The following is a 57151-nucleotide window of genomic DNA, read 5'->3' as shown; positions in this document are numbered from 1 at the left end:
GGCTACGTCGCCGAGGGCTACTGGGAGGACGTGGGCACCCACGAGAGCTACCAGAAGGCCCAGGCGGACGTGCTGGAGGGCAAGGTCGAGGTCGAGCTGGACGGCTTCGAGATCTCGCCGGGCGTCTGGGTGGCCGAGGGCGCGGAGGTGGACCCGGAGGCGGTGCTGCGGGGGCCGCTCTACATCGGCGACTACGCGAAGGTCGAGGCCGGGGTCGAGCTGCGCGAGCACACCGTGCTCGGCAGCAACGTGGTGGTCAAGCGTGGTGCGTTCCTGCACAAGGCGGTGATCCACGACAACGTCTACATCGGTCCGCAGTGCAACCTGCGTGGCTGTGTGGTCGGCAAGAACACCGATGTGATGCGGGCCGCCCGGATCGACGACGGTGCGGTGATCGGCGACGAGTGCCTGATCGGCGAGGAGTCGATCATCTCGGGCAACGTCCGGGTCTACCCGTTCAAGACCATCGAGGCCGGCGCCTTCGTCAACACCTCGGTGATCTGGGAGTCCCGGGGGCAGGAGCATCTCTTCGGGCTGCGTGGCGTCTCCGGCATCCTCAACGTGGAGATCACCCCGGAACTGGCCGTCCGGCTCGCCGGCGCGTATGCGACGACGCTCAAGAAGGGTGCCACCGTCACCATCGCGCGTGACCACTCGCGTGGTGCGCGTGCGCTCAAACGGGCGATGATCTCGGGGTTGCAGACCAGCGCGATCGACGTCCGAGACCTGGAGAACGTCCCGATGCCGGTCGCCCGGCAGCACACCGCGCGTGGGAGTGCCGGTGGGATCTTCCTGCGTACCACGCCCGGTGTGCCGGACTCGCTGGACATCCTGTTCTTCGACGAGCGTGGCGCCGACCTCTCGCAGGCCGGTCAGCGCAAGCTCGACCGGGTCTACGCGCGGCAGGAGTACCGGCGTGCCTTCCCCGGTGAGATCGGTGACCTGACGTTCCCGTCGAGTGTCTTCGACTCCTACGCGGGCAACCTGCTGCGGGCGGTGGACACCACTGGTGTCCGGGAGTCCGGGCTGAAGGTGGTGGTCGACACCGCGCACGGCAGTGCGGGGCTGGTGCTGCCGAGCATCCTGGGCCGCCTCGGCGTGGAGGCGCTCACCGTCAGCAGCGGGCTGGACGAGGCCCGGCCGACCGAGGACGCCGACGAGCGGCGGGCCGGACTTGCCCGGCTCGGTGAACTGGTGGCCTCCTCGCGGGCGGCCTTCGGGGTGCGGTTCGACCCGGTGGGTGAACGCGTCTCGTTCGTGGACGAGCTCGGCCGGGTGATCCAGGACGACCGGGCACTGCTGGTGCTGCTCGACCTGGTCGCGGCCGAGCGGCGCAGCGGGCAGGTCGCACTGCCGGTGACCACGACGCGGATCGCCGAGCAGGTCGCGGCGTACCACGGCACCCAGGTCATCTGGACGACGACCTCGCCGGACGACCTCGCCAAGGCCGCCGCGGCCGACGGCACGGTGTTCGGCGGGGACGGGCGTGGCGGGTTCGTCGTCCCCGAGTTCAGCGAGGTGCTGGACGGTGCGGCGGCCTTCGTCCGGCTGCTCGGGCTGGTGGCCAGGACGCAGCTCACGCTGAGCCAGATCGACGCGCGGATCCCGCAGGCGCACATCCAGCGCCGGGACATCGCGACGCCGTGGGCGGCGAAGGGCATGGTCATGCGTTCCGTGGTGGAGGCGGCGGGCAGCCGGCGGCTGGACACCACGGACGGTGTCCGGGTGGTCGAGCCGGACGGGCGCTGGACGCTGGTGCTGCCCGACCCGGCGGAGGCCGTGACGCATCTGTGGGCCGAGGGCCCGGACGACGCGGCCACCGAGCAGCTGCTCGACGAGTGGGCGGCGGTGGTGGACGGCGCCGGGCGCTGAACGGGCTGTTGGACGGGCTCTTGGACGGGACGGCGGGGGCGGCGACCGGGCCTGTCGCCCCCGCTGGGTGATCAGCGGGTGAACGACGGGGGCTGTGCGCCCGGTGGGTCGGCGACGTGGGACGATGTTCCGCATGCCAGCACAGCCGATGCCGAGTGATCGGGACGGGCGTTTCGCCCGTCCCGACGCCTCGATGTCCCTGCTGACCACCGTGATGGAACACAGCCTGGACGACGGCTACGCCGAGGCGGCCCGCGCGAACGGCCGTGAGGGGACCAGCAGGCTGCCCGGTTCGCTGCGGGGACGGCTGATCCTCGCGCTCGGCCTGGCACTCGCCACCACGGTGGTCACGGTGGGTGCGGTCACCTCGCACGAGGCCGAGCCGACCCTGGCCAAGGAGCGCGACGCGCTGGTCCGACGGGTCAACGACTCGACCGGCGCGGCCGACCGGATGCAGAAGCAGATCCAGGACCTCCGCCACCAGGTCGACCGGGCCCAGCAGCAGGCACTGCCGACCGGCAGCAACGGGAGCCTGGCCGAGCTGGCCGGGCGGGTCGGTACGGGTGAGGTGTCGGGGCCGGGCGTGAAGCTGGTGATCGACGACGCCTCGGGCACCGGCGGTGGCTCGGCGAGTGACCCTCGTCTGGCGGACGGCTTCCACGACACCGGACGACTGCGTGACCGGGATCTCCAGCTGATCGTGAACGGGCTCTGGCAGGCGGGGGCCGAGGCCGTCTCGGTCAACGGGCAGCGGCTCACCGTGCTCTCCGCGATCCGGGCGGCGGGTGACGCCATCCTGGTCGACAACCGGCCGCTCGTGCCGCCGTACACGGTGCTGGTGGCCGGGGACGGGCCCCGGCTGGCCGCGGCCTTCCAGGACGACGAGGCCGGGCGGTACCTGAAGATCATTCAGGACAGCTACGGGATCAGGTCGACACTCTCGGTACAGAAGAAGCTGACGGTGCCCGCAGCGCTCGGCATCACGCTGCGGTACGCGCAGCCACTCACTTCGGACTCGCCCACCGCGACGTCAACCACAGGGACAGGAGCACCAAAGCCGTGATTGCCGTACTGGGCCTCGCCATCGGGGTGGTCGTCGGCCTCTTCGTCCAGCCCTCGGTGCCCGACGCCGTGGTGCCGTATCTGCCGATCGCCGTGGTGGCGGCGGTGGACGCGGTCTTCGGCGGGGTGCGCGCGATGCTGGACGGGATCTTCGACGACAAGGTCTTCGTGGTGTCGTTCCTCTCCAACGTGGTCGTCGCCGCGCTGATCGTCTTCCTCGGCGACCAGCTCGGGGTCGGCTCGCAGCTCTCCACCGGCGTGGTGGTCGTGCTCGGTATCCGGATCTTCTCCAATGCCGCCGCGATCCGCCGACATGTCTTCCGGGCCTGAGAGGACGCGACATGGAAGAGGACAAGGACCAGGACAAGAGCAGCGAGCAGCTGCCGGATGAAGAAGTGGTGGAGCCGGCGGCGGCGGAGGAGTCAGCGGTTGAACCGGTAACTGTGCCGGAGGCAGCGGATGTTGACGATCCATCAGATGAGCCGTCGGCTGGACCGGCCGAGCCCGTGCAGCCCGCTGGGTCTGCTCAGTCCACCGCGCCCGCCGAGCCGCCGTCCGACGCGCGGCGCAGGCTGAAGGCGGCACTCTGGCCGCCGCGCCTCTCGCGCGGGCAACTGGTGGTGGCGCTGCTGCTGTTCTCGCTCGGGCTGGCTCTGGCCATCCAGGTGCGTTCGACCAACGACCACAGCCAGCTGCGTGGTGCCCGGCAGGAGGATCTTGTCCGGATTCTCGACGAACTGGACAGCCGTCAGCAGCGTCTTCAGCAGGAGAAGGCGCAACTGGAGCAGTCCCTGACCCAGCTGGAGAACAGTTCCAACCAGGCCAAGGAAGCCCAGGAGCAGACCAGGCAGAAGACGGCGGAGCTCGGTGTGCTCGCCGGTACGGTCACGGCCACAGGTCCGGGCATCGTACTGACGGTCGATGACCCCCAAGGGCAGGTGAAGGCCGATATGCTGCTCGACACCCTGCAGGAACTCAGAGCAGCGGGGGCGGAGGCGATTCAGATCAACGATGTGCGAGTGGTGGCCGGCACCTACTTCACCGACTCGTCGGTGGGCGGCGTGCAGATCGACGGCAGGAGCGTGTCGCAGCCGTTCCGCTTCACCGTGGTCGGGAACCCGCAGGACCTGACGCCTGCGCTGAACATCCCGGGCGGCGTCGTCCGCACCCTGGAGAAGCAGCAGGCCCGCGCGACCATCACCGAGCAGCAGAAGGTGGTCGTCGACGCGCTGGCCGACCCGAAGACCCTCCAGTACGCCAAGCCGGCGGCGAAGTGACGGGGCGACCACCGCACGCTCCGTCAGCTGCCGGACGCCCCCGGTGCAGGACACTTGGGGCACATCGGCGACACTTGGACGTACCACTCTGGGACGCACCACTGGCTAGACCCCGGCCGGATGCCGGGATCACCGCCTGTCCGAGATTCTCACCCTGCCCCGCGGGCGGGTCTGTCACACGCAAGGGGATTCGCCCGTGAGTCTGTTCTCGAAATTGTTCGGCCGTAACAACCGCCGGGCCGCCGCCGTGGAGATGCCGACGGCGCGCCACCGCCGGGCGGACGAGGAGGCCGGCGTCCCCGGGATGCGGCCCGCGCCCGGGGAGGGCCAGTACGCCGAGCGTCCGATGTTCCGGGACGGTGCCGGTGCGCAGGTCGGCGGCAATTCGGCCGGCTACGGCGCGTCGGCCGATGCTTCGGGCGCGCCGCGCATAGGTTTCCCGACAGGACCCTCAACCACTGGTGGAGGGTTTGCCCCGGATCCCTACGCCGGGCACGACCCGTCGGGTCTGCCGCGCCAGGAGGCTTCGAACATGGCTGGCACCACTCCGTGCCCCAGGTGCGGGAACCAGAACCCCGTCGGGGCCCGGTTCTGCTCCAACTGCGGCTCCCCGCTGCGTGGCGGCTTCCAGCCCGAGAGTGCGGTGGAGGCCACCTCGACCATCTCCATCTCCGGCCTGGAGTCGTACGACCCCAACGCCACCGGCACCGGCGCCACGCCGGCGCTGTCGGCCGAGGTGCTGTCGGCGATCGACGCGCTGCCGCCGGGCTCGGCCCTGCTGATCGTGCAGCGCGGCCCGAACTCCGGCAGCCGCTTCCTGCTCGACGCCGACATCACCACCGCCGGGCGTCACCCGGAGGGTGACATCTTCCTGGACGACGTCACGGTCTCCCGGCGGCACGTGGAGTTCCGCCGGATTCCGGCCGGCGGCTTCGTGGTGGCCGACGTGGGCAGCCTCAACGGCACGTACGTGAACCGGGAGCGGATCGACGAGGTGGCGCTCAACAACGGCGACGAGGTGCAGATCGGGAAGTACCGGCTGGTGTTCTTCGCCAGCCACCAGCGGGGGTACTGAACACAACGTCGGCAGGAGACCGAGTGACCGCGCACACCCCTTCTTCGTCCGTAGAGGCCACGTCCGTACCCGGCTCCCGCAGGGCGGGAGAGGTACGGCGGCGCGGTGACGAACTGCTCAGTATCGGCGCCGTGCTGACGTTCCTTCGGGATGACTTCCCCGAGGTCACCATCTCCAAGATCCGCTTCCTCGAGGCGGAGGGCCTGGTCGAGCCGCAGCGGACGCCCTCGGGCTACCGCAAGTTCAGCCCGGCCGACCTGGAGCGGCTGGCGTACGTGCTGCGCGTCCAGCGGGACCACTACCTGCCGCTGCGGGTGATCCGCGAGCACCTGGACGCGATCGAGCGTGGCGAGGCGCCGCCCGCGCTGCCCGCCCCCGAGATCAGGCCCGGTCCGCTGGAGGAGGCGGACCGGGAGCTGGTCGCCGCCTCCGGCGCGGCGCCCGGCGTCCGGCTCGGCCGGGCCGAGCTGCTCGCGGCCGCCGAGGCCGAGGAGCGCGAGCTCGTCGAGTGGGAGGCGTACGGGCTGGTCGCCGCCGGGCCCGACGGCGGGTACGACGGGGAGGCGCTGCAGGTCGCCAGGCTGGTCGCCGAACTCGGGCGGTACGGCCTGGAGCCGCGCCACCTGCGGGCGATGAAGGCGGCGGCCGACCGCGAGGTGTCGCTGGTCGACCAGGTGGTCGCGCCGCTGCGCCGCCACCGCAACCCGCAGACCAGGGCCCACGCCGAGGCCACCGCGCGCGAACTGGCGACCCTCTCGGTCCGCCTGCACGCCGCGATGGTCCAGGCCGGCCTGAGAGCCCGGATGTAAGCCCGAGCCGGGCCTGGCTTGCCTCCAGGCGCTGGGAGTGCAGATGTAAGCCCGAGCCCGGCGCAGATCCACTTCCGGGCTGTACGAGCCAGGCCCTCGGGCCCGCAGTGACGGCCCCTCGGACCGGCTGCGCTTTCATATCCGGGGCATGGGTCATAGGGTTGCGACTGTGAATGAGCTCGACGTCGTAGGTGTCCGGGTGGAGATGCCTTCCAACCAGCCGATCGTGCTGCTGCGGGAGGTAGGGGGCGATCGGTACCTGCCGATCTGGATCGGCCCTGGTGAGGCGACCGCGATCGCCTTCGCCCAACAGGGCATGACTCCGGTGCGCCCACTGACGCACGACCTCTTCAAAGACGTGCTGGAGGCGCTGGGACAGCAGCTCACCGAGGTCCGGATCAGTGATCTCAGGGAGGGCGTGTTCTACGCCGAGCTGGTCTTCTCGGGCGGCGTGGAGGTGAGCGCCCGCCCTTCGGACGCGATAGCCCTCGCGCTGCGTACGGGGACTCCGATCTACGGGAGCGAGGAGGTGCTCGCCGAGGCGGGCATCGCGATCCCGGACGAGCAGGAGGACGAGGTGGAGAAGTTCCGCGAGTTCCTCGACCAGGTCTCGCCGGAGGACTTCGGCGGCCAGCAGTAGTCGGCTCCGGCGATAGTCAGCCGCAGCAGTAGTTAGCTCCAGCGCTCTTCGCCCGCAAGTCGGGTTTTGCCAAAGTCCGTCCGCATACCCACACTAGGGGCACGAAAAACCACTCGACTGAGTGATATTGGTGCCGAGCCTCGGCGTGGCGATCGTTGACGGGTCCCGGGCGACTGCCTACCGTCAGGAGTGGCTCCGGTGAGTTACTCCACCTGGGCCCCGATGGCGCACGAAGGCGCACCGGACGAGCGGACGGAGGTTGGCATGAGCGGCATTGGCGACGAGGCGGCTGTTGGAACCCTGTGCTCCGTGCACGTCCCGCGCTCCGCACGCACCCTGCTGGAGCGGGTGCGCGAGTCGGTGCGGGACTCCGCCGTCCCCGAGCAGCCGGAGGGCGAGCGGCCCCGGGTCGGGCGTTTCCCGGCCGTGCAGGCCGGGCAGCCGGCCATCGAGCGGCTGCCGCCGACCTCCGGGCTGGTCGGCTACCGGGGTCCGACGGCCTGTGCGGCGGCCGGCATCACCTACCGCCAGCTGGACTACTGGGCGCGCACCGGGCTGCTGCAGCCGAGCGTCCGCTCGGCGTACCCCGCGAGCAGCCAGCGGCTCTACAGCTTCCACGACATCCTGCTGCTGAAGATCGTCAAGCGGCTGTTGGACGCCGGGGTGTCGCTGCAGAACATCCGGGTGGCCGTCACCCATCTGCAGTCCGTCGAGGCCGCCGACCTGACCGGGCTCACCCTGATGAGTGACGGTGCCACCGTTTACGAGTGCACCTCGCCGCAGCAGCTGGTCGATCTGCTGAAGGGCGGTCAGGGCGTCTTCGGCATCGCCGTCGGGGCCGTCTGGCACGAGCTGGAGACCGCCCTCGGGCGGCTGCAGGCGGAGCGGATGGACACCGGCGAGACCCTGATCGGGCACGACCCCTCCGACGAGCTCGCCCAGCGCCGCAACCGCGCGGGGTGAACCGGTGGCGGAGGCGTACGGGAGGCCCGGACGGGGAACCGTCCGGGCCTTCGCCGTCGTCGGGGCAGGTGAGTCGGTCAAGACGGTTGAACGAGCAAGTCAGGCGGGGGCACAGTGGTACGAATACCTCGGATCCGGCTGCGCGGCAGACGCGCGCAGCGTAGGGCGTTCCAGGCGGCGACCCTGCTGACCGTGCTGGCGCTGGCACCGCCCGCCTGGCTCTGGCTGAGCGCGGGGGACCGGGTCGGTACGGTCGGGAGTGCGCCGTCCGCGCCGGTCGCGGTGGTGTTCGGCGCCGGGCTGGTCGACGGCAAGCCCTCGCCGTACCTCGAGCACCGGCTGGACGCGGCGCTGACGCTCTTTCAGGAGCACAAGGTCCAGGCGATCCTGGTGACCGGCGACAACGGTCGGGTCGCCTACGACGAGCCCGACGCCATGGGCGGCTACCTGGTCGCGCACGGTGTGCCCGCCGTGCGGGTGGTGCGCGACTACGCGGGCTTCGACACTTGGGACTCCTGCACCCGGGCCCGGCGGATCTTCGGCGTGGACCGGGCCGTGCTGGTGAGCCAGGGCTTCCACGTCCGGCGCGCGCTCGCGCTCTGCGAGGCGGCGGGCATCGACTCGTACGCGGTCGGTGTGGACGAGCCGCACGACGCCACCTGGTACTACGGCGGTCTGCGGGAGATCCCGGGGGCGGGGAAGGCCGCGCTGAGCGCCTCGCTGCGGCCGGATCCGGCGCTCCTGGGCGCCAAGGAGCCCGGTATCGCCGAGGCGCTGGCCGACGCGGCGCGGCACTGATCGGCGCTGACCGGGAATTGTCGTACCCCTGCGGCATGATCGGCAGGTGCGATCGGTTCCGAGCATTATTCACCTCGACATGGACGCCTTCTTCGCTGCGGTGGAGCAGGCGGCCAAACCGAGCCTGCGCGGCAAGCCCGTGGTGGTCGGCGGCCTCGGCGGGCGCGGGGTGGTGTCGACGGCCTCGTACGAGGCACGGAAGTTCGGTGTGCACTCCGCGATGCCGATGGCCCAGGCCCGGCGGCTCTGCCCGAACGCGGCCTTCCTGTCTGGCCGGTTCGGCGCGTACCGGCAGGTCAGCGAGACGGTGATGGGGCTGCTGCGGGAGCTTTCGCCGCTGGTCGAGCCGCTCAGCCTGGACGAGGCGTTCGTCGACCTGGAGGCGGGGCCGTACGGGCCCGCGCTGGCGGCGGCGGGGCCGGCCGGCGGGCCGGAGCTGGTGGTGGCGATCGCGGAGGACCTGCGGGCCGACATCCAGCGGCGGACGGGCCTGACGGCGTCGGTCGGCGCGGCCGGGTCCAAGCTGATGGCGAAGATCGCCTCCGAGCAGGCCAAGCCCGACGGCTTCGTGCTGGTCGGCATCGGCTCCGAACGGGCCGTGCTGAGCCGGATGCCGGTCCGTGCGCTGCCCGGGGTCGGCCCGGCCACCGAGCAGGTGCTGCACCGGGTCGGGCTGATGACGGTCGCCGACCTGGCGGAGGCGGGGGAGGGCGAGCTGGTGCAACTCCTCGGGAAGGCACACGGCGCGGGCGTCCACCAGATGTCGATCGGCTTCGACTCGCGCCCGGTGGTGCCGGACCGGGACGCCAAGTCGGTCTCGGTGGAGGACACCTTCGAGGTGGACCTCGCGGACCGGGACCGCATCCTGCACGAGGTGGACGTACTGGCGGCCCGCTGTGTCGCCCGGCTGCACGCGGCCGGGCGCTCGGGCCGGACGGTGGTGCTGAAGGTGCGCCGGTTCGACTTCTCCACCCTGACCAGGTCGGAGACGCTCCGCGCACCGACGGACGACGCGGCGGTGATCTCCGAGACGGCCCGGCGGCTGGCCCTGGCGGTGAACACCACGGGAGGGGTCCGGCTGCTCGGGGTGGGCGTCTCCCAGCTGGCCGACTTCTCCCAGGAGGACCTGTTCGCCCAACTGGTGCACGAGGAGGAGGCGGCGGAGCCCGAGCATGAACCGGAGTCGGAGTCCGGGCCCGGGCCGGTCGAGGAGCCGGTCGAGCCAGTCGTACCGGTGGCCGCCCGGCGCTGGTGGCCCGGTCAGGACGTGACGCACACTCAGCTCGGCCCCGGTTGGGTGCAGGGCAGCGGGGTCGGCCGGGTGACCGTACGGTTCGAGACGCCCGGTGGAGAGGTGGGCCGGGTCCGTACCTTCGCGGTGGACGATCCGGAGCTCCAGCCCTCGGAGCCGCTGCCGCTCACCGAGTGGCTGCGCCAGTAGGTAGGGGCGCGAGGACTGCGCGAGATCGGAAGGCAACGGTCTGCGGTCTTCCGGTTTCGCGCACTTCCCCGGGCCCCTCGGCGTACCCCGTCCCGCAAGAACGGCAACGGCCCCGCAGCTGGTTTCAGCTGCGGGGCCGGTTGTCGGGCTGGGCCTCAGGCGGTCGCGATGCCCTCATCGACCGTCGAGGTCCAGTCCCCTCGCGCCCTGTCCCGGGGCGCGAGGGCGGACGCCTCGTCAGGCGTCGGTCTTGGCCAGCTCGGGGCTGGGGGTCTGGTCCGCCGTGGCGGTGGCGGCGGGCTTGATGCGGCGGATGGCGAACGGCACCACGGCGGCGATCAGGCACATCGCGGCCGTCGTCCAGAACGCGTGCTTGTACGCGTCCAGGGTCGGCAGCGGGATGGGCAGGCCCTTGATGGTGTCGCCGGTCAGGATCGCGGCCATCACGGCGGTGCCGATGGCGCCACCGACGGTGCGCAGCACGGCGTTCATGCCGTTGGCGATGCCGCTCTGCTCGGCGGGCACGGCGCCGTTGATGTAGGCCGGCATGGCGGCGTAGGCGAGGCCGACACCGAGGCCGAAGATGGCGGAGGCGGTGTAGATGTCACCCTCGGCGCTGTGCCGCAGGGCCAGGTACGCCATCGAGACGGCACCGAGCGCGCCGCCGAGGACCAGCGGCAGGCGCGGTCCGCGACGGGCGATCAGCAACGCGCCGACCGGGGCGGCGAGCATCGAGCCGACGGCGGACGGCAGCAGCATCACGCCGGCGTGCAGCACGGTGGCGGTGAAGCCGTAGTGGGTGAACTTCGCCGGGGTCTGCGCGAAGTTGCTGATCACCATGAAGGAGCCGTACATCCCGAAGCCGATGAGCAGGCCGGAGATGTTGGTGAAGGCCACGGCCGGGCGGGACATCATCTTCATGTCCACGAGCGGGTGCTTGACCTTGGACTCGATGACGATCCAGGCCAGCGCCACGACGGCGGCGACGGCGAACAGACCGAGGGTCTTGGTGGAGGTCCAGCCCCACTCGTTGCCCTGGCTGACGGCGACCAGCAGTGCGGACAGCCAGCCGGCCAGCGTGATCGCGCCGAGCGGGTCGGCGCCGCCCTCCTTGTCGACCACCGGGTCCTGCGGGACGCGCACGGCGACCAGGACGGCGGCGATCAGACCGAAGATCAGGCCCATCCAGAAGATGGACTTGTAGCTCCAGTGCTCCAGCAGCAGGCCGGTGGCCACCAGGCCGAGGCCCGAGCCGACGCCCATCGAGGCGGAGATCGCGGCGACGCCGCCGGTGACCTTCTCCTTGGGCAGCTCGTCGCGGACGATGCTGATCGCGAGCGGCAGCACGCCACCGCCGGCGCCCTGCAGGACGCGGGCGATGACCAGCAGGGTGAAGGAGTGGGTGCTGACGGCGAGGGCCGAACCGGCGATCAGGCCGCCCAGCGAGATCATCAGCATCGGCTTGCGCCCGCGCAGGTCGCCGAAGCGGCCCAGCAGCGGGGTGAGCACGGCGGCCGAGAGCAGGTTGGCCGTCATCAGCCAGGTGATGTTGGAGCCGGAGACGTTCAGCTCCTTGGCCAGCGACGGCAGGATCGGGACGACTGCGGTCTGCACCACGCTGTACGCCAGCATCGCCAGTACCAGGGCGGGGAGCACGCGCGCGCTGCTCGGCTTCGAGGCCGTGGCGGTGGGCTGTGGTGCCTCACTCACGGGTTCTTCCTCCAGTTCAGGGCCGCCCGGCGCGAAGCGCTTCAGGCGGACGAAAGTAAACGAACTGAAGTAACGATGCCCTCAGATACTTCACTATGTCAAATATCGATCGGTGAATCTTTGGAACACGCGTGGCCCTGACCCCTTGACGAGGGGGCAGGGCCACGCGTGAGCCGGTCGTCAGGACGGGCGCAGCGGCTCGGGCCGGGCATTGGACGGCAGCTGTCCGCCTGCCGACTGGGCCGTCGCCGGTGCCGACGGCGCGGCGGGCATCGAGGAGTCCTGGATCTCGACCTGCTCGCGGCGGAGATCCTCGCGGATCAGCGCCTCCTCGGTGTACCGCTCGACCACCAGGCGGACCCGCTCGATCGGCGCCAGGTACTTGTGCACCACCGGCCGCTCCTCGCGCAGGGTCACCTCCTCCGTCGCGTCGGCGATCTCCTGCTCGCTCAGCGAGGCGCGCTCCGCCTCGGTGACCGGGACCCGTTCGACCCGGACCCGCTCGCGGACCACCGGCACCCGGCGCTCCACGGCCTCCGTCGTGACGTACTTGCGCAGCGTCGCGGTGCCGATGGTGTGCCACTCGGTGGTGATCTCCAGGCGCTCCTCGCGGCAGGTGATCTCCACCGGGCCGTTCGGGGAACTGGTCGCCGCCGCGGGCATGCCCGGCCGTTCGACGGTCGGGGCGCCGAGGTTGCGGGTGTCGGCTTCGGTGGGCCTGGCCATGGGGGCGGCGGTCGTGGGTGCGCTGGTCATCGGCTTCTCAAGGGTGGAGGAGGTCTTCTGGTGGTCGGCGGAGGCGGTGAACGCCATCGGCGGAGCTCCGTTCGGGGCGGCGCCGTTCTGGACGCTGCCGTTCTGGACGGTGGTGTTCTGGGTACCGCCGGTCTGGATCGTGGCGTTCTGGACGGTGGTGTTCTGGGTGCCGGCGTTCGGGGTGGCGCCGAAGTCGAGGTCGCCCCGGGACCCGTTGCCGGCCGACGGCGGGGGTGCGGCGCTGTTGGTGTCGAGCCCGTAGTAGCGGTAGAGCTGCAGTTCCTGGGCGGGCGAGAGATGCTGGCCCACGCCGAAGTCGGGCGACTCCTTGATCAGCGACTTGTCGTACGGGACCTTGAGTTCCTCGCCCGAGAACTCGCTGGTGGTCAGCGGGACGAACGCGTCCCGGCCGAAGATCCCCGTCCGCACCGCAGCCCATTCGGGCTCACCGGTCGCGTCGTCGAGATACACCTCGTCGACCGTGCCGATCTTGTCACCGTTCCGGTCGACCGCCTTGTGTCCGATCAGGTCTCGCGGATCGATATCGGTCTGCACGCTGTCCTCCAGTGCAAGTGCTCCTGCCAACGTCAGGGGGCGGCTGGAGGAGCTATCCATCCGCCATCTCATACGAAAAGCCATCAATCGGACGGCGGCGACCCGAGCGCCGCCGTACGGGAGCGGACTGGGCTGTCCGGGTCGTCCGCATCCGTCCCGGTCGACCTGACGGGGCCCGTGACAGCGCCCGTGATCCGGAGGGTTTGCGCTGGTACCCTGGGCGCGACCGCCGAGCCCGCGCGGGAGAGTCCCCACCCCGCGAGAACAAGGGGCAGGGGCGCCGAAGGAGCAACTCCTCCCCGGAATCTCTCAGGCATCCGTACCGTGTGGGATAGGTCACTCTGGAAAGTAGGGCAGGACCGCCGGCGAGGGAGCCGACGGCACCACCTTCACCGACGGTGCAAGCCGACGGGCCGCCCCCGGGCATCCCGTGCGGGCGAAGCTCTCAGGTACCGATGACAGAGGGGGAGGCCTGTCGGGTCCGTACCCGGAGAGCCCCCGCTGTCCCCACAGCGGCCAAGGGCCCATCCGGCGTGCGTACCCCCGCCGGTCCGTGACCAGGAGGCCTCGACCCCCATGAACGCCCAGCCGACCACCGGTCGCCACAGCGACGCGACGCTCACCGAGCTTGAGCAGGCCAGCCCCTTCGAGACCCGCCACATCGGCCCGGACGCGGCCGCGCAGGACAAGATGCTTGCCCATGTCGGCTACGGCTCGCTGGACGAGCTGTCCGCCGTCGCCGTACCCGAGGCGATCCGCAGCATCACCGCGCTCGCCCTCCCGGACGGCCGCAGCGAGGCCCAGGTGCTCGCCGAGCTGCGGGAGCTGGCCTCCCGCAACCAGGTGCTGCAGCCGATGATCGGCCTCGGCTACTACGGCACGTTCACCCCGCCGGTGATCCTGCGCAACGTGCTGGAGAACCCGGCCTGGTACACCGCCTACACCCCGTACCAGCCGGAGATCTCGCAGGGCCGCCTCGAGGCTCTGATCAACTTCCAGACCCTGGTCTCCGACCTGACCGGCCTGGCCACCTCCGGCTCCTCCCTGCTGGACGAGGGCACCGCCGCCGCCGAGGCGATGGCGCTGGCCCGCCGCGTCGGCAAGGTCAAGAACGGCGTCTTCCTGGTCGACGCCGACACGCTGCCGCAGACCGTGGCCGTGATCCGGACCCGCGCCGAGCCGACCGGTGTCGAGGTGGTCGTCGCCGACCTCTCCGCCGGCATCCCGGCCGAGATCGCCGAGCGCGGCGTCTTCGGTGTGCTGCTCCAGTACCCGGGCGCCTCCGGCGCGGTCCGCGACCTGGCCCCCGTCATAGACCAGGCGCACGGCCTGGGCGCGATCGTCGCCGTCGCCGCCGACCTGCTGGCCCTCACCCTGCTCAAGTCGCCGGGCTCGCTCGGCGCCGACATCGCCTGCGGCACCTCGCAGCGCTTCGGTGTCCCGATGGGCTTCGGCGGCCCGCACGCCGGCTACCTGGCCGTGCGCGCCGAGTACGCCCGCAACCTGCCCGGCCGCCTGGTCGGCGTCTCCGTCGACGCGGACGGCAACCGCGCCTACCGCCTGGCGCTGCAGACCCGTGAGCAGCACATCCGCCGCGAGAAGGCGACCAGCAACATCTGTACCGCTCAGGTGCTGCTGGCCGTGATGGCCTCGATGTACGCCGTCTACCACGGCCCCGACGGCCTGGCCGATATCGCCCGCCGTACCCACCGCTACGCCGCCGCCCTCGCGGTCGGCCTGCGTGCCGGGGGCGTCGAGCTGCTGCACGGCGAGTTCTTCGACACCGTCACCGCCCGCGTCCCGGGCCGGGCCGCGGACGTTGCCGCCGCCGCGCGCGAGAACGGGATCAACGTCTTCCAGGACGGCGAGGACCTGATCTCGGTCTCCTGCGACGAGACCACCACCCGCGAGCACCTGGCCGGCGTCTGGTCCGCGTTCGGCGTCATCGGCGCCGAGGTGGCCGAGACCGCCGACACGCTGCCCGCCGCGCTGCTCCGCACGGACGAGTACCTGACCCACCCGGTCTTCCACAGCCACCGCTCCGAGACCGCCATGCTGCGCTACCTGCGCCGCCTGTCGGACCGGGACTACGCGCTGGACCGGGGCATGATCCCGCTGGGCTCCTGCACCATGAAGCTCAACGCGACCACCGAGATGGAGCCGGTCACCTGGCCCGAGTTCGGCCAGCTGCACCCGTTCGCGCCGATCGACCAGGCGCAGGGCTTCCTCACGCTGATCCGCCAGCTGGAGCAGCAGCTCGTCGAGGTCACAGGCTACGACGCGGTGTCCATCCAGCCGAACGCCGGTTCGCAGGGCGAGCTGGCCGGTCTGCTGGCCGTCCGCGCCTTCCACCGCTCCAACGGCGACACCCAGCGTGACGTCTGCCTGATCCCGGCGTCCGCGCACGGCACCAACGCGGCCTCCGCCGTGATGGCCGGCATGCGGGTCGTCGTGGTCAAGACCCTGACCGACGGTGACGTCGACGTCGAGGACCTGCAGGCCAAGATCGACCAGCACCGCGACCAGCTCGCCGTGCTGATGGTCACCTACCCGTCCACCCACGGCGTGTTCGAGACCCAGATCACCGACATCTGCGCGGCCGTCCACGAGGCCGGCGGCCAGGTGTACGTCGACGGTGCCAACCTGAACGCCCTGGTCGGCCTGGCCAAGCCGGGCAAGTTCGGCGCGGACGTCTCGCACCTGAACCTGCACAAGACCTTCTGCATCCCGCACGGCGGCGGCGGCCCCGGCGTCGGCCCGGTCGCGGTGCGCTCGCACCTCGCGCCGTACCTGCCGAACCACCCGCTGCAGAGCGAGGCCGGCCCGGCCACCGGTGTCGGCCCGATCTCGGCGGCGCCGTGGGGCTCGGCGGCCATCCTGCCGATCTCCTGGGCGTACGTCCGCCTGATGGGCGGCGAGGGCCTGCGCCGCGCGACCCAGGTCGCGGTGCTGAACGCCAACTACATCGCCAAGCGCCTCGCCCCGCACTTCCCGGTGCTCTACACCGGCCCCGGCGGGCTGGTCGCGCACGAGTGCATCATCGACCTGCGCCCGCTCACCAAGGAGACGGGGGTGACCGTGGACGACATCGCCAAGCGCCTGATCGACTACGGCTTCCACGCCCCGACCATGTCCTTCCCGGTGGCCGGCACGCTGATGATCGAGCCGACCGAGTCCGAGGACCTGTACGAGATCGACCGGTTCTGCGCCGCGATGATCGAGATCCGCGCGGAGATCGAGAAGGTCGGCTCCGGCGAGTGGGCGGCGGACGACAACCCGCTGCGCAACGCCCCGCACACCGCCGCGACCATGGCCGGTGAGTGGGAGCACGGCTACTCGCGCCAGGAGGCCGTCTTCCCGGCCGGCGTCAACCCGGCGGACAAGTACTGGCCGCCGGTGAGCCGGATCGACGGCGCGTACGGCGACCGCAACCTGGTCTGCTCCTGCCCGCCGCTGGACGACTACGGCGTCTGAGCGGTAGGCGTCTGATCTGTGGGCGTCTGACCTGCGGGTATGCCGACGGCCCCGGCGGAGAGTGACTCTCCGCCGGGGCCGTCGGTCTGTCCGGACCCCCGTGGTCCCGGCCCGTGTTCGCTGCCTCAGCCGATCAGGACCAGCGGACGGCGCGGGGCGATCACCCGGCCGTCGGGCAGCAGCTCACCGGTGTCCTCGAAGAGCAGGACGCCGTTGCAGAGCAGGCTCCACCCCTGTTCGGGGTGGCGCGCCACCGGCACGGCCGCTTCACGGTCGGCCGACTCCGCCGACGGGCACTCAGGACGGTGCTGGCACATAGCTCGTACCCTCGCTTCGCTTACGGTCCCGGCCCGCCCCACGGACGCCCCTTGCGCCCGCCATACTGGTCGGAGCCTCCCCGCCGGTTCGGGTGTGAACCGGCGCTTCAGCGGGTAGGGCTACCGGCCCTCGCCGCTGACTCCCAGTGTCTGCCTCCTGGGAGCGCCGCGCAGCGATTTGGTGATTTGCGCCACAAGTCGGGGCCTGTGATCACCCATTGGGATGGCTGATCACGGGTGCGGGGTGGTCCGGACGGGTCAGTGCCGTCCGGCTGACTCCGGTCAGCGGGACTGGTCCGTCCGGGTGAAAGGGAGGCTCAGGAGATGTTGAGCGCCAGCGGCGCCGGGGCGTGGGTGCGCTCCAGCAGGGCCAGCAGGTCGGCGGCCGGGTAGACCCGGTGGGCCGTGATGCCGAGCGGGGCCGGTGCCAGCGGGATCAGCAGGTCGGTCGCCGGGCCCACCTCGGGGTGGTGGAGCCAGAGCGCGGTGGCGTAGTGGTGGGGCATCGACAGCAGCCTCGGCAGGTGCCGCGTGCGCGAGGCCTGGGCCAGCTGCCACGCCTGCCGCAGGGCGCGGACGGTCGAGTCCAGGTACGGGCCGGCGGTGAAGTGCGAGAACGCGTAGCCGCCCGGCGTCTCGATCACCTCGGCCGCCGCCGTGATCTCGGCCGATCCCTGATCCGTCGAGCCCTGCTTGGCCGAGCTCTGTTTGATCAGGAAGCGCCAGCCGGTGCGCGGCGCCGTGGAGAGCTCGGCACCCGGACCCTCCAGCACATGGACCGCGAGCGGATGCGCCGGCAGCAGCGGGCCCGCTGCGCCGCGCAGGGCGGAGGCGGCGGGCGGGCGTAGCGCGGTCTCGGAGTCGAGTGCCGCGAGGACCGCGCGCAGCGCGGCGGGCGGGGGCTGGGGTGTCTGCAGAGTCATGGCGGGGCGCCTCTCCGTGCTAGATCGGCGTGCGAGTGCGGCATACCGGCGTGGCATTGGCGTGACGGGACCTGGCCGTGTCCGGTTGGGCATGATCGCGGTGCGGGCGGGGTCCTGCCGTCGACGAGCGGACTCGGAGCGGCATGGAACCGGGCTTGAGCGCAGTGCGAATTCTACTCGAACAGGTGCGCAGGGTGACCTTCATATCACGTTCGGTGGCGACGGGCAAGTCGATGATTCTGCTGACTGATCGTCAGATCTGTTGTGTCGCCAACCCGTTCGAGCGGCTGGGCTATCGATCTTCCGGCTGGGCATGATGCAGTAACCGTCGACCTAGGTGAAGGGGCACCCATGGGCGAGAAGGTCGTGGCGACGCGTGCCGAACTCTCCGACCGGCAGCTGTACCGCCGGAAGCTCCAGTCCTGTCAGGACGCGTTGGAACGGATGCTGCGAGAGGGGCGGTTCGACCGCCCCAGGGCCATGATGGGCCTGGAGATCGAGCTGAACCTCGCCGACGAACAGGGCCTGCCGCTGATGAGCAACGAGCAGGTGCTCGGCGCGATCGCCTCCAGCGACTTCCAGACCGAGCTGGGCCGGTTCAACATCGAGGTGAACATCGCACCGCACCGGCTCTCCGGCCATGTGCTGGAGGAACTCCGCGAGGAGATCGACACCGGTTTGCGCTACGCCGACCGGCAGGCCGCCGAGGTCGGCGCCAGAATCGTGATGGTCGGGATCCTGCCGACGCTCGACCTGGACCACACCGGCGTCGAGAGCATGTCCCGCAACGACCGGTACACGCTGCTCAGCGACCAGATCCTGGCCGCGCGCGGCGAGGACATCGCGCTCGACATCGAGGGGGTGGAACGGCTGGCGGTCGAGTCGGTCTCGATGGTCGCCGAGGCCGCCGCCACCTCGCTCCAACTGCACCTGCAGGTCACCCCGGACCGGTTCGCGTCGGTCTGGAACGCGGCCCAGGCGATCTCCTCCGTTCAGGTGGCGCTCGGCGCGAACTCACCGTTCCTGTTCGGCCGGGAACTCTGGCGCGAGACGCGCCCAGTACTCTTCCAGCAGGCCTGCGACACCCGTTCGGCGGAGCTCAAGACCCAGGGCGTGCGCCCGATCACCTGGTTCGGCGAGCGCTGGGTGGACAGCGCGCTCGACCTGTTCGCCGAGAACCTGCGGTACTTCCCCGCCCTGCTGCCGATCTGCGATGACGAGGACCCGGTCAAGGTGCTGGCCTCCGGCGGCGTACCGAAGCTCGCGGAGATGCGGCTGCACAACGGCACCATCTACCGCTGGAACCGGCCGGTCTACGACATCGCCGGCGGCGTCCCGCACCTGAGGGTGGAGAACCGCTGCCTGCCCGCCGGGCCGACCGTCGCCGACACGCTGGCCAACGCCGCGTTCTACTACGGGCTGGTCCGGGTGCTCGCCGAGCAGCCCAGGCCGGTCTGGACCAGGCTCGGCTTCGCACAGGCCGACGAGAACTTCCACAGCGGTGCCCGGTACGGCATCGAGAGCGTGCTCCAGTGGCCCAAGCACGGCCGGGGGGCGCGCGGCACCGCCGCCGTCCCGGTGACGGACCTGGTACTGAACGAGCTGCTCCCGCTCGCGTACCAGGGCCTGGACGAGTGGGGCATCGAGCCGGGGGACCGGGACCGCTACCTCGGCATCATCGAGCAGCGCTGCGTGCGGCGGACCAACGGCGCGGCCTGGCAGGCCGCCGTCGTGCACCGGCTCCGCGAGCAGTACGGCATGGACCGGGCGGCGTCCATCGCGACCATGACCCGGCGGTACATGGAGCACATGCGGACCGGCGAGCCGGTGCACACCTGGCCGGTGGGGTGACGGCTCCAGTGTGGGGTGAGAGCTCTGGCTCATCTCGGTATGTAAGGATGATCGGCCCGGCGGTAGGTCCGTTCGCCGGCCCGTGCCGCGCGTGCTGGAGACCTGGTGACCACCGTTTCGACCGAGCCCGAGACCGCTGCGCCGTCCCGTCGGCTACTCGGCGTGGAGTTGCTGATCGTGCTCGGGCTCTCGCTCGGCGCCAGCGGCGTCAGCGCCCTGATCAGCTTCGCCGGGTCGATCACCGCGCCGCTCGCGCTCGGCAAGCAGGTCGCCACCCTGAACGCCTCGGCGGCACCCGGCCGGCCCTGGCTCGACCTGGCCTGGCAGACCTACTACATTCTGCGCGGCCTGATGCCGGTGGTGCTGGTCGGCTACCTGCTGGTCCGAGAGGGCACCTCACTGCGGGTGCTCGGCTTCGACCTCCGCCGCAAGCTCGGTGACTTCGGGCGGGGCGCGGCCGTCGCCGCCGCGATCGGCGGCTCCGGCCTGGCCCTCTACCTCGGTGCGCAGGCGTTCGGCGTCAACCTGACCGTCGCGCCGTCAGGTCTGCCGGACGTCTGGTGGCGGATCCCTGTACTGATCGCCTCTGCCTGGCAGAACGCGATCCTCGAAGAGGTGATCGTCCTCGGCTACCTGGTCCGGCGGCTCGGGCAGGTCGGCTGGAGTTGGCCGGCCGTCCTCGTCACCAGTTCGGTGCTGCGCGGCTCGTACCACCTGTACCAGGGCGTCGGCGGGCTGGTCGGCAACATGGTGATGGGCGCCGTCTTCTGCCTGCTGTACCGCCGTTGGGGGCGGGTGATGCCGCTGGTGGTCGCTCACGCGCTGATCGACACCGTCGCCTTCGTCGGGTACGCGCTGCTCGCCGGGCACGTCAGCTGGCTGCCGACGGGCTGAGCGATCCCTCCAGTACCGTCACCGCGCTGCCGGAGAGCAGGACCCGCTCGCCCGTCACCTCGCAGACCACCAGGCCGCCGCGTGCCGACGCCTGGTAGCCCGTCAGCCGGGTGGTGCCGAGGAGCTTCCCCCAGTAGGGGGCGAGCGCGGTGTGGGCGCTGCCCGTGACCGGGTCCTCTGGGATGCCGGAGGCTGGGCCGAAGAAGCGGGAGACGAACTGGTACCCGGCCGACGGGTCGTCGGCGGGGGCTGTGACGATCACGCCCCGGGTGGGCAGTTCGGCGACCGCCGCGAGGTTCGGGGCGAGCGTGCGGACGGACTTCTCGTCCGGGAGCAGCGCCATCAGGTCGGCCAGTGCCCCGGTGTCGAAGGTCTCGGACACCGGGCAGCCGAGGGCCTCTGCCAGGCCGGGCGGGGTCGGGACGGGGTGGTGCGGGTTGGCGGGGAAGTCCAGCGTGATGCTGCCGTCCGGTTCGGGCCGGGCGAGCAGGACACCGCTGCGGGTCGCGAGACGTACCCAGCCCTCGCCGAGCAGCTCGTCCGAGCGCAGCGCGTGCACGGTGGCGAGGGTCGCGTGCCCGCAGAGGTTGACCTCGGTGGCGGGGGTGAACCAGCGCAGACCCCAGTCCGCCTCGCCTCCAGTCGGGAGCGGGCGGACGAAGGCGGTCTCCGAGAGGTTCAGCTCGGCGGCGACGCGCTGCATCCAGGCCGGGTCGGGCCAGTCGGGGCCGTCCAGTACACAGACGGCGGCGGGGTTCCCGGCGAACGGTTTGGTGTGCCGAAGGAGCACACTGGGGGGTGAGGAGGTGGCCACCATGAGCACTGTCGAGATCGAGATCGAGGTCACCGAGCAGGACATCGAGGCGGGGAAGCTGGTCGGAGCGACCGGCGTCGAGGTAATGGAGGCGGCCATCCATTCCTGCCTTGACCGGCAGGGCGTGCCGCGTGAGGGCCGAATGGTGCACGTCACCCGGGAAACCATCGAGGTCGAGCTTCCGGCCGGATGGAAGGTCGCGTGAGCCGCCATGAACGTCATCTACTGCCGTCTGTCGTCCGACCGCACCGGGGCCCGTGTGGGCGTGGACACCCAGGAGAAGAACCTCCGCAGGCTCGCCGCGAAGGACGGCCTGTCCATCGACGAGGTGATCGCCGACGACGACCTGTCCGCGTACCGGCCGGGCCGCAAGGACCGTCCGGGGTACCTCCGGCTGCTCAGCCTGCTGAAGGCCGGGAAGGTCAAGCACCTGCTAGTGGTGCACCCGGACCGGCTGCACCGTGATCCGGCGGAGCTGGAGAGCTTCCTGCCACTCGCGCCGCGCCTTAGGGTGCACACGACGATGGCGGCGCCGGTCTACGACCTCGCCACGTCGTGGGGTAAACACGCGCTGCGGGCGGCGACCAACGACGCGAACCTGGAGACCGCGCACAAGGGCGACCGGGTCGGAGATGCACGCGAGCGGCAGGCCGAGGAGGGCGTCTTCGGCGGTGGCGGTCGCAGGCCGTACGGCTACGGTGTCGAGGTGATGGAACGCCGCACCTGGGACCGGGAGGCGGGCGAGTACCGGATGCTGCCAGTCGCGGTGCCGTACCTCGACATGGCCCGGTCCCGGCCCGACGAAGCGGCGCTGATCCAGTCGTGGGCCCGCCAGTTGCTGTCCGGTGTGAGTATGTGTCAGATCGTGGCTGACCTGAACAGGCGCGGCGTGCCGACCTCTACCGGCAACGGCAGGTGGACCGCTCGGACCGTCCAGCAGATCATCACGAACCCCCGGATCAGCGGCCACTCGACGCGCCATGGCGAGATCGTCAAGGCGGGCGCCTACGACGCGATCCTGACGGAGGAACAGCGGCTGGCCCTGAATGACCGGTTCACCGATCCAGCCCATCGCTGCTCGCCACCCGGGAGTGTGCCGCGCTGGCTGGGGAGCGGGATCTACCGGTGCGGCATCTGCGATGACGGCGACACGACGAAGGTCCGTCGGTGTAACGGAAGACCCGTCTACCACCACGGCGGGCACTGCGTGCGGTCGGCCGCCGAGGTCGACGGCTTTGTCACGTCGGTGCTGGTGGCGCGGATGGCACGGGCCGACATCGCGGAGTTCCTGACGCCCGATCGGCCCGGCGTGGACACAGCCTCGCTGCGGGACGAGAAACTCACGTTGCTCGCCCGGCGCGATGCCCTCGGAGTCGCCTTCGCGAAGGGCGAGATCACCAGTACCCGGCAGCTCGCTGCTGGCACGGGCTACATCGACGCCAGGATTACGGCGATAGATGCTGAGCTGGCGGCGACCGCTGCGGTCTCGCCGCTCGACGGTGTCGCCGACAGCGGTGATGTCGCTGCGGTCGGGAAGGCGTGGTCCGCTGCGCCGCTCGGACAGCAACGGGAGATCCTGCGACTCCTCGCAACGGTGACGCTCACGGCGCCGCCGCAGGGCCGCTACGGCGTATTCGAGCCGCTGGAAGCCGTCATCATCGAATGGCGCGATGGCGGCGATTCCGATGCGTGAATTGGTCCGCGCCGTATGTCGCGATTGCGGCTCGTCCTGGTCTGCACTGGTCGATACCCCCGATGGTCCGAAATGGATATCCGCACGCGGAAGGCAGCAATGTGCACGGTGCCTGAGCTGGGGAGTCATATCCCCTGAGCCGAATCTCCCGGACCCGAATGACCCGGTCCTGGCCGCGAAGATCACCACGGCTGGCCGCGCCGGGAAACTGCCCTTCCGGCTGGCGATCTGAAGCACTAGGCTGGCAGGAACAGCAAGTAGCTGAGGCTTAGGGCGTTGACTGCGGTCCGCCAGGCGGGGAGTAGTGGCCGACCTCGCGGAGTTCCGTAAGGGAGCCCGCGATGTCGCGAGATCTAGATCCTACCCGTCGTCACTTGATTGCCCTCATTGCCGGTCATTCGTCAGTTGGAAATGAAGCGCAAGCCGATGCGGCACGTGCCGAACTCCGTGCGCACAACCTAGAAGTGCAAATTCAGAAGATGGTTAATTCTGCGCCGCCATTGACCGATGCGCAGAAGTCCCGAATCGCCGTCCTGCTGCTCGCTTCGCCGGAATCAAACGGGGCTGGCTCATGACGACGGCACATGGGTCGGCCGGGCCCCAGCCAGGAGACCCGACCACTGATACTAACCAAACCCAACCAAGGTCGAGTATACCCCTGAACAGGCCGAGTCGATTCTTCAAAAAGGAAATCGGCCTCCTGCTCACCAAGCTCGTCGCGGCCGTCGAAAATGAAGGCCCGATCGCCGTCGATTACACGGGGCACCTGTACGCGTACACCGAAGGCGTCTGGCGGGACAACGGCGAGCGAATTGTCAGCGAACGCGTTTTCCGGCTATTGGGTGATCGCGGACGGCGCACTCATGTCTCAAACGTTCTGGCCAGTCTCAGCTGTCAACCGCCACTGTTCACCGACGAAAACCAGGACACCCAATTCCTGAACCTGCCGAACGGATTACTCGACTGGCGAACAGGAGAACTTAGTCCCCACGACCCGGCCATACCAAGCACGATCAGAATCCCTGTCGAATGGGACCCAGATGCGAAATGCCCGGCCATCGAACAATGGCTCGAAGAGGTATTTCCTAGCGACACCCGGGAGTTCATCGAAGAGGTTATCGGATACACCCTATTCAACGCGAATCCACTGAACAAGGCAGTGCTCTTGAATGGGCCAGGCCGGAACGGAAAAGGAACCTTCCTGAAACTCGTGAAATCCCTCGCAGGCGGGGCAAACATCTCTGCGGTATCGCCGCAAAGTCTTGACGAGAATCGCTTTATGGTCGCCGAACTGCACGGCAAGCTCGCTAATCTGGTCGGCGACGTCGATCCGAGGATCTTCAAAGCAACCGAGAACTTCAAGAAGGTCACCGGGGAAGACCCACTCAATGCTGAACGGAAATACGGCCAACCATTCAAATTCACATGCAGGGCACTGCTGATCGCCGCCTTCAATGCGCTGCCCCGCAGCGCGGACACCACGGAAGGGTTCTTCAGCCGGTGGATCGTGCTGCCCTTTACCGGCTACTTCCCAGCCGGGGTGGCCGACCCGAACCAGCTCGACAAGCTCACCACCCCGTCGGAGCTGCGCGGCCTGCTCGTCCTGGCGGTCCACGGCCTCGTACGCCTGATGGCCCGGAACTGCTTCGACCCACCCCAATCCGTCCGACAGGAGACCGACGACTACCGGCTCATCGCCGACCCCGTTCGGGCCTTCCTCGCCGACGGGCAACTAGCAGGCTGGATACCCCGGACGGCCCTGTACGCGCGTTATGTGGACTGGGCCCAGGTCAACGGCTATCACCAGCTCGCTGCCGCCACCTTCTACGAACGCGCCGACGCTGCCAGCACGGACCCAACCAGCCCCACCATGGCACCGCGAAAGCGGAGAGGGACGCGAGGCTATTGGTTCGGCGATGAGGTAGGCCAGAAGGACGGCGAGGAGTCCAAGTGGTCCCAGTCCGAGTGGTCACCTTCCGCTTTCGGGCAGTGACCCTTCGCGGGGGGCAGGGGGCAGGCGATCCCACCTCTGCCGCGCGCGCACGTGGGGGTAAGGGTGGGAGGTTGCCCCCTCTGCCCCCTCCCAGCATTCGCAGGGGCTGCGAGGGGGCAGGGCTGCCCCCCTAGCCGTCGCAGCTTGGCGGAGCAGCGTCGCGTCGGGTTTCCGCCGACTGGGTTTCGGGCTAGGAAGATCGATGCATAAGTATCCGGAGCGGCGGAGCTTCGAGGCACATAGGGGATTCGGACCATCAGGTGATGGCCTCTCAACTGGGAGCCTCGCCGGCCTTCGGCCCTTCTGACTCATCCTCACCTAAAATGCGCCACATTTCGATAAAATTGGGGAAATTTCGACTTAAGATCGTCGTTTAGAGATTGTCCACGCGGACCCGCCTCGGTGGAGCCCCCGACCTCTACCAGAAAAAAAAACGGACTTACGGTCACCATCCTTTTGCGGCATGGGAGTTGGCACCATGGTGGGTTCAGAACTGACGGAGGGCCACATTAGACATTGTCCATAAAAATGGTCGAGACCAATTTTGAAACGGGTGCAACGCGTACGCGTACGCCGCATTTTATTCTGGGCCCAGGATTTTTGGTGGCATGGATTTTCTGGTCGGCTCGAAGGGGGCCTGATGGTTCGAAAGACTGCCGATTGGTTAAGACCAATCGACCCGTCCTACTTACCATCAGAGCCGATTGCATATTGAGCCATTTTCGACATAACAATGCACGATGGCAATTCTTTGATCTCTTCCATTCTGTTGCACGGTGTGACCAAGGAGGCTCTGACCAGTGGCCTTCCGGCTGAGCCATGGTCGTAGAGAGTGTCCGCCCCCTCCCGACCTGCGACCTTTCCGCCTTCCGGAACTTCTCGCGCCGTGCCCTCTCGCTCTCCGTCCCGGCGGAACTCCCAGCCAGCAGAGAAGACCGGCCCTGGGCGGCAGCTGGCTGGGCATTCAAGCACACCTCGGCCATTCCTTCGGTCGCCCCTGGCCATCCCGGTCCCGAGCCGACGGCCCGGCCGCGTACGGGCTGCCGAGGTCATGGGCGAGGCACCGATAGCCGGTGGCCACGCAAGGGGTCTGCGCTGCCGCCGCGATGCCCTTCCCGGCCCCTGTTCCTGGGCCGCAGTGCTGGACGGCTGAACTGCCGCAGTTGCGGGACGGAAGCGGCGCCGTCCTCGGGGCGGTGCTGTTCGCGGCCTGGGTGTCGGTGTGGCACGGCAGCAGTGCCAGTCGTGCTGGACTGACTACTCGGGGCTTGGCCATGTCACCTTTGCGGCCTCCGTTATTCCGGGCATATAACCAATTCGCCGTTGACATTTCCGAGGATTGGGATTCCGGCATAGGCCCCCCCTGTGGGGAGCTTCCATTCGCGGCTGGACGGGAGTAAGCTGGTTGGTGAAAATTCAATAGGCGCCGTCCCCGGCAGCCATCGCAAGCACCGGAGATGGCGGTACGCGCCCATTCTTCGGGTCCCGTTGTTGATTTCACGGTGACGCCCTGGAAGTCGGAATCGAAGCCGCCGAAGACCTCGCGCACATTATCCGATTTGGAATGTGTGTAGAGGTGTGCGCGAAATGTCTTACGTTCAGAATTTAGTGAAAGACTCCCGGCGGCGTACCTGGGAGAAGGCCAAGATCCTGGCCGACCGGGCAGCCAACGAGAACCGGAATTTTACCGGCGAGGAAAACGCGGAGTTTATTCGATTAAGCGCCGAGCTCGACCAGTTGGACGCGAGGCTCGTTGATCTCGCGAGGCAGGAAAACCGGTCCGCCGAATCGGCGGCGGCGTTTGGGGCATTAGAATCCGGCCGAGTGGTATCAGGGAGCCCCGCTTCCCGACCTGGCTACTACGACCCGAGTCTCGGCGAGCAGCTGCGAGATGCCGTGTTGCGGAAAAATCCGGCGCCGATAGATTTCAGCCTCGCCGGTTCCCGTTCCGGGTATTCGCCCGGCATCGAAAAGCGCGCCACTCTTACCACCTCTGGAAATGTAGGGATTACGTGGGGGGATTCCCTCGTCCAGGAATTAGTCGAACAGAGCTCCGTACTTTCCGCAGGTGCCTTTCTGCTGATGACGGAATCGGGCGAAGAGTATAGAATTCCCCGATCATCCGGATTCTCGACCGCGACCTTAGTTGCGGAGGGCGCGACCATCCCCGAATCCGACCCCGGATTAGGTGCCGCAGCATTACCGGTCTATAAGTTCGGCTTCTTGATTTCAGTGACCACCGAGTTGGCGCAGGACGCTTCATTCGATCTTGTCGGGTATCTGACTTCGCAGGCTGCTATCGCCCTGGCGAATGGTTTCGGCAAATATGCGATTACGGGAACGGGTTCCGGTCAGCCATCTGGCGTCGCCAACGGGATCTCCGTCGGTGTAACGGGTGCTACCGGTTCGGGTGGCAAGCCGTCGGCGGATAACCTTTTCGACTTGCAAACGAGCTTGGCAAGTCCATATTTACGATCTCCGGGCGCCGCTTGGCTTATGGAGACTTCCACCCTTGGCTATATCCGCACATTGAAGGACTCCATGAATAGATACCTCTTCGATATCGAAGTGCTAGAGGGAACCGGTAGCGTAGGAAGCCTCTTAGGTGAGCCCGTCTATCTCGATCCGGGCGTTGATGCCATCGGGCTTGGCAAACAATCGCTGCTCTTTGGCGACTGGTCCCGTTTCTACGTTCGTATTGCTGGTCCGAATATTCGCTTTGAGCGTTCGGACGAGTTCGCTTTCGATCGCGACCTTATCTTCTTCCGCTGCTTGGCTCGTATGGGTTCGGTCTTAGTAGATAACACCGGTGCCATTAAGAGCTTCAAGGGTGGCGCGTCTTGATATTCGCGCTTAAAGACTTCCCGTGTTCAACTGCGCCGAACGTCCCCCTGGGTTCTTCCCCTCCGGTTGCGCGCCCAGGCTTCGAGCGGACTCATCGACTCGGCGCTGGCGTCCGGGAAGACGCCCCAACCAGACGGACGTACCTTCCGTGGGCCGTCTCAAAGGGGGCACAAGTCAGGTGGCCTGACCGGGAGTTCGTGGGCTTCTCCCGCTTGTCCTGCTCCTCTCCGGCCGGGTCGCCTGGCTCAACTGTGGCCCCAGGGCGAGGTTTTCCCCTTCGGTTCCCCTCACCCTGGTGTGGCCGCGCTGCGGGGAATCCGGGGTTCGGTGGCTTGCCGGATTCCCCGTACTGGCCAGGGAGTTAAGCCGTGACGCCTGAGTTAGCGCATGCCTTGGAGCAGATGGAACGTTACGCGGCTGCCGTCGAGAGCGACTTAGCCAACCAGGCTGCTGGTCGGCTGAGCGCGGCAGACAGCGCGAGGATGTGGGCCTTGATCGTCACCGCGTACGCGGCACTTGAAGCTATTCCGGTGGCAGCACTGTCGAACGGCCCGGTTGCCAACCAGAAGAGGACTCGAACGGTGAAGGTGCCGGGCGGCGATGAGGTTGTGCTCGACGGCTGGTGACTGGGTGTGGGTTAGCTGGTCGGCAGTACGTACGCGCGCGCGAACCAGTGGCCGATCTGGGCGCGGTGCAGGTGCCCGGAGACTCCGAGGTCACCGGCCACCGCGAAGGTCCCGTGGACGTGGACGACCCCGCCCACGATCTCACCCGTGCCGTGCAGCTCCGCCGGCTGGTCATAGTCTGTGACAACGTCAGCTGACGCATCGTCTGCTGGCATCGTGGAAACGGTGAATGAGTCAGCCGCGCCGATCAGCGACACGATGGCGCCGTCCGTGACCCCGGCGGCTTTGGCCTGCTCGGTGATGCTCTCGACCAGCTCGGCGTTCTTCACTTCAAACACGTGCACCTGGGGACTCCCATCCGAGATACGGGGACAGATCGCCGAGCAGCCGCGCGGAGCACCACCGTGCCCCGGCGTCGCGCGGGTTGAGCGTTTCGGGTGCCAGTCTGGCGGCCAGGAAGGACGCCCGGGAGCCAGCTGTGCGGGGGTTGGCGACGATGCCCGCAGCAGCGGCCCAGTCGAGCGCACCGACGCGCGAAAGTACCGCCGTGGCGTACAGCCGCTGCGTCTCCGGGTCGTTGGCCAGTACCCGCACCACCGAGGCGGCCTGGTCCTGCCCGGGGACCTTGGCGAGGATGCCAGCGGCGTTCACCCGCAAGAGTGCAGACTCGCCGTCAGTCATCCACCGGGAGAGGTTCCGGGTAGTGCCCTTGTCGGCGAGCGAGGCGATGACGAGGTCTGTTCCGTGGGTGGTCTGCACGGTTGTGAGCGGACCGGCGTCTCCTCCGGCCACGCTCGCGGTCAGGCTGGCGGCGACCTTGCCGTGCGTGGCCACCATGGCGGTAAGGCTCAAAAAGGCTCTACGGTCCACACGCGTGAGCGTAGCCTCGGCCGTGAGTATCTCCGAGGGCACGTCCAGCACTTGGGACAGGTGCCCCAACCAGAACGATCCGGGGATGTTCTTCCCGCGCTCCCACCGCTTGTACTGGTCGGCCGTCGGGGTGCCGTCCATGCGGCCAGCGGAGAGGCTGAGCTGTTCCGCTACCTGAGCTTGCGTCAAGGTCTGGGCTACTCGAAGTTCCCGGAGCAGGTCACCAATCGACATGCCGAACATCTTGCCCCCCTTCGTGCCCCCTTGGTGGCGGAACGCAACCGGTAGACCAGTACCAACCGGACGATTGGTGGGAGCGGGAGCTGTGGACGACGACGAGCAGGTAAGCGTTCTTCAGCGGCACCAAGCGGCGGCGGAAGAGGCCGTGATCCGCCTCAGGTCCGCGCTTGCCCTGCTCGGCATCCCACCCCTGGTGAGTCTTGATCCTGACTGGTCGGCAACCGGCACGCTCGGCGGCGGACACGTCTACTTGGGCGGCTGCGGCGTTTACACCGCCAATATGATCGCGGACGCGCTGATCAATCACGCCAGGTGCATCGGCCGCGTGGTCCCCGGCGACGCAGTGCCGACCGTCCGCGAGGTCGAGGCCGTGCTGCGGGGGGAGCTGCCAAGGGCAGACGACCGGCGCGGTGATCTGCGCGCCGCCGTCCACGAGGCGAACCGGCGGAGCCTGGGACCGCGCTAAGGAGCCAGGGCGAGGGAGAGGATCAAGGTTCATGACGCGACCTCTGGCCAGATTCTGGCCCGGTTGCGGGGCCGTGCCCCCGCCCTCACGGTGAAGGCTAAGGAACAGGAGGTTTGCTGATGAGCCACATGAACCTTGTCGACGACCCTGGTCGCCCGATCCTCGACCTCGACGTCCCCCGTTATCCTGGACAACCGATGCAGGTCTGCCAATTCGTAAAGCAGCTTCAGGCATTCGAAGCGGCATGGCTAAGCGGACCGGCACAGCAGCTCGTGCCGCCGGGGGAGCACTTGAAGGTAGCGACTGCGACCGAAGCCAACAGCATCACGACTTTGGTTTGCGTCTCCGGCAGGGGCGCTGCACCAAGCGTGATCCCCAATCACTATGGCCCGGTGATCCCGCTACCCGGGGTCGATGTGTCACGCCTGAGCGCCACTCTTCAGGCCGCTCCATTCGGCGACCTCGACGGGGTGTACTTCGTCGACGACGACGGCGCAATCCAGGTGCGCGCGGCGCCGCCGGGGGCGGCGGAGGGGCTGGATTGATCAGGTTGCCAGTCCGATTGTCGGGTTCCCGGCGAACGGGCGGTCGGTGAAGGCATCGATGATTCTGATCCGCATACGCCCGACTCTAGGGGTCGCCCGGCAAGCCTCGACAGTGCCAATCACCAACCGGTGGCCCTGAATTCACCCGGCGGTGACGGGCACCTGGGCCGGGGTGGCGGCCCGGGAGAGGTGGCGGACCTCGGGGACGGCCATGGCGAGGGCGGCGAGGACGAGGGTCAGGACGCCGCAGGTCCAGAGTGCGCCGTCGAGGGTCAGGGCGTCGGCGGCGGGGCCGGCCAGGGCGGTGCCGACCGGGGCGAGGGCGAGGGAGCCGAGGGAGTCGTAGGCGGAGACCCGGGAGAACATCTCGACCGGGATCTCCTGCTGGAGGGCGATCATCCAGTTCACCCCGAAGATCGTCACGCCGGCGCCGGAGGCGAACATCGCGGTGACGAGCACCGGCAGCGGTGCGGTGACGGCGAGCGCCAGGGCGGGGCAGGCGAACAGGAAGACGCCGTAGTTGCCGACCAGCAGGATGCGGCGCGGCCGCCAACCCGCCGTCAGCACGCCGCAGACGACCATGCCGATGCCGAAGGCGGCCATCGCCAGCCCCCAGTCCCGGGCGCCGCCGAGGCGCTGTTGGGCGACCACCGGGCCGTACACCGTCTCGACGGCCTCGATGCAGGCCATCAGCACCCCGAACTGGATCACCACCGCCCAGAGCCACTGCCGGGAGGCGAACTCCCGCCAGCCCGCGCGGAGCTCGTGCACCATGCCGAGACCGGCGGGGCCGGCGGGCACGGCCTCGATCCGGAGCAGGACCCGCAGGCCCGCCGCGACGGCGAAGCCGACCGCGTCGATCGCCAGTACCCAGCCGGGGCCGACGGCGGCGACCAGTGCGCCGCCCAGCGCCGCGCCGCCGATCTGGGAGCCGTTCATCGCCATCCGGTAGACCGAGAACGCCTGGACGGCGTGCTCCTGCGGCACGCTCTGCATGAGGACGCCCTGGGCGGCCGGCCCGTAGAACGCCTGCCCAGCGCCGCCGGCGGCGGACAGCAGCAGGAGTTCCCAGAGCTGGACACTGCCGGTGAGCACCAGTACGGCGAGCGCGGCCTGGGAGAGTGCGTTGAACAGGTTGGCGGCGACCATCACGTGGTGGCGCGGCAGCCGGTCGGCGAGCGCGCCGCCGATCAGCAGGAAGAGCACCGTGGGCAGCAGCCGGGCCGCCGTGACGTAGCCGACCTCGGTGGCGCCGCCGCCGGTGCCGAGCACCGCGAAGGCGGTGGCGATCGGCGCCGCCGCGTTACCGAGCCCGCTGACCACCGTCGCGGCGGTCTGGATGCGGTAGTTGCGGCCGGCCCAGGAGAAGCGGCCGGGTTGATGACTGTTCATCGTCGTGACTATGGCCGCCCTACCGGCAGCCTGTCCATCCGATTATCGAACCGGTGGGTTCACCCCAGGTGCCCCCAGAGGAAGCTGAGCGTCCGCTGCCAGGCGATCCGGGCCTGCAGGCCGTCGTACGTGCCGAGCAGGTTCTCGTCGTTCATGAAGGCGTGCCCGGCGGGGTAGAAGTGGATCTCCGGCAGGCGGTCGGTGGCCTCACCGATCAGGGTCGCGGCCTCGTCCACCACCTCCACCGGGAGTGAGCGGTCGCTCTCCGCGAAGTGGCCGAGGACATGGGCCGTCAGACCCCGGTAGTTGTAGCCCGGGACTCTGGGCAGCCCGTAGAAGGGGACCACCGCTGCGACCCGCTCGCCCTCCTGGGCGGCCAGGGCCAGCGCGAACCCGCCGCCCATGCAGAAGCCGACCACGCCCACGGAGTCACCGACCGTCTGCGGGTGGTCGAGCAGGAAGTCCACCGCGCCGCGCAGATCCTGGACGGCGCGCCCCACCGGCAGTTCGCGCGCCAGCCGGGCGGCCTCGGCGCCGTCGTGGGTGGTCGCGCCGCCGTACAGGTCGGGCGCGAGGACGACGAACCCCTCGGCGGCGAATCGTTCCGCCATCTCGGCGATGTGCGAGGTCAGCCCCCACCACTCCTGGATCACCACCAGGCCGGGGCCGACCCCGGAGGGTGGCAGCGCGAGGTAACCGTGCGCCGTGCCGCCGTTGCTGGGGAAGGTGACGTTCTGCCGGGAACCGCTCATGGCCCTCTCCGTCGGGTGAGCCGCCGGGTTTACATCCAGGCTCCGAGCGGCGGACAGCGGACGTGGATACGGCCCGCCGAAGTGGATCGTAAGTGTGCCGTGGCACCCGTGTCCCGCACCGGCGCCACGCCGTTCGAGTGTTCAGCCCGCGTTCAGCCCGTCTCCTCCGGTGAGCGGCCGTTGGTCTCCTTGGTGCAGAGGGCCACGAACGGGATGGAGAGCAGTGCGAAGAACCGTCAGCCACGCTGTGAATTCGCGCGCTGTGCGGCTGACCGGGAACTGTCCCGGATCCTGCCGCCACCCGTCCGGACGTAACGTCAACTCTCTCCCGCAGGAGCCTGCGGGCACTGCCGCAGCGCGTTCCGCCGCAGCAGCTGCGCCCGGGCCTGTGCGTCCAGGATCACCCCGGCTTCCGCGTCCAGCACGAAGTGGGTGGGGACGAGCACCGGGCCGCTGCCCACCGGACCGTTGGCGGCGAGCAGCCCGAAGTCCCGTCCGGCGGCCAGCCGCCCCCAGCCTTCGGCTGGGAGGTGCCCCCATGCGCCACTCTGCCTCGCTGTCCCGGTCCCAGGATCTGATCAGCATCGGACGCCTCCTCAGCCGAGGTCGCGCAGGTACGCGGGCAGCGGCACGGTGGTCGAGGGGTCGGGCTCGGGGGTGCCGTGCACCGTCGCGACCGGGACGACGCCCGCCCAGTGCGGCAGGCCGAGGTCGGCCTCGTCGTCGCGGACGCCGCCCTCGCGAGACTTCGCCGACACCTCGTCGAGCACCAGCCGGACCACGGCGGTCATCGCCAGCTCCTTGGCGTTGGCCCGGCGGACGTCGGCCGAGCGGCCGGCCACGCTCTGGTCCACCAGCGCGTCCAGCGCGACCGCCAGCTCCTCGGGGTCGGTGACCTGGTGGGCGATGCCGTGGGCCACCACGGAACGGAAGTTGACGGAGTGGTGGAACGCGGACTTGGCCAGCACCAGCCCGTCCACCTGCGTCACCGTGACGCACACCGCCAGCCCCTCGTCGGCGCCGGCCGCGCGCAGCGGGCGGCTGCCGGTCGAGCCGTGCACGTAGAGGTAACCGCCGACGCGGGCGTAGATGGTGGGCAGGACCACCGGCGCGCCGTCGGCTATGAAGCTGAGGTGGCAGATCCAGTTGCTGTCCAGGATCGAGTGGATGACCTCGCGCTCGGCGCTGGCGCGCTCCCGGTTGCGGGTCGGGGTGGTGCGGTCGGTCTGGGCGTAAGCGGTCTCCGACATGACAACCTCTATGTACTAGTGCATACTGTTGTTTGTGCTAGGAGACTATCGGATCAAAGGTCGGCGTGCCAGTGAGATCGCGGCCGACATCGAACACGCCGTCAGCTCCGGTGAGTTGCCGCCCGGCGCCGCGCTGCCGCCGCTGCGGGACGTCGCGACCGAGCTGGGGGTCAACCCCAACACCGTGGCCGCCGCCTACCGGCTGCTCCGCGATCGGGGCGTGATCGAGACGGCGGGGCGCCGGGGCAGCCGGATCCGCCACCGGCCCGTCACGGCCCCGCGTGACCAGATCCAGATCCCCGTCCCGCCGGGCGCCCGCGACCTCTCCGCCGGGAACCCGGACACCGCGCTGCTGCCCGCGCTCGCCCCCGCCCTCGCCGTGGCGGCCGCCGTCGGCGACCGCGAGCCGGTGCTCTACGGCCACTCGCCCACCGACCCCGGGCTGCTCGCGCTGGCGGGCGCCGCCTTCCGCGCGGACGGCGCCCCCGAGGGCGCGCTGGCGGTCTGCTCCGGCTCGCTGGACGCCATCGAACGGATCCTCGCCACCCAGTTGCGCCCCGGCGACGCCGTCGCCGTCGAGGACCCGGGCTGGGGCAGCCTGCTCGACCTGCTGCCCGCCCTCGGGCTGCGCCCCGCGCCCGTCCGGCTGGACGACGAGGGCCCGCTGCCCGCCTCGCTGGCCGAGGCGCTGGCGGCCGGCGCCCGCGCGGTGGTGGTCACCGTACGGGCGCAGAACCCCACCGGCGCCGCCCTCACCCCGGCCCGCGCCGCCGAGCTGCGCGCGGTGCTGGCCGGACACCCCGCCGCCCTGCTGATCGAGGACGACCACGGGCACGGGATGGTCGACCAGCCGTACTGCTCGCTCTCGGCCGGCCCGGACGGCGCCCTGACGGCCGGTCGTTGGGCGGTGGTCCGCTCGGCCGCCAAGGCGTACGGCCCGGACCTGCGGGTCTCCGTGGTGCTGGGCGAGCAGGACACCGTGGACCGGGTGCTCGGCCGCCAGCGGCTCGACACCGGCTGGGTCAGCCTGCTGCTCCAGCGCACCGTCGCCGAGCTGTGGCGCACCGACGCCGCGCCCGTCGCGGAGGTGGCGGCGGCCTACCGGGCCCGCCGGGACGCGCTGCTGGCGGCGCTGGAGGCGCGCGGGATCGAGGCGCACGGCGCCAGTGGGCTCAACGTCTGGGCGCCGGTGCCGGACGAGTCCGGCGTGGTGGCGGCGCTGGTCCAGCGGGGCTGGGTGGTGGCGCCCGGCGCGCGCTTCCGGCTGCAGTCCCCGCCCGGGGTCCGGATCACCACCGCCGACCTGGCGCCGCGCGAGGCTCCGCAGCTGGCCGCAGACCTGGCGGCCGTACTGGAGTCGGCGGGCAGCCGGTCGCGACGGATTTGAACTCGTCGGTAACACAGCGAATTGGGTGTGGCAGATACCTAGCGGTAACAAGCGCGGTCATGTCACATTCATCGCGCCACCGGCCGGCGGCCCACCCTCACCCGAGCCTCCCCACCCCACAGACGGGAGGCCGTTCGTAGGAGTTCCGTCGTGCTTCCCTCCTCTCGAAGAGTCACCTGTCGGAAGATCGTCCCGTTCCTGGCCGTCTCGGCGCTGACCGTCCCCCTACTGACGGTCGCCGCCCCCGCCGAGGCCGCCACCGGTCCCACCGCGAGCGTCTCGATGGGCGACAGCTACATCTCCGGTGAAGCCGGCCGCTGGATGGGCAACAGCGACACCACCAGCGGCAGCCGGGACGGCACCGACCGTTCCTGGACCGGCAGTTCGTACGACCCGAGCAAGATCTACGGGTCCACCTACGCAAGCGGGTGCGACCGCTCGGACTCGGCCGAGGTCCGGGACGCCGCCGCCGTCGCCCAGACCCAGATCAACCTGGCCTGCTCGGGGGCCGTCACCGCGAACATCTTCCGGGCCGCCGACGGTGGGCAGTCCTTCAAGGGCGAGGCCCCGCAGGCGGATCAGCTCGCCACCGTCGCGGCGCAGAACGACGTCAAGGTGATCACGCTGTCGATCGGTGGCAACGACCTCGGCTTCTCCGACGTGATCCAGAGCTGCGTCAAGGACTACCTGATCTGGGACTCCTACTGCCACGACGACCAGCAGGCCGCCATCGACGCCAAGATGGACACCGCGATGGCGAACGTGGGCAAGTCGATCGACGAGATCCGGGCCGTGATGTCCACCGACGGCTACGCCGACGGCAGTTACCGCCTGATCCTGCAGTCGTACCCCTCGCCGATCCCGCGCAGCTCCGAGATGCGCTACGCCGAGAGCGGCTGGACCAGGGAGACCACCGGCGGCTGCCCGTTCTGGGACGCGGACGCCGACTGGGCCAGGGACTCCATGGTCCCCGAGATCTCCGACCATCTGGCGGCCGTCGCAGCCGCCAAGGGCGCGCAGTTCCTGGACCTGCGCGACGTCTTCCAGGGCCGCGAGGCCTGCTCCACCGCGACCCAGCTCGCCGCCCCGGGCACCGCGCCGTCGGCGACCACCAGCGAGTGGGCCCGGTTCGTGGACGCGGGCATGAGCACCCAGGGCACCGTCCAGGAGTCGATGCACCCGAACTACTACGGCCAGCTCGCCCTCGGCCAGTGCCTGACCCTGCTCTACGCCCGCCCGACCGGTGACTACGCCTGCGACAACACGCCGGGCCAGGACGCCAGTGGGATGTACCTGGCCGCCAAGTAGGCGTCGCTCAGAGGCGGTTGGCGCCGCGCAGCAGCTTCCCCTCGGTCGACAGTAGGCCGCGGCGGTAGTCGAAGCGCGGCGCCGCCGCGAACATCAGGTACACGTACTTGAGGTTCTCGGCGAACCAGTAGCCCGGCGTCAGGTCCCCGAGCCGGATGGGCGAGGTGCTGACGTCCTCCGCCACCGTGTACCCGCCGGGCACCCGGAGCGCCCACTTCACCGTCTGGAAGTACTGGTACGCGGTCTGCTTGTACTCCCCGAAGCCGGTGAGCCGCCAGAGGTCGTAGGCGGAGTTCAGGTACTCGGGCCGTAGTTGGTTCCGGGCGTCCACCACCTGCCCGGTCAGGAAGTCGAACTTCTCGGGCAGCACCGGGGCCAGCTCGGTCAGCGCAGTCCAGGACCGGTAGTACACCCGGGCGGTGGGCAGATCGCCGCTCTTGCCGAGCAGCCCGGCGTAGAACGCCGCCAGCTCCGACTGCTCGTGGCCGAGCACCTCGCCGGTCGCGAAGTCGACCTGCCGGTACCAGTAGTGGCCACCCTGCTGCTCCAGCTGGTACTTGGCCACGGCGTCCGCCAACAGGCGGTACCAGCTGCGCAGTTCGTCATCGCCGAGCAGGTCGGAGCCCACCCAGAGGTACTCGTGGAAGGAGTCCACCGGTGGGTTCGGCGCACAGGAGGTGGTGTCCGCCCAGCGCCCCGACTCCACGTCCAGCGAGGTGCCCAGCAGGTCCAACGAGGAGCGGCGCGCCACCACTTCGCGGGCGGCGCGCTTGGCGGCGGCCAGGTACCTGCCGTCCCCGGTCAGCCTGCTGAGCAGGCCGAACTCCGGCAGGTTGGTGCCGATCTCGGCGAGCGGGCTGACCGAGCCCGAGACGGCGCCGGTACGCAGGTTCACGTACCGGTACGGGAGTCCGGTGGGGGAGCTGGTGAAGGCGGGCAGCAGCCGGTCGGTCAGCTCGCGGCAGCGGGTCAGCAACTTGGGGCGCCCGGTGCAGAGATAGCCCGCGAGCAGTCCACCGACCAGCCGGATCACGGCCTCGAAGACCTGCACCTCGACATCGGCGGCCGGGTCGAAGTGGGCCTCGATCCAGTCGGCGGCGAGCTTCACCTCGTCGTCCAGCTCCATCAGCCAGAGCGTGTCCAGCGCCTCGACGATCGACAGGCCGAAGGTGTGGCCGGGGGCGAAGAAGTCGTGCCGCGTGCCGGAGACCGGACGGACCTCGTCGTAGCCCCAGGCGGCCCGCTTGTACCCCTCCCAGCTGTGCCGGAACTCGTCCCGGACCTCCCGGGCCACCACCGGGTCGGCCGGCAGGTCCGCCGCTCGCGCGGGCAGGCCGACAGCGCTGCCGACCGCCGCCACGGCGGCGCCTCCGAGCACGGTACGGCGGCTGGGGACGGCAAGGCTGGGGGCGGTGCGGCTGCTGGGGAGGGAGACCGTTCGCATGGCGCCGGACACTAGCGGCCGCCGGGCCTCCCGTACGCGACGCGGCCCCGCCCGCGTGTCGGCGCTCCCGCCCTGGTCAGGACGGGAGCGCCGGTACTACCGAGGGGTGCGCTTCACCCCTTCGCCAGCAGCGCCTGGGCGTGCTCGCGGACCTGGTCCTTGGTCAGATAGGCGTCCGTGTACTCGAAGTCGCGCAGGCGGGCGGGCTGGCGGGCCAGGAAACCGGTCCGGACGAAGTCGTCCCCGGCTGCGGCGTTGAGCAGCCAGTTGGCGCCGACCCGGAACTTCGCCACGTTGGTCCGCATCGCCATCAGGTGGTACCCACGGGCCACCAACTGGGCCGGGACGCCCTTGAGTTCGACGCCGAGCGGCTTGGAGACCGCGTCCTTGCCGCCGAGGTCAACCACCAGGCCGAGGTCCTTGTGGTAGTACGGCTCGAGCGGCTGGTTGCGCAGTGCGGCGACCAGGTTGTCGGCCACCTTCTTGCCCTGCCGGGCCGAGTGCTGGGCGGTCGGCGGGCAGACCGCGCCGTCGCCCTTGTGCAGGTCCGGGACGGCCGCCGCGTCGCCGAGCGCGAAGACGCCCTCGAACTGCGGCACCCGCATCTCCGCCGTCACCGCGATCCGGCCACGCACCGTCTCGGTGTCGAGGGTGCCGATCAGCGGGCTGGCGGCGACGCCCGCCGTCCAGATCAGGGTACGGCTGGGCAGCACCCGCCCGTCGGTGAACTTGACCGTCTCCGCGCCGACTTCGGCGACCGAGACGCCGAGCGAGACCTCGATCCCGCGCGCCCGCAGCACCTGCAGCGCGTCGGTGCCGAGCGCGTCGCCGAGCTCGGGCATCAGCTTCGGGGCGATGTCGATCAGGTGCCACTTGATCTGGCGCGGGTCCAGCCGGGGGTAGCGCCGGCTGGCGGCGGTGGTCAGCCGTTGCAGGCAGGCCGCCGTCTCGGTGCCCGCGTACCCGCCGCCGACCACCACGAACTGCAGCCGGGACTCGCGCTCATGCTGGTCCAAGGTGGCTGATGCCAGGTCCAGTTGGGCTATCACGTGGTCACGGACGTAGGTCGCCTCGGCGAGCGTCTTCATGCCGCGCGCGTAGTCCGTCAGCCCGGGGATGTCGAAGGTGCGGGTCACGCTGCCGGGCGCCAGTACCAGGTAGTCGTACTTCTCCGCGACCACCTCGTCGGTGATCTTGCGGATCACGCAGACCTTGGAGCGCGGGTCCACCCCGATCGCCCCGCCCGGGATGATGTGGGTGCGGCGCAGCGTCCGCCGCAGCGAGACGGCCACCGACTGCGGAGTCAGCACCCCGGCCGCGACATGCGGCAGCAGTGGCAGGTAGAGCTGGTAGCTGAACGGCGCGATCAGCGAGATCTCCGCCTCCGAGGGGGCGAGCTTGCGTTCCAGCCGGCGTGCGCACTCCAGGCCGGCGAACCCGCCGCCGACGATCAGGATCCGAGGTCGCTCCATCGTCCATCCCTTACCTGTGCTGGTCCGGGTACAACTGCTGGTCGTACCGCGCTGCTGGTCCGTGCGTACCAGGGACAACTGTTCGCCACACTTGCATGCTCCCCCTGTGCCTGCCACCGCAGTGCCGCCCAGGGAGTACCCGAGTGCGCGGAAGGGCGGTAGGTCCGGACGGCGGCGGCTCGGTAGGCTGGCCGGATGCTCCCCGAGGTGACGGCGGTCCGGTATGTGACGCCACTGCGAGAAGGCGGCTCGATGCCGGGCCTGGTCGAGGCCGACGACCGCCGGCTCTACGTCCTCAAGTGGTCCGGCGCGGCCCAGGGCCGCAAGGCGCTGGTCGCCGAGGTGCTGGCCGGTGAACTGGGCAGAGGGCTCGGGCTGCCGGTGCCCGAGCTGGTCAGGGTCCACCTCGACCCGGTGCTCGCGCGCAGCGAGCCCGAGCAGCAGATCCAGGAGCAGATCCGGGCCAGCGGCGGCGTCAACCTCGGGATGGCCTTCGTCAGCGGCGCGCTGAACTTCGACCCGCTCTGCTTCGAGGTCGACCCGGAACTCGCCGGGCGGGTGCTCTGGTTCGACGCGCTGATCGGTAACGTGGACCGCTCCTGGCGCAACCCCAACCTGCTGGTGGCCACCGGCGGGCTCCGGCTGATCGACCACGGCGCGAGCCTGATCTTCCACCACCACTGGGCCGGCGCGGCCGGGTGGACGCGCAAGCCGTACGACGCCTCGGACCACGCGCTGCTGCGCGCCGCACCCGATCTCAAGGCCGCCGACGACGAGCTGGCCCCGCTGGCACTGGAGGCGCTTGCCGCCGCCGTCGCGGCGATCCCGGCGGAGTGGCTGCTCGACGAACCGGGCTTCGACACGGCCGACGCGGTGCGCGCGGCCTACACCGCCCAGCTCACCGCCCGGCTGGCGGGCCCGCGCGACTGGCTCCCGGAGGTGCCCGCATGACGTACGAGTCGGATTCGGTCGAGCACGAGCTGCACGACTACGAGTACGCGGTGATCCGGGCCGTTCCCCGGGTCGAGCGGGGGGAGTGCGTCAACATCGGCGTGCTGCTCTACTGCCGGCAGCACGCGCACCTGGGCGCCCGTACCCACCTGGACCAGAGCCGGCTGCTGGCGCTCGACCCGGTCGCCGACGTGGCCGGGGTGCGGCGGGCGCTGCACGGGATCGAGGCCGTCTGCGCCGGTGGGCCCGGGGCCGGGCCGGCGGCCGGTGACAACGCAGGTCAGCGGTTCCGCTGGCTCACCGCGCCGCGTAGCGCGATGGTCCAGCCGGGGCCCGTGCACACCGGGCTCACGGCGGACCCGGAGGCCGAGTTGCGGCGGCTCTTCGAGGCGCTGGTGCTCTGACGATGCTCTGACCTGTGGGGGCCGAGAGTCCCTTTGATCGGTCAAAGCTGGAGTAACTGAAGCACTTGTGCGTACCCTGGCGCCTATGGGCACCACAGTTACCACCGGCGTACCGACCACCGCTGACCTGATGGAGGCGGTGGCTGCGGTCGGCACCGCCTACTTCCAGGACTTCGCGTCCGCCGCGGCCCGGCACGGGCTGACCCCTTCGCAGGCCAAGGCACTCAAGGCGGTGCAGGAACCGGTGCCGATGCGGGCGCTGGCCGGACGCCTCGGCTGCGACGCCTCCAACGTCACCGGCATCGTGGACCGGCTGGAGTCCCTGGAGCTGGCCCGCCGGGAGGCCGCCGCCAGCGACCGCCGCGTCAAGATCGTGGCGATCACCGAGCAGGGCGAGGAGATCCTCTCGCTGATCCGCGCCGACATGACCCGCGCCCACCACGCCTTCGGCTCGCTCGACGACGAGCAGCGGATCGCCCTGACCTCGCTCTGCCGCCAGGTGCTGCCGCTGCTCAGCGGGCAGTAGGCAGGTCTGTGCGAAGCTCCAGTGGACGAGCCGCCGTGAGCTGGGCTGACCTGGACTGTTAGGCTTGCGAAGCGTGAGCGCGAAGCCCCAGATCCCCAATGTCCTGGCCTCCCGGTACGCCTCGGCGACCCTGGCTCAACTGTGGTCCCCCGAGCACAAGGTGGTCCTTGAGCGCCACCTCTGGCTCGCCGTCCTGAAGGCACAGCAGGACCTCGGCATCGAGGTGCCGGCCACCGCTGTCGCCGACTACGAGCGAGTGATCGACCAGGTCGACCTGGACTCGATCGCCGCCCGCGAGCGGATCACCCGGCACGACGTCAAGGCCCGGATCGAGGAGTTCAGCGACCTCGCCGGCCACGAGCAGATCCACAAGGGCATGACCTCTCGGGACCTCACCGAGAACGTCGAGCAGCTGCAGATCCGGCAGTCCCTGGAGCACGTCCGGGACCGTACGGTCGCGGTGCTGGTCCGCCTCGGCAAGCTGGCCGCCCAGCACGCCGAGCTGGTGATGGCCGGCCGGTCGCACAACGTCGCCGCCCAGGCCACCACGCTCGGCAAGCGCTTCGCGACCACCGCCGACGAGCTGCTGGTCGCCTTCAACCGCCTCGAGGAGCTGATCGCCCGCTACCCGCTGCGCGGGATCAAGGGCCCGGTCGGCACCGCCCAGGACATGCTCGACCTGCTGGGCGGCGATGCCGAGAAGCTCGCCGAGCTGGAGCAGCGCGTCGCCGGCCACCTCGGCTTCGACAACGTGTTCACCAGTGTCGGCCAGGTCTACCCGCGCTCGCTGGACTTCGAGGTCGTCACCGCCCTCGTCCAGCTCTCCGCCGCGCCGTCCAGCCTCGCCAAGACCATCCGCCTGATGGCCGGGCACGAGCTGGTCACCGAGGGCTTCAAGGCCGGCCAGGTCGGCTCGTCCGCGATGCCGCACAAGATGAACACCCGCTCCTGCGAGCGCGTCAACGGCCTCGCCGTGATCATCCGGGGTTACGCCTCGATGACCGCCGAGCTGGGCGGCGACCAGTGGAACGAGGGTGACGTCTCCTGCTCGGTGGTCCGCCGGGTCGCCCTGCCGGACGCGTTCTTCGCGTTCGACGGTCTGCTGGAGACCTTCCTGACCGTCCTCGACGAGTTCGGCGCCTTCCCGGCCGTCATCGAGGCCGAGCTGGATCGCTACCTGCCGTTCCTCGCCACCACCAAGGTCCTGATGGGCGCGGTGCGGGTCGGTGTCGGCCGCGAGACCGCGCACGAGGTCATCAAGGAGCACGCCGTCGCGGCGGCGCTCGCCATGCGGGAGGGCGTCCGCGAGAACGCGATGCTCGACCGGATCGCGGCGGACGACCGGATGCCGCTCGACCGGGCCGCGCTGGACGCGCTGCTCGCCGACCGGATCTCGTTCACCGGCGCGGCGGGTGCGCAGGTCGCGGAGGTCGTGCGGCGGATCGAGGCCGTCGCGGGCGCGTACCCGGAGGCGGCGAAGTACGCGCCGGGCGACATTCTCTAGGTTCGGGCAGACGTGAGGGGTGCGGGGCAGAGTGCCCCGCACCCCTCCTGCTCTGCCTATTCGTGGTCGGACTCGAGTGGGGGAGTGGTCGGGCCGCAGTACCACTCGCAGTCGGGCTCGGCGACCGGGTGGTCCGGGGTCAGCGCGTCGTTGCGGATGGTGGTGAAGGCCAGCAGGCCCCCGGTGGCGAGCAGGCCCGCGCAGATCAGCATCGCGGTCCTGAAGGCGCTGTCCACCCGGGCGGGGATCTGGTAGGCCTCGCCGCTCAGGCCCGCCAGCGCGGGTAGTGCGGCGACCGCGAGCAGTCCGGCGGCGCGGGCGGCGGCGTTGTTCACGCCGCTCGCGATGCCGGCCCGGCGGACCTCCACCGCAGCCAGCACGGTCGCCGTCAGCGGGGCCACCAGCAGGGTCATCCCCGAGCCCATCACCGCCACGGCGGGCAGCACGTCCGTCCAGTACGAGGCGCCGGGCCCGATCCGCAGCATCAGCAGCACGCCCGCCGCGCAGAGCGCCGGCCCGACGGTGAGCGGCAGCCTCGGCCCGATCCGGCGGCCCAGCTGCCCGGCCCGGCCGGAGAACGCCAGCATCAGCATGGTGATCGGCAGCAGGGCGAGCCCGGAGGTGAGCGGCTGGAAGCCCGACACGATCTGCAGCTGCACCGTGAGCAGCAGGAAGATCCCGCTGAACGCCCCGTACACGCAGAGCGTGACCAGGTTTACGGTGGTGAACACCCGCGAGCGGAACAGCTCCAGCGGCAGCATCGGGTCCGGACTGCGGCGCTCGGCCAGTACGAAGGCCGCGCCCAGTGCGAGGCCCGCCACGCCCGCCACCGCCGACAGCCCCCTGCCGCCCTCCGTCAGCGCGTACGTCACCCCGCCGAGGGCGAGGGCGGCCAGGACCGCGCCCCGGACGTCGAAGTGCCCGGACGCCGTCTCGTCCCGGCTCTCCGGGACGTGGCGGGTGGCCACCAGGACCACCACCAGGGCGAGCGGGACGTTCAGCAGGAAGATCCAGCGCCAGCCCGGGCCCTGCACCAGCCAGCCGCCCAGGAACGGCCCGACCGCCGCCGCCACGCCGCCGAGCCCCGACCAGACGCCGACCGCGCCGGAGCGGTCGTCCGGGTGGAAGGTGGCCTGCAGCATGGCGAGCGAGCCCGGGGTGAGCAGCGCGCCGCCGATCCCCTGCAGGGCGCGCGCCGCGATCAGCACCTCGACGGTCGGCGCGATCGCGCAGAGCGCCGAGGCCGCCGCGAACCAGCCGACGCCGATCACGAAGACCCGGCGCCTGCCGAAGCGGTCGCCGAGCGAGCCGCCGAGCAGGATCAGCCCCGCGAGGGTGAGCAGGTAGGCGTTGACCACCCACTGCAGGGCGGCGATCGAAGCCCCCAGATCCTTGCCGATCCTGGGCAGCGCGACGTTGACCACCGTGCCGTCGAGCATCGCCATCCCGGAGCCGAGCGCCGTGGCGAGCAGCACCCACCGTCCCCGTACCGTGCCGAGTCGCAGGGTGCCCGCGCCGCGTTCTTCGATAGCCACACCCCAACCCTGCCCCTCCCCGGTGGCTCCTGCACCCCATGCGGCACACCGGTTCGGTGGGCGGGGCACGTGAACGGAGGGGGCGCACGTGGGGGCGCGTGCACCGGACCGGGCGTGCGCCTCATTGCCTAACGGTCCGTCAGCGGGCAGGGTGTGGCCGGGCCCACACCGCGTGGGCGAACGGAGGGGTGGTACCCGGGCATGGCAGCCAAGATCCTGATCGTCACCGGCGACGCGGCCGAGTCGCTGGAGGTCTTCTACCCCTACCAGCGGCTGCTGGAGGAGGGCTACGAGGTGGACGTGGCGGCGCCCAGCCGCAAGACGCTCCAGTTCGTGGTCCACGACTTCGTGGACGGCTTCGACACCTACACCGAGAAGCCCGGTTACACCTGGCCCGCCGACAAGGCGTTCGCCGAGGTGGACCCGGCGGAGTACGTCGCCCTGGTGCTGCCCGGCGGCCGGGCGCCCGAGTACCTGCGCAACAACCCCGAGGTCAAGCGGATCGTCGACCACTTCTTCGAGCTCGACAAGCCGGTCGCGCAGATCTGCCACGGTCCGCTGATCACCCTCGCGACCGGCGCCCTGGACGGACGGCGGACGGCCGCCTACCCCGCGCTTGAGCCCGATGTCGCGGCCGGCGGCGCCGGGTTCGTGGACAGCGAGGCCGTGGTGGACGGCGTCCTGGTCTCCGCCCGCGCCTGGCCGGACCACCCGGGCTGGATGCGGGCCTTCGTCCAGGTGCTGCGCGAGAAGGCGCCCGTCGACTGACCAGGGCTGACCTGACTTGACCCGTTCGGCGGTGGCCCGGCTACCCGGCGCTCGGCCGCCGGGTAGCGTCGGGCCCATGGACGTTGTCATCGCGGGTGGTCACGGCAAGATCGCGCTCCGGCTGGAACGGCTGCTCACCGCTCGCGGCGACTCCGCGACCGGGCTGATCCGCAAGGCCGCGCAGGCGGCGGACCTGGCGGCCCTCGGTGCCCGGGCCGTCGTGTGCGACCTCGAGTCGATCTCCCCGGCCGGCCTCGCCGAGCACCTGCGCGGGGCCGACGCCGTGGTCTTCGCCGCCGGGGCGGGCCCCGCCAGCGGGATCGGCCGGAAGGACACGGTGGACCGGGCCGCTGCAGCGCTGCTCGCCGATGCCGCCGAACTGGCCGGTGTCCGCAGATATCTGATGATCAGCACGATGGGCCTCGACAGCGCGGACGCCCCCGGCACGGACCCGGAGTTCGCGAGCTACCTGCGCGCCAAGTCGGCCGCCGAGGACGACCTTCGCGCCCGCCGGCTGGACTGGACGGTGCTGCGCCCCGGCCCGCTCACCGACGACCCCGGCACCGGGCTGGTCCGCCTCGCCGCCCCGCCGCTGCCGCTGGGCTCCGTCCCCCGGGACGACGTGGCGCACGCCCTGCTCGCGCTGCTGGACGCACCCGCCGCGGCCGGGCTGACCCTGGAACTCACCTCGGGCCCCGAGCCGGTGGCCGAAGCCCTGCTCGCCGCGCTCGCCGGGGCCTGACGGGCGGCGGGGTGCGCTCGGCGTAGCGACAAGAGGTCCGGAACGGCCAAAGGGTCTCCCTCGGGTGGTGGGCCGAAGTAACGGTGGAGGGGCGGCTCTCAAGAGCGTCCGCGCGGCCGGTGGAAAGGCCGGTACGGTCGTCGCGCAATGTCTCTACAGTGCTGTAGATTTCTGATTTCCGTCGTGCAGGGCGCCGGGCTCCACGGAGCCGGGCCGGTATCACCCAGGAGGGGACCGTGGGAGTCACACTGGCCAAGGGCGGCAACGTCTCGCTCACCAAGGAGGCCCCGGGCCTGGCGGCCGTCTCGATCGGTCTGGGCTGGCAGGCGCGTACCACCACCGGTGCCGACTACGACCTCGACGCCAGCGCGCTGCTGTGCGGGCCGACCGGCAAGGTGCTGTCGGACTTGCATTTCGTCTTCTTCAACAACCTGACCAGCCCGGACGGTTCGGTCCAGCACACCGGCGACGAGCTGGCCGGTGGCACCGGGGACGCCGACGACGAGACCATCAACGTCGACCTGGCGTTGGTGCCCGCAGACGTCGCCAAGGTCGTCTTCCCGGTCTCCATCTACGAGGCCGACACCCGTGGCCAGACGTTCGGTCAGGTCCGCAACGCCTACATCCGGGTGGTCAACCGGGCCGACGGCCGCGAACTGGCCCGCTACGACCTGACCGAGGACGCCTCGACCGAGACGGCCATGGTCTTCGGCGAGCTCTACCGGTACGGCGCGGAGTGGAAGTTCCGCGCCGTGGGCCAGGGTTACGCCTCCGGACTGCGCGGGATCGCGCTGGACTTCGGCGTCAACGTCTGAGTTCTCACCGGCTCGGGTCGTCGGCGGAAACCGGGGGCGAGTGCGGCGGTCACCAGCACCGACAGGCCCGCCATCAGCGCCATTGTGGTCGCGGGTGACAACTGCCCCGCGACCGCGCCGGCCACGGCCGCGCAGACGGCCTGCATGGTGAGCATGCCGGAGGAGTGCAGGCCGAGCGCCTGCCCACGGACCTCCGCCGGGACGAGGGTGACCAGCCGGTCCTGCAACAGGAGGCTGGTGCTGAAGCCGACGGAGGCCACGCCCACCAGCAGTACGGCCTCGGGTATGCCCGGCCCGAGCAGGAACAGCAGGTAGGGCGCGGCCATCAGGAGTGGCAGCGCCGTGATCAGCACCCGCCGCCAGCGCTGCGGTACGAACCGGCCCATCGCCGTGTCGCCGACCAGCATGCCGAGCGCTCCGGCCATGAACAGGGCCCCGGCCGATGCTCCCGCGTACGGGACGAAGAGCGCCTCGGCCCCGACCACCAGCCCGTTCGGCACCCAGAGCCCGCAGTACACCCGCCGCACCGCCCGGTCGGACAGCAACTGCCGGTTGACGCGCCAGGTCTGGCGTACCGACGCCCGCCCGGCCGCCCGGGCCGGGCGGCGGGTGAGTCCGAGGCGGGTCACCAGCGCCCCGGCGAGGTACAGGCAGGCGCTGAGCACCAGCGCGGCGCGTGGTGAGACGAAGTGCAGCACGGCGGCGCCCACGCCGTTGCCCAGGATCTGCACCACGCCGGAGGCCATGCTCAGGACGGACCGCCCGAGGAGGTAGCCGTCCTCGGGGAGGATCTCGCTGACCAGGCCCCAACGGACCGCGCCACCGATCGAGTTGACGAAGCCGACGGCCAGCACGATCGCCAGCGCCACCGGGACGCTGGTGCCGGGCAGCGAGAGGGCCAGGGCCGCCGCCGCGAAGACGAGCGCGAGTGTCACCGTGGTCCGCCGGGGCGGCAGGTGGTCGCCCACCGACAGCAGGGTGGTCGCGCCGATCACCTGGGCGAACGAGGCGCCGAACATGCTGACGGCGGCCAGCAGGGCCGATCCGGTCCGGTCGAAGACCAGGGTGGCCAGCGCGAGGCCGGTCACCGTCCCCCCTGCCACCATGCACGACACGGCGGCGAACAGCGGGGTGAACTCGGGTACTTGGAAGAGCTCTCGGTACGTACGCATGGCGCCAAGAGTGGATCTCGGGACCGGCTGCGCCCTACTGTTTCGGCGGGAGGCGAAAGGTATGGGGTTGTGGCTGGTCGACGCGGACGTGCTGGCGCGGAGCCGCTTCGTGCTGTCACCGCTGGTCGAGACCGTCGCGGCGCTGGGTGTCCTCAGCGACGAGCGGCCCGAACCGTGGCAGCGGCCGTGGTTGGCCGGGCACCTGCCGGCCTACCGGCGGCGGCTGGCGGGGGACGCGTTCGCGCGTGCCTGGGTGGAATCGGTGCTCCGCTCCCGGTGGATGCCCGACTTCGTCGGCATGCCGCCGTGCCTGGGAGAGGTCACCTTCGAGCAGGAGCTCGGGCGGCTCCGCGCGACCCCGCCGGAGGCGGCTCGGGCCGATGTCGCCATCTCCTGCGGAGGCACACTGCCGGCCGAACTGGACCGGCCCGACCTGGCTCCGATGATCGCCGACCTGCTGGAGTGGGTCTGGGAGCAGTGCGTACGGGCCGACTGGCCACGGCGTGCCAGGATCTTCGAGGCCGACGTGGTCAGCCGCATCCACCGGCTGGGCCAGCAGGGTTGGGCCTCGGCGATCGAGGAGCTGATCCCGAATCTGCGCTGGCTGGGCGACGGCCGGCTGCGGATCAACCTCTCCGACCGGCCGACCCGTGAGCTGTCCGGTGCCGAGCTGCTCTTCATCCCGAGCAGCGCCCGCCGGGGCTGGGTCGCGTTCGACCTGCCCGCCCGCTATGCCGTGATCTACCCGGCCTCCGGCCTGCTGGCCGAGCCGGGCCCGGCCGCCGCCGCTCCGACGGCGCTCGCCCGGCTACTGGGCGCCTCGCGCGCCGAGATCCTCGCCCGGACCGACCCGCCCCGAAGTACCAGCCAGCTCGCCGCACTCACCGGCCTCGGCCTGGGCACGGTCGGGGACCACCTGAAGGTGCTGCTGGAGGCGCGTCTGGTCGACCGCCGCCGTTCCGGGCCCTCTGTCCTGTACTACCGGACGGCGTTGGCCGACCAGCTCGTCGCGGCCCAGGAACCCGGCCGGTGCGAGCCGGGAGCCACGGCTCCCGGCTCGTCACCCTCAGTGCGGTAGGGCGGCCGCCGGCTGCCTCGGCCGCCAACTGTCCTGGGAGGAGGGAAGCCTCCAGGATGACTGCGTGGCCGGGCCTGCGGTGGGTACGACGGTCAGCTCGGAGAGGCGGGCGGCGGAGGTGCCGAGCCCGACCGGGCCGCCCAGTAGCGCGGCCACGGGGGCGGCCAGGCCGAGGAGTTCGGACTCCGTGTAGCGCTGGCAGAGCCGATGCCAGTTGAGGATGCCGGCCAGCCAGTCCTTCAGCTCGTCGGCGTACCCGTCGAGGGCCTTGCGGATCTCCGGGGAGAGTCCGAAGTCCTCGTACATGGCGGGTAGTTCGGTGGAGACAAGGTGTTCGAACTCCCGCATCCGGGCGGTCATCAGGTCGCTGACGATGCCGAGAGCGGCGGTTCTGTCACAGTCGAAGAAGTTCTGGACGACCAGGATCGCGTTGTGGATCTCCCCCTCGAACTGGATCTCCTTCTGGTACGAGAAGACGTCGTTGATCAGGCAGGCGTAGTCCGACGCCGCCTTCTCCATCGCCTGCACCGGCCGGGAGGCGTAGACCTCGTCCGGTACGGTCCGCCCCTGGGCCAGCCGGGAGAGGCTCATCGTCAGATCCGAGCCGAAGGTCTTGCGGCGCATCTCGATGTAGTCGACCGGGTCGGGGATACGATTCTGCATCTGGTTGGAGAGCTCCCAGAGCCAGCTCTCCGTCATGTCCTCGACGGCGGTCTTGAACTTGCGCCGTGCAGCGGGCTCCATCGGGCCCGCCGTGCGCCGCCACAGGTCGGCGAGCCCGCGTTCCAGCCCGCCGACCGGGACGGGGACGGCGGCGGCGGGGTCGATGGGCATCAGCTGGGCGAGGCGCTCGTTGCACGCCTTCGCGCCCGCCAGGTTGAACGTCCGGCCGAACACCAGGGGGAAGTAGTCGTCCCCGTAGGTGCCCCAGGCGAGCCAGTCGCTGGTCAGGTTCAACTCGTCGAGGGACGCGTCCGGGTGGATGCCGGCGGAGCACAGCGGCAGATCGATGACCGCCGCCCGGCGTTCGTCCCAGATGCCGGATCCGGGCACCCCGGGGACCGAGTCCAGGATGCCCATCTCTCCGCACCACTCGATGGTGTGGCGGCGGGACGCCTCCAGGTGGGGGCTGAGCCGGAGCGTGAAGGGCATGTAGAAGTCGGGCAGGTCGACCGGTCCGACCTGCTCGAACGGGATGTGGGTGAAACTCCTCGCCCGGGCCGGCATGGAGGCCGCCAGCGAGGTCAGCGCCCGGGCCGCCGAGGTGCCGAGGCCCACCGGGCCGCCCAGCACCCCGGTCGGGTCCGCGGCGGCGCCCGGGCCGCCGTTCATGTAGCGGCTGGAGCGCAGGTGCCACTCGTGGCCGCCGGACTGCCAGTCCTGGAGCCCCTTGACGTAGGCGAGTACGTCGAGGCAGGACTTCGGGTCGAGCGCGAACTCCTGGAAGAGCGGCGCGAGTTCGGTGACGGCGGTGTGCTCGAACTGGTGGAGCCGCGAGGTCAGCAGATCGTTCACCGCCTCGGCCGCCTCCTGGGTCGAGCAGCCGAGGAAGTGCTCCAGGACGAGAATCCCGTTGGACAACTCGCCCTCCTCCTGGATCTCCCGCTCGTAGGAGAAGAGGTCGTTGCGCAGGTGCACCCCGTCCGAGAAGGTGTCCCTGAGCACCCGCAGCTGGCGGCTCTCCGCGATGGCGGCGGGCACTTCGGCGCCCGCCGCGTGCTCCACCAGCCCGGCCGACCAGGGCGCCCCGCCGACCTTGCGGCGCATCTCGATGTACTCGACGGGGTTCGAGATCCGGCTCGCGTTCATGTTGGCGAGCTCCCAGAGGGACTCGTCCAGCAGGTGCTTGGTGCTCTCGGCGAAGCGGGTGAGCCAACTCTCCGACATGCCGGGGACGGTACGCGCCCAGAGGTCCGCGAGCCCGGCCTCCACCGGGTTGGTCGCTGCCGGGACGGCGCTGCCGGGCCGCAGCGGCATGAAGGCGGGCAGCCGGTCGAGGTACGCCTTCGCGCCGGCCGTGTCCAGGGTGCGCTTGAAGATGTCGAGGAAGTGGTCGTCGAAGAAGAAGACCCAGACGTACCAGTCGGTGATCAGCGCGAGTTCCTCGCTGGAGCAGTCCGGGTGGGTGTAGGCGCAGAGCAGTGCGTAGTCGTGCGAGTCGAAGTCGTGCTCGTCCCAGATGCCCGAGCCCTCGATCATCCGGAAGTCCCGGGCCCAGGCCTTGGAGTGCTCCCGGGCCGCCTCGAGGTGCGGGTTGAGCCGTGCCGGATACGGCATGTAGAACTCGGGAAGCTTGAAGGGTTGCGGCACCTGTGCCACGCCTTTCCTCGTCTCTCCCCGGCCCGCGATCGGGGGCCGGGTGGTCGGCGCGGGCGCGCCGGACCGCCGGGGATCGGCCCTGCGATCCCTCCTGTTGATCAGCGCTCACAGTAGGTCGGCCGACTGTGGGGGGACGGTGAAGAGCCGTACCCCTCGCCCGATCAGGTGAACTCTGGGCAAGTGAGGGTTGGGAGCGGGGAAGTGCCTTACGGGAGCCGGGAGTGGCGGGTCCGGGCGTGGTCAGACGGCGCGCCGCCCCTTGCGGCGGATCGGGATCTCGTCCATGTCGACCGCCCCGAGACGCAGCTCGGTGTGCCCGCAGCCGAGGGCTTCGAGGGTGGCGAGGGCCTCCAGCCCCGCCTGGGTGGTCGCCGTCTCCGCGCCGTCCTGCTCGGGGGCGGAGAGCTGGTAGCGGAAGGTGAACGGGCCCAGCTCGGGTCCGTAGGTGAGGGTGCCGGCCTCGGTGAAGGCGGAGTTCAGCCAGCTGTGCTGGTCCACGGTCGCGAGCAGCGCCTCCCTGGTGGCGTCGGTCAATCCGTCGAACCGTCCCCGGACGGTGACGCGGAAGGTGTGCAGGGTCATGGCGGGTGGAGCCTTTCGGTCGCTCGCGGTGGCTGTCACGTCGGAGGGGGAGTGGCGGTGGTTGTCGGCAGGCCCGTGCCGCCCAGCCGGGCGAGGAGCCGGGCGAACAGGTCGAGATCGGCTGCGTCCCAGTCGCCCCCCGCCGCGCCGACGTCGCCGAACAGCTCCCGGCCCGCCGCCTCGGCGCTGACGCGCGCGTCGGCGAGCAGCCGGCGTCCGGGCGCGCTGAGCGAGGCGTAGCTGGCTCGGGCGTCGCGGGGGTCGGACTGGCGGTCGACCAGCCCGATCCGCTCCAGCGGGCCGAGGGCGCGGGTGACGCCGGAGGGTGTCAGCCCCAGGCGTTCGGCGAGGTCAACCCGGCGCAGCCGGGCGCCCTCGGCCGAGGCCAGGTGGGTGAGGATCAGGAAGTCGCCGAAGCTGATCCCGTGGGCGGCGAGCCGGCGGTCCAGTTGCCTGGTCGCCACGGTCTGGGCGCGGCACAGGCGTACGACCGCGTCGAGCGGGGAAGAGTTCACACCGGAGAGGTTACTTGAGCGATGCGTGAGTGCTCAACTAATTACGCTGAACTGATTACTGTTCGGCTGATCACTCCGCAGTGGGATGCCGATCGGTGGGCACCGGTTCGGTGGCCACCGGCTCGGCCTGCTGCTCGGACGGCAGCGGTTCGGCGTGGACCGGTGTCTGCGGTGACTGGTGTCCGCCGCTGGCCAGCATCCGGACCTCCCCGAGGTCGCTGATCTCGGCGCGGACGATGCCCGAGGCGTCGGCGTAGACCGGGTACCCGCCCGGGCCGCTGGAGCCGGTGTCCGCCACCACGACCACATCCTGCGGGGCGTGACCACCAGGGGTGCCGGGGAACGTCAGCGCGTAGCGCCGTCGTCGGGACATCGCAGCCTCCTCGCACAGCCCCCGGGTCTCATCGTAGGCGCCGCCGTCGGATTACGGCACGACCGGACGCCCTGTCCACCCGCTGGAACCGGGGTGGACAGGGCGTCCGGTGGGTGGGTGCGGCCGCGTTACGCGGCGGCGCGCCGCCGGGCGTTGCCGCGCACTGCCGCGACCAGTGCGACCAGCATGGTCACGACGGAGATCCCGGTGACGACGTACATCCCGTGGTGGTAACTGGTGAGCGCGGCCGCGTGGCCCTGGGACGCGTCGCCGGTCGACATGGTCGCGCTGACCACGGCCAGCACGATGGCGGCACCGACCTGGTAGCCGGTCTGCAGCACGCCGGCCGCCAGGCCCTGCTCCTCGTCGGCCACCCCGGCGGTGGCCAGGACGTTCGCGGCGGGGAAGGAGAACGGGAAGGCCACACCGATCAGCACCACGCTCGGCAGTACCGCCCACCAGTACGAGGAGGTCTCGCCGATGCCCCAGAAGAGCAGGTAGGAGGCGGTGTAGGCGACGAAGCCCGCGAAGATCATCCAAGCCGGGCCGAAGCGCGAGACCAGGACGCCGATCCGTGGCGCGATGGTCGCGATGAGCAGCCCGATCGGCAGGAAGCCGAAGGCCATCTCCAGCGGTGACCAGCCGCGCAGCGACTGCATGTAGAGGCCGCCGATGAACTGGAAGCTCATGTAGGTGCCGAGGATCGCGGCGGCGGCCAGGCTCGCCCCCACCAGCGAACGGTTGCGCAGCAGCCCGAGCCGCAGCAGCGGACTGGCCGACCGGCGCTCGGTGACCACGAAGGCCGCGAACAGTGCCACCGCGACGACGAACAGGCCGAGCGTCCGGGGGGCCAGCCAGCCCTTGGTGGGTGCCTCGACGATGTCGTAGACCAGCAGCAGAGTCGCGGCCGTCACGGTGGTCGCGCCCACCACGTCGTAGTTGCGGGGGCCGCCGGTGTAGGCCGGGTCACGGGGGACCAGCGCGATCGCGCCGGCCAGGACCACCAGCGCCACGGCGACCGGCAGGAAGAAGGTCCAGCGCCAGCCCAGCTCGGTGAGCAGGCCGCCCGCGATGACGCCGGTGGAGTAGCCGACGGCGCCGCACGCGGTGTAGATGCCCAGCGCGCGGTTGCGCTGCGGCCCTTCGTTGAAGGTGGTGACGATGATCGACAGGCTGGCCGGGGCGGTGAACGCCGCGCCCACGCCCGTGATGAAGCGGGCCACGATCAGCACCGTGCCGTCACCCGCGATCCCGCCCACGAACGAGCCCACGGCGAACACGCCGACCGCCGCCAGGAAGACCCGGCGCCGGCCGAGCAGGTCGGCCATCCGCCCGCCCAGCAGCAGGAAGCCGCCGAAGCCGAGCACGTACGAACTCACGACCCACTGCACGGAGGCGGTCGACATGCCCAGTTCCGCCTTGATCGGCGGCACGGCGATGCCGACCATGATGTTGTCCAGGGCGTCCAGAAACATCGCGCCGCAGACCACGATGAGCATGCCCCACTGCCGGACACCCCACTGTGGCGCGCGGTCTCCGGTGGGCGTACCGGCTGTTGGCGTACCGGCGGTGACTCGGTTGTCGGGTGCGACGTCGATCGACGTTGCCATCAACTTCCCCAATTCTCTTCTGGCTCGGCTGTCGTGATCTGCTGGTCGGAGGGCGGCAGCGGCCGCCGTCGGACGTTTCGGGGAGGGCGCCCGTCCCGCCGCCCGTCCCGCCGCCCGTCCCGCCGCCCGGGCGGCGGGACGGGCGGCGGGACGGGCCGGTCGCACCTGGGGCCGTGGTACGTGCGGGCCGGGGTGTCAGCCCTTGACACCCAGTGGGAAGGGGGCCAGCGGAGTGCTGCCCAGGAGCAGCGCGCCGGCGGACTGCAGGACCTGGTCCTGCGCCAGGATGTGCTGGCACATGGTGTGCAGGTCCCGGGTCCAGCGCTCCAGCGGCGAGGTGCGGTAGATCGAGGCGGTGCCGACCATGTCGGACATCCGGATCGCGATCGAGCGCGCGGTGCGGAAGGCGTTGACCCGGGCGACGGCGGCGGAGACCTGCTCGTCCTTGGTCGCGGCGCGCCCCTCGGCCAGCCGGTCCCACTGCCGGTCCAGGCTCGCGTACACCGCGTCGCGGGCGACCGTGAGGTCCATCTCGGCCTGCGCGATCGCCAGCTGCACCCGGTAACTGTCCGACCACGGCAGGCTGGTGACGCGTTCGACCTTGTGGCCGGCCAGCTCCCGTACGTGGTCGAGCACCGCACGGGCGACGCCCAGCGGGACACCGGAGACGTTGCCCAGGAACGCGTCCCGAGCCGTCAGCGGGCCCTCGCCGCGCGAGTGGCCGAAGCGGAAGGTGTGCTCCTCGGGGACGAAGAGGTCGGTGACCTGGTAGTCGCGGCTGCCGCTGCCCGCCAGCCCCGTGGTGTACCAGGTGTCGAGGATCTCGAACTGCTCGGGACGGCCCATGATGACCCGCCAGTGCACCGCGCCGCCGTCCGGGTCCGCCTCGGGCTCGCCGTCCTGGTGGACCAGTACCCCGCCGATCAGCCAGTCGCAGTGCGTGATCCCGCTGCCGAAACTCCAGCGCCCGGACACCCGGTAGCCGCCCGGCACCCGCTCGGCCTTGCCGGAGGGGAAGATCATGCCCGCCGTGATCAGGTCGGGGGTGTCGATGATCGAACGCTCCACCGACTCCGGCATGCAGCGGGCGTACGCCCAGGTGTCCATCCCGATCATCCCGCACCAGCCGACGGCGGAGTCGCCGATCGACAGTGCCTCGATCACCCGGGTCTGCTGGGAGAAGGTCAGCTCGGGGCCACCCAGCGACTTCGGCATCGCCATCCGGAAGACACCGGTGCCACGGAGCAGCTCGACGACGTCTGCCGGTAACCGCCGCTCGCGCTCGATCTCGTCCGAACGCAGGCGGAACTCCGGGGCCAGTGCCTGTGCGCGCGCCAGGATCTCCTCGCTGTCGAGCGGACGGGCGCTGGTCGCCACCGGGGACTCCAGGGTCTCCATTACCGTCATTCCACACCTTCCTGGTTCGAACGAACGTGCTCTCAACTCGCCGTCGCCGCGACCTGCTCGGCGCCGATGGGCATCACGCTAACCAGCCCGCCGCAGGGCGTTTCGTCCGTATGCGCACCCGGAGTGGCTTGTTTGCGCACAGTCACCAGGGCTGCGCCCGGAGCCTTGTCGCCGCTGGTCCGGCGGGTGCTGGTCCGGCGGGTGCTGGTCCGACGGGTGCTGGTCCGGTGGCTGCGGGTTCGGTGGCAGCGACTTCGACGGCTGCGGGTCGGGCCGGGCTGGTCGGCTGCTGGTCCGTCGGGCCGGGGTCGGAGTCGTGAAGGGGCGGAAGGAGACGTTCCGAGGGAGGGCAGGGTTCCGTATACCGGGAAAAATGCTCCGGACGGAGTAGGCGGATGCGTGTCGCATGGGCCGTGCCGGTATGAAAAAGCGGCGCCGACGGTAAAGTCCGGGAAGCTGGTTGCCAGGTGTCAGGACGGTCGATATGGTCTGGCCTTATGGATCACGCCTCGTCACTTCTGGAATGTGTACCGGCCGAGAAAATCACCGACCGCCCGGTAATTCACCTTCCGAGACTGACGAGACTTCCCGCAGGGGGTCTCACCGTCACCCGTACAGCCAGGGTCGAGGATTTCCGGGCGGTTCAGAGCATGCACGCCAGATGTTCGGTGACGAGCCTGGCGATAAGGTATTTCACCGCGACCGAACGGCTGTCCCGGAGTACCTGGACCGGCCTGTGCGACCGCGAGAAGGGCGTCACGCTGCTGACCGGACCTGGTGGCGATGTCCGCAAGGTGATCGCCATGACCAATATTCTGTGCACGCATGATTCCGGTGTGGTCGAGCTCGCCGTACTGGTCGAGGACGCCTGGCAGTCGCGCGGGCTCGGCTCGGCGCTCGCCTCCTTCGCGCTGGAGGTGATCCAGGGGCAGGGGGTGCGCGCGCTCACCGCGTCCGTCATGACCGCGAACGGGCGGGCGATGCGGATGCTGCGCGGGATCGGTGCGACGCGGTGTTCCCAGCCGGGGCCGGAGGTGGATTTCCGGTTGGATATCGGCTCGATCCAGGGTGCCGGCACCGGGGCGGGACGGTGAATTCCGGCATTCGGGTCCGGTGGCGATCCTCGGTAATTCCGAAATACTCCCGGGCGTGAATGCGGCCGCCCGGGTGCGAATCGGGCGAAAGTGGTCGGAGTAGCTGCTGCCCGGGCGCGGCTTCGCGTCGGGGCGGGCCCGCTGTGCCCAGGGCTTCGGCGTAGTCGCGTGACGTCCGATTCGTGACGGTCTGCCAGCTTGAGGGGAGCCAGGCGCGCAACAGGCACGGCTTCCAAGATCATG

Annotated in this window: 53 protein-coding genes and 1 riboswitch (1 of these 54 cut by a window edge); of the genes, 32 read left to right on the top strand and 21 right to left on the bottom strand. The window is 70.3% G+C overall.

The features are described 5' to 3' along the window. From P3T29_RS28565 to P3T29_RS28520, 10 genes are all read left to right on the top strand, one after another. Positions 1–1872 carry the 3' portion of a mannose-1-phosphate guanyltransferase gene (locus P3T29_RS28565; RefSeq protein ID WP_280719557.1) on the top strand. 624 nt of this gene lie to the left of the window's left edge, so 1872 of the gene's 2496 nt are visible here — the last part of the coding sequence; its start codon lies beyond the left edge, outside the window; the stop codon is at positions 1870–1872. A gap of 124 nt (positions 1873–1996) precedes the next feature. Next, positions 1997–2935, top strand: a complete 939-nt coding sequence (locus P3T29_RS28560; RefSeq protein WP_280719556.1) for a DUF881 domain-containing protein — start codon at positions 1997–1999, stop codon at positions 2933–2935. Next, on the top strand, positions 2932–3264 hold the full coding sequence (locus P3T29_RS28555; protein WP_280719555.1) for a small basic family protein: 333 nt from the start codon (positions 2932–2934) through the stop codon (positions 3262–3264). The genes P3T29_RS28560 and P3T29_RS28555 overlap by 4 nt, the downstream gene beginning before the upstream one ends. 11 nt (positions 3265–3275) lie before the next feature. Continuing rightward, on the top strand, positions 3276–4211 hold the full coding sequence (locus P3T29_RS28550; RefSeq protein WP_280719554.1) for a DUF881 domain-containing protein: 936 nt from the start codon (positions 3276–3278) through the stop codon (positions 4209–4211). A 154-nt stretch (positions 4212–4365) separates the two neighbouring features. Continuing rightward, on the top strand, positions 4366–5286 hold the full coding sequence (locus P3T29_RS28545) for an FHA domain-containing protein (protein ID WP_280719562.1): 921 nt from the start codon (positions 4366–4368) through the stop codon (positions 5284–5286). 113 nt (positions 5287–5399) lie between these two features. Then, positions 5400–6095, top strand: a complete 696-nt coding sequence (locus tag P3T29_RS28540) for a MerR family transcriptional regulator (RefSeq protein ID WP_280719561.1) — start codon at positions 5400–5402, stop codon at positions 6093–6095. 169 nt (positions 6096–6264) lie between these two features. Further along, on the top strand, positions 6265–6735 hold the full coding sequence (locus P3T29_RS28535) for a bifunctional nuclease family protein (RefSeq protein ID WP_280719553.1): 471 nt from the start codon (positions 6265–6267) through the stop codon (positions 6733–6735). Between the two features lie 198 nt (positions 6736–6933). Continuing rightward, positions 6934–7698, top strand: a complete 765-nt coding sequence (locus tag P3T29_RS28530; protein ID WP_280719552.1) for a MerR family transcriptional regulator — start codon at positions 6934–6936, stop codon at positions 7696–7698. Between the two features lie 123 nt (positions 7699–7821). Continuing rightward, entirely contained in the window at positions 7822–8496 is a 675-nt protein-coding gene (locus P3T29_RS28525; protein ID WP_280719560.1) for an ElyC/SanA/YdcF family protein, read from the top strand. Positions 8497–8542: 46 nt separating this feature from the next. Further along, positions 8543–9937, top strand: coding sequence for a DNA polymerase IV (locus P3T29_RS28520; RefSeq protein WP_280719551.1), 1395 nt, complete (start codon positions 8543–8545; stop codon positions 9935–9937). Positions 9938–10174: 237 nt separating this feature from the next. Here P3T29_RS28520 and P3T29_RS28515 read toward each other — a convergent pair whose 3' ends face one another. Further along, positions 10175–11647: an MFS transporter gene (locus P3T29_RS28515; protein WP_280719550.1), complete on the bottom strand. Its 1473-nt coding sequence runs from the start codon at positions 11645–11647 to the stop codon at positions 10175–10177. 180 nt (positions 11648–11827) lie between these two features. Further along, positions 11828–12958: a PRC and DUF2382 domain-containing protein gene (locus P3T29_RS28510; RefSeq protein WP_280719549.1), complete on the bottom strand. Its 1131-nt coding sequence runs from the start codon at positions 12956–12958 to the stop codon at positions 11828–11830. 230 nt (positions 12959–13188) lie between these two features. Further along, a riboswitch (glycine riboswitch) is annotated at positions 13189–13293 on the top strand. 241 nt (positions 13294–13534) lie between these two features. Between P3T29_RS28510 and gcvP the strand changes: the two genes are divergently transcribed. Next, complete coding sequence (gene gcvP / locus P3T29_RS28505) at positions 13535–16432, top strand: aminomethyl-transferring glycine dehydrogenase (RefSeq protein ID WP_280719548.1); 2898 nt, start codon at positions 13535–13537, stop codon at positions 16430–16432. Positions 16433–16557: 125 nt separating this feature from the next. On the opposite strand, the gene P3T29_RS28500 is transcribed toward gcvP, so the two are convergent. Together P3T29_RS28500 and P3T29_RS28495 are read right to left on the bottom strand one after the other, a co-directional pair. Then, positions 16558–16749, bottom strand: a complete 192-nt coding sequence (locus P3T29_RS28500; RefSeq protein ID WP_280719547.1) for a DUF5999 family protein — start codon at positions 16747–16749, stop codon at positions 16558–16560. A gap of 317 nt (positions 16750–17066) precedes the next feature. Beyond that, positions 17067–17672: a hypothetical protein gene (locus P3T29_RS28495; RefSeq protein WP_280719546.1), complete on the bottom strand. Its 606-nt coding sequence runs from the start codon at positions 17670–17672 to the stop codon at positions 17067–17069. Between the two features lie 351 nt (positions 17673–18023). Between P3T29_RS28495 and P3T29_RS28490 the strand changes: the two genes are divergently transcribed. Together P3T29_RS28490 and P3T29_RS28485 are read left to right on the top strand one after the other, a co-directional pair. After that, positions 18024–19523: a glutamate-cysteine ligase family protein gene (locus tag P3T29_RS28490; RefSeq protein WP_280719545.1), complete on the top strand. Its 1500-nt coding sequence runs from the start codon at positions 18024–18026 to the stop codon at positions 19521–19523. Between the two features lie 105 nt (positions 19524–19628). Continuing rightward, complete coding sequence (locus tag P3T29_RS28485) at positions 19629–20417, top strand: type II CAAX endopeptidase family protein (RefSeq protein WP_280719544.1); 789 nt, start codon at positions 19629–19631, stop codon at positions 20415–20417. On the opposite strand, the gene P3T29_RS28480 is transcribed toward P3T29_RS28485, so the two are convergent. Next, complete coding sequence (locus P3T29_RS28480; protein WP_280719543.1) at positions 20395–21234, bottom strand: PhzF family phenazine biosynthesis protein; 840 nt, start codon at positions 21232–21234, stop codon at positions 20395–20397. The genes P3T29_RS28485 and P3T29_RS28480 overlap by 23 nt on opposite strands. Between P3T29_RS28480 and P3T29_RS28475 the strand changes: the two genes are divergently transcribed. From P3T29_RS28475 to P3T29_RS28450, 6 genes are all read left to right on the top strand, one after another. Continuing rightward, positions 21233–21436, top strand: a complete 204-nt coding sequence (locus P3T29_RS28475; protein WP_280719542.1) for a hypothetical protein — start codon at positions 21233–21235, stop codon at positions 21434–21436. The two genes, P3T29_RS28480 and P3T29_RS28475, sit on opposite strands and share 2 nt — an antisense overlap. Positions 21437–21442: 6 nt before the next feature. Beyond that, complete coding sequence (locus P3T29_RS28470) at positions 21443–22924, top strand: recombinase family protein (protein ID WP_280719541.1); 1482 nt, start codon at positions 21443–21445, stop codon at positions 22922–22924. Between the two features lie 341 nt (positions 22925–23265). Beyond that, complete coding sequence (locus tag P3T29_RS28465; protein WP_280719540.1) at positions 23266–23499, top strand: hypothetical protein; 234 nt, start codon at positions 23266–23268, stop codon at positions 23497–23499. Beyond that, entirely contained in the window at positions 23496–24917 is a 1422-nt protein-coding gene (locus P3T29_RS28460) for a phage/plasmid primase, P4 family (protein ID WP_280719539.1), read from the top strand. Before P3T29_RS28465 ends, P3T29_RS28460 begins: the two co-directional genes overlap by 4 nt. A gap of 1587 nt (positions 24918–26504) precedes the next feature. Beyond that, positions 26505–27761, top strand: coding sequence for a phage major capsid protein (locus tag P3T29_RS28455; protein WP_280719538.1), 1257 nt, complete (start codon positions 26505–26507; stop codon positions 27759–27761). A gap of 368 nt (positions 27762–28129) precedes the next feature. Beyond that, positions 28130–28387 carry a hypothetical protein gene (locus tag P3T29_RS28450; RefSeq protein ID WP_280719537.1) on the top strand — a complete coding sequence of 86 codons (258 nt, stop codon included), beginning with the start codon at positions 28130–28132 and terminating at the stop codon, positions 28385–28387. An 11-nt stretch (positions 28388–28398) separates the two neighbouring features. Here the strand turns inward: P3T29_RS28450 and P3T29_RS28445 are convergent, their stop codons facing one another. Together P3T29_RS28445 and P3T29_RS28440 are read right to left on the bottom strand one after the other, a co-directional pair. Beyond that, positions 28399–28731: a DUF296 domain-containing protein gene (locus P3T29_RS28445; RefSeq protein ID WP_280719536.1), complete on the bottom strand. Its 333-nt coding sequence runs from the start codon at positions 28729–28731 to the stop codon at positions 28399–28401. Beyond that, complete coding sequence (locus tag P3T29_RS28440) at positions 28718–29500, bottom strand: helix-turn-helix transcriptional regulator (RefSeq protein WP_280719535.1); 783 nt, start codon at positions 29498–29500, stop codon at positions 28718–28720. Before P3T29_RS28440 ends, P3T29_RS28445 begins: the two co-directional genes overlap by 14 nt. Before the next feature lie 82 nt (positions 29501–29582). Between P3T29_RS28440 and P3T29_RS28435 the strand changes: the two genes are divergently transcribed. Together P3T29_RS28435 and P3T29_RS28430 are read left to right on the top strand one after the other, a co-directional pair. After that, entirely contained in the window at positions 29583–29963 is a 381-nt protein-coding gene (locus P3T29_RS28435) for a hypothetical protein (protein WP_280719534.1), read from the top strand. Positions 29964–30082: 119 nt separating this feature from the next. After that, positions 30083–30508 (top strand): hypothetical protein, encoded by a 426-nt coding sequence (locus P3T29_RS28430; protein WP_280719533.1) that lies wholly within the window; start codon positions 30083–30085, stop codon positions 30506–30508. 141 nt (positions 30509–30649) lie between these two features. On the opposite strand, the gene P3T29_RS28425 is transcribed toward P3T29_RS28430, so the two are convergent. The 4 genes from P3T29_RS28425 to P3T29_RS28410 form a co-directional block, all read right to left on the bottom strand. After that, entirely contained in the window at positions 30650–31900 is a 1251-nt protein-coding gene (locus P3T29_RS28425; RefSeq protein ID WP_280719532.1) for an MFS transporter, read from the bottom strand. 59 nt (positions 31901–31959) lie between these two features. Beyond that, positions 31960–32652, bottom strand: a complete 693-nt coding sequence (locus tag P3T29_RS28420) for a dienelactone hydrolase family protein (protein WP_280719531.1) — start codon at positions 32650–32652, stop codon at positions 31960–31962. Between the two features lie 317 nt (positions 32653–32969). Further along, positions 32970–33098 (bottom strand): hypothetical protein, encoded by a 129-nt coding sequence (locus tag P3T29_RS28415; RefSeq protein ID WP_280719530.1) that lies wholly within the window; start codon positions 33096–33098, stop codon positions 32970–32972. A 150-nt stretch (positions 33099–33248) separates the two neighbouring features. After that, positions 33249–33902, bottom strand: coding sequence for a pyridoxamine 5'-phosphate oxidase family protein (locus tag P3T29_RS28410; RefSeq protein WP_280719529.1), 654 nt, complete (start codon positions 33900–33902; stop codon positions 33249–33251). A 34-nt stretch (positions 33903–33936) separates the two neighbouring features. Between P3T29_RS28410 and P3T29_RS28405 the strand changes: the two genes are divergently transcribed. Then, positions 33937–35289, top strand: coding sequence for an aminotransferase class I/II-fold pyridoxal phosphate-dependent enzyme (locus tag P3T29_RS28405; protein WP_280719528.1), 1353 nt, complete (start codon positions 33937–33939; stop codon positions 35287–35289). 150 nt (positions 35290–35439) lie between these two features. Beyond that, complete coding sequence (locus tag P3T29_RS28400; RefSeq protein ID WP_280719527.1) at positions 35440–36597, top strand: GDSL-type esterase/lipase family protein; 1158 nt, start codon at positions 35440–35442, stop codon at positions 36595–36597. Positions 36598–36604: 7 nt separating this feature from the next. On the opposite strand, the gene P3T29_RS28395 is transcribed toward P3T29_RS28400, so the two are convergent. Both P3T29_RS28395 and P3T29_RS28390 read right to left on the bottom strand, forming a co-directional pair. Beyond that, positions 36605–38041: a glycoside hydrolase family 47 protein gene (locus P3T29_RS28395; RefSeq protein WP_280719526.1), complete on the bottom strand. Its 1437-nt coding sequence runs from the start codon at positions 38039–38041 to the stop codon at positions 36605–36607. A 113-nt stretch (positions 38042–38154) separates the two neighbouring features. Next, positions 38155–39513, bottom strand: coding sequence for an NAD(P)/FAD-dependent oxidoreductase (locus P3T29_RS28390; protein ID WP_280719525.1), 1359 nt, complete (start codon positions 39511–39513; stop codon positions 38155–38157). 195 nt (positions 39514–39708) lie between these two features. On the opposite strand from P3T29_RS28390, the gene P3T29_RS28385 reads away from it, so the two are divergent. From P3T29_RS28385 to purB, 4 genes are all read left to right on the top strand, one after another. After that, the gene (locus P3T29_RS28385) at positions 39709–40464 is read left to right on the top strand and encodes a HipA family kinase (RefSeq protein WP_280719524.1); all 756 of its coding nucleotides are present in this window, start codon (positions 39709–39711) and stop codon (positions 40462–40464) included. After that, positions 40461–40868 carry a DUF3037 domain-containing protein gene (locus tag P3T29_RS28380; RefSeq protein WP_280719523.1) on the top strand — a complete coding sequence of 136 codons (408 nt, stop codon included), beginning with the start codon at positions 40461–40463 and terminating at the stop codon, positions 40866–40868. Before P3T29_RS28385 ends, P3T29_RS28380 begins: the two co-directional genes overlap by 4 nt. Positions 40869–40953: 85 nt before the next feature. Further along, positions 40954–41394 carry a MarR family transcriptional regulator gene (locus tag P3T29_RS28375; protein WP_280719522.1) on the top strand — a complete coding sequence of 147 codons (441 nt, stop codon included), beginning with the start codon at positions 40954–40956 and terminating at the stop codon, positions 41392–41394. A gap of 64 nt (positions 41395–41458) precedes the next feature. Further along, entirely contained in the window at positions 41459–42898 is a 1440-nt protein-coding gene (purB, locus tag P3T29_RS28370) for an adenylosuccinate lyase (protein ID WP_280719521.1), read from the top strand. A 56-nt stretch (positions 42899–42954) separates the two neighbouring features. Here the strand turns inward: purB and P3T29_RS28365 are convergent, their stop codons facing one another. After that, positions 42955–44433: an MFS transporter gene (locus tag P3T29_RS28365; RefSeq protein ID WP_280719520.1), complete on the bottom strand. Its 1479-nt coding sequence runs from the start codon at positions 44431–44433 to the stop codon at positions 42955–42957. Between the two features lie 201 nt (positions 44434–44634). On the opposite strand from P3T29_RS28365, the gene P3T29_RS28360 reads away from it, so the two are divergent. The 3 genes from P3T29_RS28360 (at position 44635) to P3T29_RS28350 (ending at position 46758) form a co-directional block, all read left to right on the top strand. After that, entirely contained in the window at positions 44635–45201 is a 567-nt protein-coding gene (locus P3T29_RS28360; protein WP_280719519.1) for a DJ-1/PfpI family protein, read from the top strand. 76 nt (positions 45202–45277) lie between these two features. After that, a complete protein-coding gene (locus P3T29_RS28355) occupies positions 45278–45943 on the top strand; it encodes an NAD(P)H-binding protein (RefSeq protein ID WP_280719518.1) in 666 nt (221 codons plus the stop codon). Positions 45944–46179: 236 nt separating this feature from the next. Beyond that, positions 46180–46758, top strand: a complete 579-nt coding sequence (locus tag P3T29_RS28350; protein ID WP_280719517.1) for a TerD family protein — start codon at positions 46180–46182, stop codon at positions 46756–46758. Here P3T29_RS28350 and P3T29_RS28345 read toward each other — a convergent pair. Beyond that, positions 46707–47930 carry an MFS transporter gene (locus P3T29_RS28345; protein ID WP_280719516.1) on the bottom strand — a complete coding sequence of 408 codons (1224 nt, stop codon included), beginning with the start codon at positions 47928–47930 and terminating at the stop codon, positions 46707–46709. The genes P3T29_RS28350 and P3T29_RS28345 overlap by 52 nt on opposite strands. Positions 47931–47991: 61 nt before the next feature. On the opposite strand from P3T29_RS28345, the gene P3T29_RS28340 reads away from it, so the two are divergent. Then, complete coding sequence (locus P3T29_RS28340; protein WP_280719515.1) at positions 47992–49008, top strand: winged helix-turn-helix domain-containing protein; 1017 nt, start codon at positions 47992–47994, stop codon at positions 49006–49008. On the opposite strand, the gene P3T29_RS28335 is transcribed toward P3T29_RS28340, so the two are convergent. The 6 genes from P3T29_RS28335 to P3T29_RS28310 all read right to left on the bottom strand — a co-directional run bounded on the left by P3T29_RS28335 (position 48997) and on the right by P3T29_RS28310 (position 55814). Next, complete coding sequence (locus tag P3T29_RS28335) at positions 48997–51318, bottom strand: family 2 encapsulin nanocompartment cargo protein terpene cyclase (protein WP_280719559.1); 2322 nt, start codon at positions 51316–51318, stop codon at positions 48997–48999. The genes P3T29_RS28340 and P3T29_RS28335 overlap by 12 nt on opposite strands. Positions 51319–51567: 249 nt before the next feature. Continuing rightward, entirely contained in the window at positions 51568–51909 is a 342-nt protein-coding gene (locus P3T29_RS28330) for a DUF6204 family protein (RefSeq protein WP_280719514.1), read from the bottom strand. A 35-nt stretch (positions 51910–51944) separates the two neighbouring features. Further along, positions 51945–52424: a MarR family transcriptional regulator gene (locus P3T29_RS28325; RefSeq protein ID WP_280719513.1), complete on the bottom strand. Its 480-nt coding sequence runs from the start codon at positions 52422–52424 to the stop codon at positions 51945–51947. A 70-nt stretch (positions 52425–52494) separates the two neighbouring features. Then, positions 52495–52797, bottom strand: coding sequence for a DUF6296 family protein (locus P3T29_RS28320; RefSeq protein ID WP_280719512.1), 303 nt, complete (start codon positions 52795–52797; stop codon positions 52495–52497). Positions 52798–52925: 128 nt separating this feature from the next. Beyond that, positions 52926–54407 (bottom strand): MFS transporter, encoded by a 1482-nt coding sequence (locus P3T29_RS28315; protein WP_280719511.1) that lies wholly within the window; start codon positions 54405–54407, stop codon positions 52926–52928. Positions 54408–54602: 195 nt separating this feature from the next. Continuing rightward, entirely contained in the window at positions 54603–55814 is a 1212-nt protein-coding gene (locus P3T29_RS28310) for an acyl-CoA dehydrogenase family protein (protein ID WP_280719510.1), read from the bottom strand. A 497-nt stretch (positions 55815–56311) separates the two neighbouring features. Here P3T29_RS28310 and P3T29_RS28305 point away from each other — a divergent pair, with 497 nt between their 5' ends. Continuing rightward, entirely contained in the window at positions 56312–56908 is a 597-nt protein-coding gene (locus tag P3T29_RS28305) for a GNAT family N-acetyltransferase (protein ID WP_280719509.1), read from the top strand. Positions 56909–57151: the final 243 nt, after the last annotated feature.

The organism is Kitasatospora sp. MAP5-34, assembly GCF_029894335.1.
Taxonomy (GTDB): Bacteria; Actinomycetota; Actinomycetes; order Streptomycetales; family Streptomycetaceae; genus Kitasatospora.
This window is presented reverse-complemented; position numbering and strand designations above follow the sequence as displayed.

Excerpts from the sequence above, each read along its gene's own strand:
- P3T29_RS28560 (WP_280719556.1), top strand. The coding sequence starts at position 1,997 with ATGTTCCGCATGCCAGCACAGCCGATGCCGAGTGATCGGGACGGGCGT.
- P3T29_RS28550 (WP_280719554.1), top strand. The coding sequence starts at position 3,276 with ATGGAAGAGGACAAGGACCAGGACAAGAGCAGCGAGCAGCTGCCGGAT.
- gcvP (WP_280719548.1), top strand. The coding sequence starts at position 13,535 with ATGAACGCCCAGCCGACCACCGGTCGCCACAGCGACGCGACGCTCACC.
- P3T29_RS28500 (WP_280719547.1), bottom strand. The coding sequence starts at position 16,749 with ATGTGCCAGCACCGTCCTGAGTGCCCGTCGGCGGAGTCGGCCGACCGT.
- P3T29_RS28495 (WP_280719546.1), bottom strand. The coding sequence starts at position 17,672 with ATGACTCTGCAGACACCCCAGCCCCCGCCCGCCGCGCTGCGCGCGGTC.
- P3T29_RS28490 (WP_280719545.1), top strand. The coding sequence starts at position 18,024 with ATGGGCGAGAAGGTCGTGGCGACGCGTGCCGAACTCTCCGACCGGCAG.
- P3T29_RS28475 (WP_280719542.1), top strand. The coding sequence starts at position 21,233 with ATGAGCACTGTCGAGATCGAGATCGAGGTCACCGAGCAGGACATCGAG.
- P3T29_RS28480 (WP_280719543.1), bottom strand. The coding sequence starts at position 21,234 with ATGGTGGCCACCTCCTCACCCCCCAGTGTGCTCCTTCGGCACACCAAA.
- P3T29_RS28470 (WP_280719541.1), top strand. The coding sequence starts at position 21,443 with ATGAACGTCATCTACTGCCGTCTGTCGTCCGACCGCACCGGGGCCCGT.
- P3T29_RS28465 (WP_280719540.1), top strand. The coding sequence starts at position 23,266 with ATGTCGCGAGATCTAGATCCTACCCGTCGTCACTTGATTGCCCTCATT.
- P3T29_RS28460 (WP_280719539.1), top strand. The coding sequence starts at position 23,496 with ATGACGACGGCACATGGGTCGGCCGGGCCCCAGCCAGGAGACCCGACC.
- P3T29_RS28455 (WP_280719538.1), top strand. The coding sequence starts at position 26,505 with ATGTCTTACGTTCAGAATTTAGTGAAAGACTCCCGGCGGCGTACCTGG.
- P3T29_RS28440 (WP_280719535.1), bottom strand. The coding sequence starts at position 29,500 with ATGTTCGGCATGTCGATTGGTGACCTGCTCCGGGAACTTCGAGTAGCC.
- P3T29_RS28430 (WP_280719533.1), top strand. The coding sequence starts at position 30,083 with ATGAGCCACATGAACCTTGTCGACGACCCTGGTCGCCCGATCCTCGAC.
- P3T29_RS28425 (WP_280719532.1), bottom strand. The coding sequence starts at position 31,900 with ATGAACAGTCATCAACCCGGCCGCTTCTCCTGGGCCGGCCGCAACTAC.
- P3T29_RS28420 (WP_280719531.1), bottom strand. The coding sequence starts at position 32,652 with ATGAGCGGTTCCCGGCAGAACGTCACCTTCCCCAGCAACGGCGGCACG.
- P3T29_RS28410 (WP_280719529.1), bottom strand. The coding sequence starts at position 33,902 with ATGTCGGAGACCGCTTACGCCCAGACCGACCGCACCACCCCGACCCGC.
- P3T29_RS28395 (WP_280719526.1), bottom strand. The coding sequence starts at position 38,041 with ATGCGAACGGTCTCCCTCCCCAGCAGCCGCACCGCCCCCAGCCTTGCC.
- P3T29_RS28390 (WP_280719525.1), bottom strand. The coding sequence starts at position 39,513 with ATGGAGCGACCTCGGATCCTGATCGTCGGCGGCGGGTTCGCCGGCCTG.
- P3T29_RS28385 (WP_280719524.1), top strand. The coding sequence starts at position 39,709 with ATGCTCCCCGAGGTGACGGCGGTCCGGTATGTGACGCCACTGCGAGAA.
- P3T29_RS28380 (WP_280719523.1), top strand. The coding sequence starts at position 40,461 with ATGACGTACGAGTCGGATTCGGTCGAGCACGAGCTGCACGACTACGAG.
- P3T29_RS28375 (WP_280719522.1), top strand. The coding sequence starts at position 40,954 with ATGGGCACCACAGTTACCACCGGCGTACCGACCACCGCTGACCTGATG.
- P3T29_RS28360 (WP_280719519.1), top strand. The coding sequence starts at position 44,635 with ATGGCAGCCAAGATCCTGATCGTCACCGGCGACGCGGCCGAGTCGCTG.
- P3T29_RS28355 (WP_280719518.1), top strand. The coding sequence starts at position 45,278 with ATGGACGTTGTCATCGCGGGTGGTCACGGCAAGATCGCGCTCCGGCTG.
- P3T29_RS28345 (WP_280719516.1), bottom strand. The coding sequence starts at position 47,930 with ATGCGTACGTACCGAGAGCTCTTCCAAGTACCCGAGTTCACCCCGCTG.
- P3T29_RS28340 (WP_280719515.1), top strand. The coding sequence starts at position 47,992 with ATGGGGTTGTGGCTGGTCGACGCGGACGTGCTGGCGCGGAGCCGCTTC.
- P3T29_RS28330 (WP_280719514.1), bottom strand. The coding sequence starts at position 51,909 with ATGACCCTGCACACCTTCCGCGTCACCGTCCGGGGACGGTTCGACGGA.
- P3T29_RS28320 (WP_280719512.1), bottom strand. The coding sequence starts at position 52,797 with ATGTCCCGACGACGGCGCTACGCGCTGACGTTCCCCGGCACCCCTGGT.
- P3T29_RS28315 (WP_280719511.1), bottom strand. The coding sequence starts at position 54,407 with ATGGCAACGTCGATCGACGTCGCACCCGACAACCGAGTCACCGCCGGT.
- P3T29_RS28310 (WP_280719510.1), bottom strand. The coding sequence starts at position 55,814 with ATGACGGTAATGGAGACCCTGGAGTCCCCGGTGGCGACCAGCGCCCGT.
- P3T29_RS28305 (WP_280719509.1), top strand. The coding sequence starts at position 56,312 with ATGGATCACGCCTCGTCACTTCTGGAATGTGTACCGGCCGAGAAAATC.